We start from the raw sequence: 54718 nt of genomic DNA on the forward strand, positions 1-54718 counted from the left end.
GGTGCGCGCCGCGGAGCGGCGGGTCCTCGCGCGCCGCAGCGCACTGGTCGCGGCATCCGCTCGCCGCGAGCCCACCGAGCGCGGACGCCACGTGGCGCCGCGCCCGGCGAGCGCGTGACGCCTACGCGAACGCCTCGATGGGCGGGCAGGCGCACACGAGGTTGCGGTCGCCGTACGCCTGGTCGATGCGGCGCACGGGCGCCCAGTACTTGTTGCGCACGAGCGAGTGGACGGGGTAGACCGCCTGCTCGCGCGTGTACGGGTGGGTCCACTCCCCCGCGATGACCGATTCCGCAGTGTGCGGGGCGTTCCGCAGCGGGTTGTCGTCGGCGGGCCACTCGCCGCGCCCGACGGCGTCCGCCTCGGCCTTGATCTGGATCATCGCCTCGATGAACCGATCGAGCTCGGCGAGGTCCTCCGACTCGGTCGGCTCGACCATGAGCGTGCCCGCGACCGGGAACGACATCGTCGGCGCGTGGAAGCCGTAGTCGATGAGCCGCTTGGCGACGTCGTCGACCGTCACGCCGGTCTCGGCGGTGAGGGGCCGCAGGTCGAGGATGCACTCGTGCGCGACCAGGCCGTTCTCGCCGGTGTACAGCACCGGGAAGTGGTCGCGAAGGCGCGTGGCGACGTAGTTCGCCGCGAGCACCGCGGTCGCGGTGGCCTGCTTGAGCCCCTCGGCGCCCATCATGCGCACGTACGCCCACGAGATCGGGAGGATCGACGGGCTCCCGTACGGCGCCGCCGAGACGGGACCGCCGTCGTGCGACACCCCGCCCGCATGCGCGTTGCGCTGGGCCAGGGGGTGGCCGGGCAGGTGCGGCGCGAGGTGCGCCTTCGCCGCGACCGGGCCCACGCCCGGCCCGCCGCCGCCGTGCGGGATGCAGAACGTCTTGTGCAGGTTGAGGTGCGACACGTCGCCGCCGACGTCGCCGAAGCGGGCGAAGCCGAGCAGCGCGTTGAGGTTCGCCCCGTCGATGTACACCTGGCCGCCCGCGTCGTGCACGGCCTTCGTGATGTCCTTCACGTCGTGCTCGTAGACGCCGTGCGTCGACGGGTAGGTGATCATGAGCGCGGCGATGCGGTCGGCGTGGTCCGCGATCTTCGCCCGCAGGTCGCCGAGGTCGACGTTGCCGAGCTCGTCGCACGCGACCACGACCACGCGCATGCCCGCGAGCACCGCCGACGCCGCGTTCGTGCCGTGCGCGCTCGACGGGATGAGGCAGACGTCGCGCTCGGCGTCGCCGTTGGCGAGGTGGTAGCCGCGGATCGCGAGCAGGCCCGCGAGCTCGCCCTGGCTGCCCGCGTTGGGCTGCAGCGAGACGGTGTCGTAGCCGGTGACCTCGGCGAGCCAGCCCTCGAGCTGCGAGATGAGCTCGAGCGACCCGTCGACGTCGGCCTCGGGCGCGAACGGGTGCAGGTTCGCGAACTCGGGCCAGGTCACGGCCTGCATCTCGGTCGCCGCGTTCAGCTTCATCGTGCACGAGCCGAGCGGGATCATGCCGCGGTCGAGCGCGTAGTCGCGGTCGGCAAGGGTCTTGAGGTACCGCATCATCTGCGTCTCGGACTGGTGCGTGTTGAACACCGGGTGCTCGAGGTACGACGAGGTGCGGCGCAGCGCCTCGGGCAGGCTCGACGGCAGCTCGCGCACGGCGTCGCCGAACGCGGCATCCGTCGCCCCGAACGCCCGCGCGACGGCACCGAGCTCGGCGGCCGTCGTGGTCTCGTCGACGGCCACGTGCACGGTGTCGTCGTCGACCTGCCAGAGGTGCACGCCGGCCTCGCGCGCGGCCGCGACGATCTCGGCGGCGCGACCGGGCACGCGCACGCGCACCGTGTCGAAGAACGACGCGTGCACGGGCTCGAGCCCGGCGGCGCGCAGCGCGTCGGCGAGCGAGCCCGCCTTCGCCGCGGTGGTCACGGCGATGTGGCGGATGCCGCGGGGCCCGTGGTAGACGGCGTACATCGACGCCATCACCGCGAGCAGCACCTGGGCCGTGCAGATGTTCGACGTCGCCTTCTCGCGGCGGATGTGCTGCTCGCGCGCCTGCAGGCTGAGCCGGTACGCGGGGTGGCCCGCGGCATCCTGCGACACGCCCACGAGGCGACCCGGCAGCTGCCGCTCGAGTCCCTTGCGGACGGCCATGTACCCGGCGTGCGGGCCGCCGAACCCCATCGGCACGCCGAAGCGCTGCGAGGTGCCGACCGCGACATCCGCCCCCAGCTCGCCGGGGCTCGTGAGCAGCGCCATCGCGAGCAGGTCGGCCGCGACGACGGCGAGCGCGCCCTGCTCCTTCGAGGCGGCGATGACGGATGCCGGGTTCCAGACCCGCCCGGAGGCACCCGGGTACTGCACGAACAGGCCGAAGTGCTCGCCGAGCGCCGCGGCATCCGTCGTCTCGTCGAGGTCGGCCTCGACGAGCTCGATGCCCACGGCACCGGCCCGCGAACGCAGCAGCGCGAGCGTCTGCGGCAGCGCGTCGGCGTCGACGACGAACCGGTTCGAGCGCGACTTCGACGCGCGACGCGCGAGCAGCATCCCCTCGACGACCGCGGTGCCCTCGTCGAGCATCGACCCGTTCGCGGTGTCGAGGCCCGTGAGGTCCGCGACCATCGTCTGGAAGTTGATGATGGCCTCGAGCCGCCCCTGCGAGATCTCCGGCTGGTACGGCGTGTAGGCCGTGTACCAGCTCGGGTTCTCGAGCACGTTCCGCTGGATGACCGCGGGCGTGATCGTGCCCGAGTAGCCGAGGCCGATCATCGACGTCCGCACGGCGTTGCGGTCGGCGAGCTCGCGCAGCTCCGCCAGCGCCTCGCGTTCGGTCGCGGCCTCGGGGATCACCGAGTCGACGACCTCCTGCATGCGGATGGCGGTCGGCACGGCGGCGTCCATGAGCGCGTCGAGCGAGTCGTAGCCGAGCGCCGCGAGCATCCACTCGTGGTCGCGCGGGGTGGTGCCGATGTGGCGCCGCCCGAAGGCGTCGACATCGAAGGCCGGTGAGGTGCTGGCGGTCATGGTCTTCCTCGGTCGGGGTACGGACTACTCGCCCGTGAGGGCGCGGTACTCGTCGTGGCTGAGGAGCTGGGGCAGGGACGCGGCGGTCACCTTGAGCAGCCATCCCTCGCCGAACGGGTCGCTGTTGACGAGCTCGGGCGAGTCGACCACGGCCTGGTTCGACTCGACGACCTCGCCGTCGACGGGGGCGAAGAGCTCGCCGACCGACTTGGTCGACTCGATCTCGCCGACGACCGTGCCCGACGTGATGGCGGTGCCCGCGGCGGGCAGGTCGACGTAGACGACGTCGCCGAGCTTCTCGGCGGCGTAGTCGGTGATGCCGATGGTGACGGTCTCGCCGTCGACCTTCACCCACTCGTGCTCTTCGGTGTACTGCAGGTCGGTGCGGTCGGTCATGGGGTGCTCCTCGTGGTCTCGTGCGGTCCGGTTGCGGTGCTGGTGCGGTCGGTGGCGCGGGGCTCAGGCGCCGCGCTTGTAGAAGGGAAGGGGGGTGACGGATGCCGCGATGCGCGTGCCGCGCACGTCGACGAACAGCTGCGAGCCCGGCTCGGCGGCATCCGGTGCGACGAACGCCATGGCCACCGGGTGGCCGAGCGTGGGCGACAGGGCGCCCGAGGTGATCTCGCCGACCCGGCGCGCGTCGTCGCCGTCGCCGTCGTACACCTCGTAGCCGGCGCGCGGGGCGCGGCGGCCCTCGGCGGTGAGGCCCACGAGCACGGGCGCGCCGTCGGCCGGACCCTGCTCGATCGCGGCACGGCCGACGAAGTCGCCCTCCTTCGACAGCGCCACGACGCGGCCGAGGCCGGCCTGCACCGGGAGGATGTCGCGCGAGAGCTCGTGCCCGTAGAGGGGCATGCCGGCCTCGAGTCGCAGGGTGTCGCGGCTCGCCAGACCGCACGGCACCACGCGCGGACCGCCGGTCTCGCGCAGCGCCTCCCAGAGGCGCGCGGCGCGGTCGGGCGAGAGGTACAGCTCGAAGCCGTCCTCGCCCGTGTACCCGGTGCGGGCGACGAGCACCGGCTCGCCGTCGAACTCCGCGGCGAGCGCCCGGTAGTACTTCAGGCCCTCGAGCGCGGCGTCGAAGTCCTCGTCGTCGTTGCCGGGACCCTGGATGCCGAAGCCCTCGGTCTCCTGCAGCACCTCGAGCGCGTCGGGACCCTGCAGCGCGATGAGCGCGACGTCGTCGGACTCGTCGAACACCTCGCAGTCGAACGGCGACGTGCGGTTGCGGAGCTCCTCGGCCACGACCTCGCGGTTGGACGCGTTCGCGACGACCATGTAGCGGTCCTCGCCGGTGCGGTACACGACGAGGTCGTCGACGACGCCGCCGTCGCGCGCGAGCAGCAGCGAGTACTTCGCCTGCCCCTCGGCGATGGCCGACAGCTTGCCGGCGAGGGCGTAGTCGAGGGCGTCGGAGGCCTCGGGGCCGACCACGAGGATCTCGCCCATGTGGGACAGGTCGAACAGCCCGGCGTGCTCGCGGACGGCGCGATGCTCGGCGAGGTCGCTGGAGTAGCGCACGGGCATCTGCCAGCCGGCGAAGTCGGTGAAGGACGCGCCGGCCGCGCGGTGCACCTCGTCGAGGGGGCTGCGTCGTTCGGTGGCGGTGCCGGGGTCGGTGGTGCCGGTTGCGTCGGTCACGAGTTCTCCATATCGCGCGATGGCGCGGCGGTGCGCCGCTCGAGAACTCCCCCTCTGTCATGGGCCTGAGAGCTTCGCGCGCCCCGGGGAGCTTGCTTTCACCTTCGGCGGGAGGCAGCCCGGAGGCGGCATCCGCTTTTCAGAGTGGCCTGGTCATCGCGGTGATGCGACCTGAGAGATTGGCGGGGAGGCTTGCTCCTTCGGTGCCGGCGATGTTGGCTGCCGGCTCTCCCGCGATGCGTCGATGGCCCGATGTGCGGTTGTCGTCGCAGTCTACAACCCGCCGCACGTTGCGTGCTCCCGGTCCGCGGGCGTCATCCGATTCGCGTTCGTGTCACGGTGACTGTAAGCTGGTGCCACTACTTAGCGTCATCCTGACACTAAGACCGTGGCGAAGGGGTGACGGATGCCGCAGCACGACGCGCAGGCGCGCCTGGCCGTCTCGACGGTCATCTTCGCGCTCTCGCCCGAGACCGACGGCGACGGCGTCGAGCGACCGAGCCTCAGGGTGCCGCTCGTGCGCCGGCTGCGCGAGCCCGGCCTCGGCCGGTGGGCACTGCCCGGCGGCTGGCTGCCCGTGCACGAGTCCCTCGACGCGGCCGCCGCGCGCACGCTCAACGAGACCACGGGCCTCGCTCCGCGCTACCTCGAGCAGCTCTACACGTTCGGCGATCCCGACCGCTCCCCCGGCGAGCGGGTCGTCTCGGTCGTGTACTGGGCGCTCGTGCACTCCGACGAGGTCGAGCGGGCGGTCTCCGACGAGAACGTGCGCTGGTTCGACGAGGACGACCTGCCCGACCTCGCCTTCGACCACGCCGCGATCATCGAGTACGCGCTGCGCCGACTCCGCACCAAGCTCGAGTACTCGGGCATCGCGCACGCGCTGCTCGGCGAGACCTTCACCATGGCCGAGCTGCGCGGCGTGCACGAGGCAGTGCTCCGCAAGCGCCTCGACCCCGCGAACTTCCGCCGCACCATGGAGTCCTCCGGCACCCTCGTCGACACCGGCGAGCGCCTCGCCGGCACGCGCCACCGCCCGCCCGCCCTGTACCGCTTCGATCCCGCCCACTCCCCCGTGGCGTCGCCCTCACCGGCGTCCGCGGCGCCGCAGCACGCGGCATCCGTCACCGCACCCCCCGCCCCCAGGCCCGGCACGCACAGCAAGGACACGCCATGAGCACCACCATTCCCGTCACGACGGCCGACGCCGAGCGGGGCATCCGCGACGCGGCATCGGTCGACCGCAGCATCCGCCTGATCACGACCGGCGCGGCCCGCGGCGAGACCTGCACGCCCGACCTCGCCCGGGGGCCCTGGGAGTTCGACCGCGGGCCGGCCGGGTACGGCCCGGGCTCGTCCATGGGCGACGTGATCCCGGCCGGCGCACCCCGCCAGGGCGCGCTGCCCGCCGAGTACCGCGAGGCGTCCGACGCCGAGCTCGACGAGCGCATCCGCGCGGCGAAGGCGACCCTCGGCGACCGCGTCGTCGTGCTCGGGCACTTCTACCAGCGCGACGAGGTCGTGCAGCACGCCGACTTCACGGGCGACTCCTTCCAGCTCGCCAACGCCGCGAAGTCCAAGCCGGACGCCGAGGCGATCGTCTTCTGCGGCGTGCACTTCATGGCCGAGACCGCCGACATGCTCTCCCGGCCCGAGCAGGCCGTGATCCTGCCGAACCTCGCCGCCGGCTGCTCGATGGCCGACATGGCCGACACGTCGAGCGTCGAGGAGTGCTGGGAGCAGCTCGAGGAGATCTACGGCGACCTGACCGCCGTCGACGAGACCGGCCGGGTGCCGGTCATCCCCGTCACGTACATGAACTCCTCGGCCGCGCTCAAGGGCTTCGTCGGCCGCAACGGCGGCATCGTGTGCACCTCGTCGAACGCGACCACGGTGCTCGAGTGGGCGTTCGAGCGCGGGCGGCGGGTGCTGTTCTTCCCCGACCAGCACCTCGGCCGCAACACGGCCAAGGCGATGGGCGTACCGCTCGAGGCCATGCCCATGTGGAACCCGCGCAAGCCGCTCGGCGGCAGCACGGCGGAGGAACTGCAGGACGCCCGCGTCATCCTCTGGCACGGGTTCTGCTCGGTGCACAAGCGCTTCACCGTCGACCAGATCGAGCAGGCCCGGCGCGACCACCCCGGCGTGCAGGTCATCGTGCACCCCGAGTGCCCGATGCCCGTCGTCGACGCCGCGGATGCCGCGGGCTCCACCGACTTCATCGTCAAGGCGATCCAGGCCACGCCCGCCGGCTCGACCTTCGCGATCGGCACCGAGATCAACCTCGTGCAGCGCCTCGCCGCCGAGCACCCGGAGCACACGATCTTCTGCCTCGACCCGGTGGTGTGCCCGTGCTCGACGATGTACCGCATCCACCCCGGCTACCTCGCCTGGGTGCTCGAGGAGCTCGTCGCCGGGCGCGTCGTCAACCGCATCGAGGTCGCCGACGACGTCGCCGAGCCCGCCCGCGTGGCCCTCGAGCGCATGCTCGCGGCGAAGCCGCCGGCATCCGTCACCGTGCCCGCGGGCTCGACCATCGCGGCGGCGACGGATGCCGCGGCCGCGCCCGTCGGAGCCTGACATGACCCGCGTGCTCGTCGTCGGCTCCGGCATCGCCGGGCTGTGGACGGCGATCCGGGCCGCCGAGGCGGGGTGCGACGTGACCGTCGTGACCAAGGCCGCCCTCGGCGACGGGGCCACCGGCTGGGCGCAGGGCGGGATCGCCGCGGCGATGTTCGCCGACGACGCTCCCGCGCGGCACGCGGCGGACACGCTCGCCGCCGGCGCCGGGCTCGGCGACCCGGAGGCGGTGCGCGTGCTCACCGGCGACGGCGCGGCGCGCATCCGCGACCTGATCCGCTTCGGCGTCTCGTTCGATCGCGACGACTCCGGACTCTCGCGCGGCCTCGAGGCGGCGCATACGCGCGCACGCATCCTGCACGCCGGCGGGGACGCGACGGGTGCGGCGATCCAGGCGGCGCTCGTCGCGACCGTGCGACGACGCGGGCTGCGCGTGCTCGAGCACACGACACTCGTCGACCTCGTCGTCGAGAGCGGTCGGGTTGTGGGAATCCGCGCCATCGCGGCGGAACGGGCGGGCGGTGCGTCGCCCTCGAAGAGCGACGCCGTCGTCGCGCTGCGGGCCGACGCCGTCGTGCTCGCGACCGGCGGAACCGGATGCCTCTACCGGCATACGACGAATCCGGACGTGGCGACGGGCGACGGCGTGGCCGCCGCGGCCCGCGCGGGTGCCGTCGTCGCCGACCTCGAGTTCGTGCAGTTCCACCCGACCGCGCTGGCGATCCCGGGGACCCCACTGATCTCGGAGGCCGTGCGCGGCGACGGCGCGGTGCTGCGCGACGCCGAGGGCCGCCGGTTCCTGCTCGAGGTCGACCCGCGCGGTGAGCTCGCGCCGCGCGACGTCGTCGCGCGCGCCGTGTGGCGCCGCATGGCCGAACAGGGCGGCGCTCCCGTCGTGCTCGACGCGACGCACCTCGGGGCCGACCGGCTCGCGGGGCGCTTCCCCGGCATCGACGCCGCCTGCCGCGCGGCGGGCTTCGACTGGTCCCGCGAGCCGGTCCCCGTGGTCCCCGCGGCGCACTACGCGATGGGCGGCGTCGCGACCGACCTCGACGGGCGGACGAGCCTGCCCGGCCTCTGGGCCGTCGGCGAGGTCGCCCGCACGGGCGTGCACGGCGCGAACCGGCTCGCCTCGAACTCCCTGCTCGAGGGCGCGGTGTTCGCCGAGCGCGCGGCGCGCGACCTCGCGTCGGCGGCCGCCGTTCCCGCGTCCGTACCGCCTGCAGGAGATCCGACGGGACACGCCGGGCCGGATGCCGCGGCCCGCGGCGTGTCGGAGCGGAACTCCTTCGACGCGCACCAGCCCGCCGCCGCCGTGGTCGATCGCGAGGCGCTGCAGGCGCTCATGTGGGAGCACGTCGGACTCGAGCGGGACGCGGCCGGGCTCGCCGCGGCATCCGCTCGCCTCGACGCCTGGCGCGCCCCCGACGTCGTCGACCGCCGCACCGCCGAGGACCGCAACCTGCTCGACCTCGCCCGACTCACGGTCGCCGCGGCACTCGCCCGCACCGCGAGCGTCGGCGCCCACACGCGTCGTGACGCCCCCGTCCCCGCACTCGAGAGGCAGGCCGCCTGATGACCGAACCCCGCGAGATCGAGCGCATCGTCACGATGGCGCTCGACGAGGACGCGCCGTGGGGCGACCTCACCGGCGAGACGCTCATCCCCGAGCAGGCGACCGCGACCGCCGAGATGGTCGCGCGCGAACCGGGCGTGTTCAGCGGCGCGCGCGTGGTCGAGGCGACGTTCCGGCTGGTCGACGCGCGCATCGCGGTCGAGGTGCTCGCCGCCGACAGCGACCGGTTCGCGGCGGGCGACGTGCTGGCGCGCGTGCAGGGCCCGGCCCGCGGCATCCTGCGCGCCGAGCGCGTCGCGCTGAACCTCGTGCAGCGGATGGCGGGCGTCGCCACGCTCACCGCACGCTACGTCGAGGCGGTCGCCGGCACACGCGCGCGCATCGTCGACACGCGGAAGACGACGCCGGGACTGCGCAGCCTCGAACGCCAGGCGGTGCGCGACGGCGGCGGGCGCAACCACCGCCGGTCGCTCTCCGACGCGGTCATGGCGAAGGACAACCACCTCGCGGTGCTCACCGCGGGCGGTGCCGACCTCGCCGCGGCGCTGCGCGAGGCGCGCGAGCGGATGCCGCACACCGCCCATCTCGAGGTCGAGGTCGACCGCGTCGACCAGATCGAGGCGGTGCTCGCGGGCGGGGCCGACACGATCATGCTCGACAACTTCTCGCTCGACGACCTGCGCACGGGCGTCGAGCTCATCGCCGGGCGGGCGATCGTCGAAGCGTCCGGGGGCGTGAACCTCGACACGGTCGCGGCGATCGCGGCGACCGGGGTCGACGTGATCTCGGTGGGCGCCCTCACCCACTCGGCGCGAGCGCTCGACCTCGGTCTCGACGTGGCGATCGAGGCGAGCGGTGCCGAGCCGGCGGATGCCGCGGCTGAGGGGTCGCCGTGATCTTCGCCGACCACGCCGCCACGACCCCGGTGCGCCGCGAGGCCGTCGAGGCGATGTGGCCGTTCCTGACGGGGGCGTTCGGCAACCCGTCCAGCCGGCACGGTCTGGGCGAGGAGGCGGCGCGGGCGCTCGCGTGGGCGCGCGACGAGGTCGCGGCGGTGGTCGGCTGCCGACCTGGCGACGTGGTGTTCACGTCGGGCGGCACCGAGGCCGACAACCTGGCCGTGAAGGGGCTCGCGCTCGCGAATCCGCGCGGCCGACACGTCGTCGTCTCGCCGGTCGAGCACGAGGCGGTGATCGCGGCGGCGGACGCCCTGCGCCGCCTGCACGGGTTCGAGGTCGACGAGGTCGAGGTCGATGCGACGGGCATGGTCACCACGGCGGCGCTCGAACGCGTCATCCGACCCGACACCGCGCTGGTGTCGGTGCAGCTCGCCAACAACGAGGTGGGCACCGTCAACCCGGTCGCCGAGCTCGCGGCCGCGGCGCACGCGGCGGGGGCGGTCATGCACACCGACGCCGTGCAGGCGGCCGGCTGGCTGCCGGTCTCCATCGGGGCGCTCGGGGTCGATGCGCTGTCGCTCGCCGGGCACAAGGTCGGCGCGCCGAAGGGCACCGGCGCGCTCGTCGTGCGCGGACGCCTCCCGCTCGAGCCGGTGCTGCACGGCGGCGGCCAGGAGCGGGGCCGACGATCCGGGACCGAGAACGTGGCCGGCGCGGTGGCGTTCGCGACGGCCCTGCGGCTCGCCGAGGCCGACCGGGCGGATGCCGCGGCGCGCGTCGCGGCGCTGACGGAGCGGTTCCGCGCCCGGGTCGCCTCGACGGTGCCGACGGCCACGCCGACCGGGCATCCCGACCGCCGCCTCCCGGGGACGGTCTCCTACGTCTTCCCCGGGACCGCGGGCGAGGCGGTCCTGCTCGAACTCGAACGTCGCGATGTCGTGGTCTCGAGCGGCTCGGCGTGCGCTGCCGGCAGCGACGAGCCGTCGCACGTGCTCACCGCGATGGGGTTCGATCCGGACCTCGCGCGCACGGCCGTGCGCTTCTCGTTCGGTGCGGCGGCCACCGAGGCTGACGTCGACGGCGCCGCCGCCGCCCTCGCCGACGCGGTGTCGGCGGTCCGCGATATCGTCCGCTGACCGGCCTGCCTCCCCTACGAGGCGCATGCATGCGCATGGTTCGGCGGAAACGGGAATAGCGCGCCTCCGGATCTCGGTTGCATCTCGCGTTCGCCGTCGCCATCCCCGCATGGGCGCGGGCCGGCGACGCGACGCACACGATCGAGACAGACGAGGACGCCCGTGACCGAACGCACCGCACCCGAGGCCGGCTCGATCACGATGCCGCCCGGCGACGCCGCCCTCGGATCCGAGGAGGCGATGCCCGGCTCGCGGCATCCGGCCACGCCGGCCCCGCCGACCTCGCCGACCGATCGCGAGGCGCGCGACACGCGGGTGATCTGGCTGCTGCTCGCGGCGACGTTCGTCGTGTTCCTCAACGAGACGATCATGAGCGTCGCGATCCCCGAGCTGGTCGACGACCTCGGCGTCACGCTCACCGCGGCGCAGTGGCTCACGACCGCCTTCATGCTCACGATGGCCGTCGTGATCCCGATCACCGGGTTCCTGCTGCAGCGGTTCCGCACCCGCCCCGTCTTCGGCACCGCGATGAGCCTCTTCTCGGCGGGCACGCTGCTCGCCGCGCTCGCACCCGGCTTCGAGGTGCTCCTCGCGGCGCGCATCGTGCAGGCGACCGGCACCGCGATCATGATGCCGCTGCTCATGACCACGCTCATGACGCTCGTGGCCCCGTCCGATCGCGGCCGCATCATGGGCCGCGTGTCGATCGTGATGTCGGTCGCGCCCGCCATCGGCCCGGCGATCTCCGGGTTGATCCTCAACTCGCTCGGCTGGCGGTACATGTTCTGGCTGGTCCTGCCGATCGCCGTCGCGATGCTCGTGATCGGCCTGCGGCGCGTGACCGACGTCGGCCAGACGCGCGTCTTCCCCATCGACCTCGGCTCGGTCGTGCTCTCCGCGTTCGGCTTCGGCGGCCTCGTGTACGGGCTCAGCCTGGTCGGCGGCGTCGTGAGCGGTCGAGCGCCTGGCGACACCGTGCCGATGTGGCTCGCGCTCGCGATCGGTGCCGTCGGCGTGCTCGCGTTCATCCTGCGCCAGGTCGCCCTGCAGCGCACCGATCGAGCGCTGCTCGACCTGCGCACCTTCCGGACCCGGAACTTCGCGGTGTCGATCGCGATGATGGCGGTGATGATGGCGGCGCTGTTCGGCACGATCATCCTCCTGCCCATCTACCTCCAGGACGTGCTCGGCCTCGAGCCGCTCGCGACCGGCCTCCTGGTCCTGCCGGGCGGCCTCGTCATGGGCCTGCTCGGCCCCACGGTGGGGCGCCTCTACGACCGGGTGGGCCCGACGCCGCTGCTCGTGCCCGGCAGCATCGTGGTGAGCGGCGTGCTGTGGTCGCTCACGCTCGTGACCGAGACGACGCCCCCGTGGATGGTCCTCGTCGCGCACGTGACGCTCTCGACGGCGCTCGCCTTCATGTTCACCCCGCTGTTCACGAGCGCCCTCGGCTCGGTCGAGCCGCGCCTGTACTCGCACGGGTCGGCCATCGTCGGCACGCTCCAGCAGGTCGCCGGAGCGGCGGGCACCGCGATGTTCATCACGGTCATGACCGCCACGGCGGCCACCGCCGAGGCGGGCGGCACCGATGCGATCGCGGCGCAGGCCGCGGGAGTGCGTGCGGCGTTCCTCGTCGGCGCCATCGTGTCGGTCTTCGCGATCGTCGGAGCGACGATGGTCCGTCGCCCGGCCGACATGGTCCAGGCGCCCGCCGCGCACTGAACGACGTCAGCCGGCCGTCGGCGTCAGCCGCAGTCGGGGCGGCAGGTGCGCTGCGAGATCGCGTCGACCAGCACCGTGCCGAGGTCCTCGGGCTGCGCCGCCGAGTACGCGCCGCCCTTGGTGGCCTTGGCGATCTGCTGCATGGCCTGGAGGTCGGTGTCGGGTCCGAAGCCGATCATGATGACCGGAACCGGCTGGTTGGGATCGTCCATCTTCGCGAGCTCCGCGAGGAGCTGCTCGAGGCTGATGCCGTTCTCGTCCTCGTTCTTGCCGTCGGTGATGACGAGCACCGAGTTGACCTTCTCGGGGTCGTAGGTCTCGCGCACGCGCTTCACCGCGTCGAGCGTGGTGTCGTAGAGGCCGGTCGCGCCGCCCAGTCGCGAGGGCAGGGACTGGATGATCCCGGCGATGCGCTGCGTGTGCGCAGCGTCGGCGAGCGGGGCGATCGGGGCGACGTCCTCGTAGTCGAGGTTGCCGTTGCGGGCCGTCGAGAACAGCCAGACGCCCAGCTCGGCCTCGCCGGAGAACTTCTGGACCGCTCCCATCGCGGCCTGCTGGAACACGTCGATGCGGCGGAGTCCGTTCGCCGCGGGGTCCTGCATCGACCCGGAGACGTCGATGACCGCGAGCATGCGACCGCGCATGGTCAGCACACCCCACGACCGCAGGATCTCGATCTGGGAAGCCCCGTCGAGCTCGCCCTGCGCGGGCGGCGCGGTCGCGGCCACCCCGCGGGCCTCGAGCTCGCCGGTGCCGTCGGGGGCGCGGAAGCCCGCCTCGGCGAAGTGGTCGCCGGCCTTCGAGAGCGCCGTGCGGAACGCGTCGAGGTTCTCGGTCCGTTCCTTCGCCATGCGGACGAAGGGGTAGTCGAGGGCCACGGTGCCCTCGGTGGGGTAGGCCGCGACGAGCGGCTCCGCCGACTTGTCGGCGTTGTGCGCCACGACCCGCGCTTCGCTGGTGAGCGTGATCATCGGCGTGGACGACGAGGTGACGGTGGCCATGGCGGCATCCGTCGACGCGGGGATCGACTTGCTGAGCGCGATCATCGCACCGGCGAACTGGCGCGGGTCGTCGGGCGAGGTCTGCCCCTTCAGCGCGTACAGGCTCGCGAGGCTCGCGGCGGATGCCTCGGGGTCGGGCAGCAGCGCGGGGAGCTGGCCGCTCAGCACGCGGGCCCAGCTCACGGGCTCCTTCGCCAGTTCCTCGGCGTCGGACGCGGCCGCCGCGAACACGATGGGCGACGACACGATGGAGTCGCCGACCTCGAGGACCGGCGCGCCGAGGCCGAGCGACGTGGCCGTCGCGCGCGTGCGATCGATCCACACGGTCGAGTCGGGGATCCAGACGTCGGCGTCGGCGGTGCCGGCGGCGACGGATGCCGCGGTGTCGGCCGAGTCCTGCGCGCGCACCTCGGTCACGACGCATCGCTTCGGGTCGGCGTCGAAGTCCTCGGCGAGCTGGGCCACCGACTTGGCGATCGACGTGTCGGCGACGACGACGACCTGCTCCGGCTCGTCGCACGCCGGTTGGTCGGCGGCCGCGAGGAGCGGGTTCAGGTGACCGCCCACCCACAGGTAGACGCCGGACGCGACGAGGGCGATGACCGCCACGCCGGCACCGACGGACAGGATGAATCGGCGGCTCGGCGCCTTCGCCGGAGCCGCGACGCTGTGACGTCCCACGGGGCACTCCAAGTTGAACGGCCGCGCGGGGGAGCGCGCCGATCCCAGTCTGAACGGGTTCCCCCGTTCAGGGGGAAGGGTGCTGACAGCATATGCGAACATGAGCGAATGGCGAACTCGGCCGACGGCGCCGCAGCCGGGCACGGGACCGGAGCGTGATCCGGTTCGCCGACCGGCGTGACGCGGGCCGCCGGCTCGCGGAATCGGTCGCGCGGCTGGACCTCGGCGACGCCGTCGTCCTCGGGCTCCCACGCGGCGGCGTCCCGGTCGCCGACGAGGTCGCCCGCGTCCTCGGCGCTCCGCTCGACGTGCTCGTGGTCCGCAAGCTCGGACTCCCCTCGCGGCCCGAGGTCGCCATGGGCGCCGTCGGCGAGGAGGATGCCGAGATCGTGAACGAGGACGTCGTCGGCCTCGGCCGCGTGACGCCCGGGGAGTTCGCCGGTGTCGAGCGCCGGGAGCGGGCCGAGCTCGAGGCCCGGGTGCGACGCTTCCGGGGAGACCGACCGCCCGTTCCGCTCGCCGGACGCACCGCGGTCGTCGTCGACGACGGCGTCGCGACCGGGGCGACGGCCCGGGTCGCCTGTCGGGTCGCCCGTGAGCGCGGTGCGGTGCGGGTCGTGCTGGCGGTGCCCGTGGCCTCGCCGCGGGCGCTCGAGGGCATCCCGGAGGCGGACGAGGTGGTGTGCCTCGAGGCGCCGCCGGGCTTCATGTCGGTGGGCATGCACTATCTCGACTTCCGGCAGACGGAGGACCGCGAGGTGTCCGACGTCCTCGCTCGCGCGCACGCCCGCCGCCGCGGTCAGGACGACTCGCCGACGCCCTGAGCACAGCCGGAGCACGCCGCGCAACCCCGTTCACGTCGCGGCCCGTCCGCGGTTGAGTGTGTTCGAGCCCGAACGGGAAGGTGGAACAACCGTGGAGATGGACACCAGCACCATCATCTGGATCGTCGTCGGCGTGATCGCCCTCATCGCCCTCATCGCCGTCATCGCCTGGATCGCGAGCTCCAACCGGCGTCGCGAGAAGCAGGTCGAGGGCCGGCGCCACGAGGCCGCGGAGATGCGCGATCGAGCGGCCGAGGTCGAAGAGGCCGCGCGCGAACGCGAGGTCCGCGCGGCGAAGGCGGACGCCGCTGCCCGCGACGCGCAGGCCAAGGCGGCGGAGGCGCAGCTCGAGGCCGAGCGCCTGGCCGACCGCAGCCGCGAGCACCGCTCCGATGCGGATCGGCTGCGTGCCGAGCGCGATGAGCACGCGCGCGGCGCGGAAGCCGTGGACCCGGATGTCCTCGACGGCGGCGACCGCACGCCGTCCGAAGGCGAACCGCGCCGCTAGTCCGCGGTCCCGACCCCGGTCATCCGAACACGTGACGGATGCCGAGGGCCTCGTCGACGCCGGCGTGCACGTCGTCGAGGCAGCATCCGTTCGGGCATCGATACGAACTGACGGCCAGGCCGGCGTCGCCCATCGTGGGGACGACGGTCACGAGCGCGGCGGCGGTCGCACCGCAGTCGGGGCAGGTCACGCGGGTCCATCGATCGGTCACGGGTGCGTCTCCTCGGGGTCGTCGGTGGCGTCGGTACTGTCGGTGCGGTCGGTGCTGTCGGTGTCGTCGGCGGTCTCGGCGGTTTCGGTGTCGGTCCCCGGCCGGACCGTCCCCTCGCCGGTCGCGAGGCCCTCCCCGAGCGAGGCGAGCTCGGCGTCGAGGTCGTCCTCGGCGGTCCAGGCCGCGGTGAGGACCTCGCCCGCGCCGTGGGTGAGGTCGATCAGGCCCACGAGCAGGTCGCGGAGGCTGCGCGAGCCGAGGAGCCGGACCTGGTCGAGCGGCGTGAGCGGCGCGATCCCCGCGAGCTGCCACGCGGATGCCACGGGGTCGTCGCTGAGTCCCACGTCCGCGTCCCACGGCAGCTCGACGAACTCGCTCGCCCTGGCGATCGTCCGCCGGACGACGAGTTCGGCCTGCGCCAGGAGCGGGGCGAGCGACGGATCCCATTCGAGCTCGGGCACGTCGCGGACGATGGCCGCGGGATGCGGATCGTCGTCGAGCCACTCGACGACCTCGATGCGCCGACCGCCGCGCGCGAGGACGGCGAGCATCCCGTCGGTCTCGCCGAGTTCGGTCACCTCCGCGACCGTCCCGTGACGGAAGCGTCGCTGGGCCTCCGCGCCCGCGGCCTCGCGTCCGCTCTCGATGAGCACGACGCCGAACTCGGCGGGGCGGGCGCCGAGCACGCGCGACATCATCACGAGGTAGCGCTCCTCGAACACGCGCAGCGCGAGCGGCATGTGCGGGAACAGCACGCTGCCGAGCGGGAACATCGCGAACGGGGCCATGCGGCGAGTGAACCACCGTGCGGCTGGGAACGGGGCCCGAATCAGCGGCCTCGCGGCATCCCCTCAGCCCTACTTCAGCAGCCGGGAGCGCACGCGGTCGGCGAGCGGCTTGCCGCCCGTCTGGCAGGTCGGGCAGTACTGGAACGTCGAGTCGTGGAACTCGACCTGTCGGATCGTGTCGCCGCAGACCGGACACGCCTCGCCGGTCCGGCCGTGGACGCGCAGGCGTCGGCGCTTGGCGTCCTTCAGTTCGGCGGCGGGCCGCCCGGATGCCTCGGCGAGCGCCTCCCCGAGGGTCTCCCGCATCGCCGCGTAGAGCCGCGCGACCTCGTCGGGCGTGAGGGACGCGGCGAGCTTGTACGGCGACATCTTCGCGGCGTGGAGGATCTCGTCGGAGTACGCGTTGCCGATGCCCGCGAGGGGTGCGCCGGCCGGCGAGCAGGGCGGCGAACTCGTCAGGACCGAACCCCTCGGTCATGGGATCGGGACCCAGTCGGGCGATGCCCGGCACCTGCTCCGGATCGCGGACCACGTACACCGCGAGCGACTTCTTGGTGCCGGCCTCGGTCAGGTCGAACCCGGAGCCGTCGTCGAGGCGGACGCGCAGGGCGATGGGCGACTTGCCCGGACGGAGCACGGTCGCGGGCACCTCGTCGTACCAGCGCAACCACCCGGCGCGCGCGAGGTGGAAGGCGAGGTGCAGCGAGTCGGCAGCTCCGGCGTCGGCATCCGCGCCGAACTCGAGGTCGAGGAACTTGCCGTGCCGGGAGACCGCGGTGACGGTTCGTCCCTCGAGCGCCTGGAGCGGCGGGTCGAACGTCTTCAGCGCGGAGATCGCCGCCACGCGTGCCGAGGCGACGGCACGCCCGACCGCGCGCTCGCGGAGGAACCCGGCGAGCGCCTCGACCTCGGGCATCTCCGGCACTCCCCCATCGTGTCACCGGGGGCCGACATCCGCACGGCTTCGGGCGGCGGGATGCGTCGCGACGTGGGCCGGGGGCGTCTAGGACGGGCCGACGGCCGACTCCGCGGCATCCGTCGTCTCGCCGTCGATGGCGCGCAGGGCGTCGACGAGATCCGGCGTGAGCTGCAGCCCGCGGACCGCGTTCGCCGCCATCATGAGGCGGTTCATCCAGCGCCGGTCGAGGCGGGGCTCCTCGTCAGTGTCGTACTGGGCGAGGATCGGCATGGTGGGGTTCACCATGACCTCGTCGTGGTGGCCGTCGTCGGCGACCCAGCCGACGATCACGGGCTCGCGCACCCGCATCTTCGCGATGACCACCGCGTGGACGTGCGCGAGCACGTCGTCCGGGAGGTCGATCCGGACGATGCGGCCGAGCATGAGATTGCCCAAGGTGGTCCTTCCGATGCGGGGGAATCGGTCAGGCCGCCGGTCGCCCGGAAGCTTCCGGGGTGTGCACGGTCGAACTCGTGCGCGGACCGACGGCCTGTCACGGGCTTCGGGTGCCCGCGCAGTCATGTCTATGCACTGGATCGCGATCCGGGGAGGGTCTTGACACGGGTCGTCCGCCCATGGCATGGGCACCCGGGCGTTCGGCACCGTATGATCCCGCTGTGGACCCGAACATCGCGCGGCAGGTGCTGCGCCTCGACGCCGTCGCCCCCCTCTCCCCCGCGATCGTGGAGGACGCCTTCGCCCGCGAGTCGTGGGAGCGCCATCCGTCGCGGTATCCGGATGCCGAGGGACGCGCCTCGGCCGAGGCGTGGGCGGCCACGCTCGCCGAGGCGCGCGCGGTCCTGCTCCGCGAGGCGGGGTCCGCGGCCGTGGGCGCGTGGCCGGGGTCGACGGATGCCGCGGTGCCGGCGCCGGCCCGACGCGGACTCTCCCGCGGCGCGGTCGTCGGCATCGTCGCCGGCTCCGTCGCACTGCTCGCCGTGCTGACGGCGGCCGGGATCGGCGCGGCGCAGCTCGCGACGACCGCGTTCGAGCAGGCCCGCGTCGCCGCCGAGGAGGACGCCGCTCCGCGCGCGGACGGCGACGCCGGCAGCACCGGCGCCGGCGACGACGCGGCGGCCGCCGACGAGCCCGCCGACCTGGAGCGCTTCGAGGCGGACGAGACCTCCTTCACCTTCCCCGCAGCGCTCGAGATGTACGCCGACGGCCGCTACGACGGCCGGTGCGGGCTCGAGCATCTCGAGGGGTGCTGGGAGGGGGCGCTGTTCGTCGAGGCGGACTGCGCGACCCTCGAGATCGAGCTCGGCTTCACCAACGACGAGGACGTCTGGGCCCCCGCCGACGAGACGCGGACCCTCACCGAGACCGGCGTGGTCGCGGGCGAGGCGCTGCCCGTGGTGTTCGGCAACGACGCCTACGACTTCGGGTGGATCCAGGACGTGCGCTGCATCGCGGCGGCGAGCTGACGCAGTCCGGATCGCACGCCGGATCGGGTCGCGCGGTCAGTTCACGGCGTGGGCGGCGTCGAGCAGCGAGGTGAGCTCGTCGCGGAGCCGCTCGAGGCGCTCGACCGAGTAGCCGAGGCGCTCGACGACCTCGCCGGGGACTCGGAGCGCCTGTTCGCGCAACGCCGTGCCCTCCTCGGTCAGCGCGATGTCGACGGCGCGCTCGTCGGCGGCGCTGCGCGACCGGGTCACGAGGCAGGCCGCTTCGAGCCGGCCGATCAGGGGGCTCACCGTCGCGGGTTCGAGGTGGAGCCGTTCGGCGACCTCGCGCAGGCGCTGCGGGCTCCGTTCCCACAGCGCGAGCAGCACGAGGTACTGCGGGTGGGTGATGCCGAGCGGTTCGAGCGAGGGCCGATAGAGCCGCACCACCTCGCGGCTCGTGGCCGCGAGCGCGAAGCAGAGCTGGCGGTCGAGTTCGAGCGGATCGGTCATGATCCCAGAATAGCGAGTACACTAACTGTTCGTGCACGAACAGAAGCTGCCCAACCCGTGGCGCGACGTCCCGGGCTTCTGGGCGCGCGTGAGCCGCGTGCTGTACCCGTTCGCGGGGCCCGCCGAGGTCGGCATCGGCCGACCGGAGGAGCCGTACCGCCCTCCGGCCGATCCCACCTGCCCGGTGTGCGGCGCGTCCATGGCCGAGCACCGCATCGAACGCGGCGACGCCACGACGCCGACCCGCCTGCACTGCCCGACCGGAGACGGCCGAGCTGCGTGATCGGCGCGGCGCCTCGGACTCGATCGAGGCGCCGCGCCGAGGATCACCCGAGCGTCACGCCGCGTGCGGAGAGGAACGGCACGGGGTCGATGCGGGTGCCGTTCTGGTACACCTCGAAGTGCAGGTGGCATCCGGTCGACGCGCCCGTGGTTCCCGAGTACCCGATCAACTGGCCGACCGAGACGGTCTGGCCCACCTTCACGCGTATGCCCCCGTCGACCAGGTGCGCGTAGCCCGTATCGATGCTCGAGGCATGCGCGATCTTGATGAAGTTGCCGTAGGTGCCCACCCAGCCGGCCGTGCTCACCTTGCCGGACGTGGCGGCGTAGATCGGCGCGTTGCAGCCGGTCGCGATGTCGACGCCCGCGTGGAACGACGACGTGCAGCCGCCCGAGGTGCAGATGGGCTCGCGAGGTCCGAACGTGCTGGTGATGCGCCCGTTCGCGGGCTTCGCCCAGTCGGTCGCGCACGCCGTGTTCTGGGCCACGGCGTCGCCCACGACTCCCGTGCTGCCGAGGATCACCCGGGCCGGCGGCGCCATCTCACGGAGCGCGTTCCACGCCGGGTACGGGATGCACGTCGCCCGGGTCAGGTACAGCGGCGACCCGAGCGCGCCGGCGAGCGCGGCGCCCGAGAGCGCGTCGGCGAAGTCGATGCCCGTCGCGAGGAAGGCGCTCCCGACCGCCGACGACGTGCTGCGGAAGACGGCCTGGTTGATCGCCGTCGCGGTGAGGTACCGATCGGCGCCCTCATGGCGGAGCACCGTGAAGCCCTCGGAGGAGAGCTGCTTGGCGATGCCCTCGCTGACCGCGCCCGCGCTGCCGGCGATGCGGACCGTGCGCACGCCGAGCGACTTCATCGCGGTGATCGTGCTGGATCGGGCGGACTGCGCGAGACCTTCGACGAGGAACACCGGTGCGCCGATCGCGCCGGCCGCAGCGGATGCCGCGAGCGCATCGGGGAAGTCCGCGCCGGTCGCGATGAAGGCCTCCGTCGCGCTCGTGAAGGCGCTGCCGACGACGAGTTCGCCGGTCTGGTATCGATCGTTCCCGCCGGACCGGCTGATCTGCGGTGTCAGGCCGGCGAGCTGGTCGTAGACCGCCGGGGTGATGACGGCATCGCTGCCGGCGACCACGATGCGCTTGGGTGCCAGGCGGACGATCTCGGTCCGCACGACCTCGGGGATGGCGTCGCCGCGGGTCAGGAGCAGCGGCCCGCCCGCCTTCGCCGCGGCGGCGGCGGCGGTCAGTCCGTCCGGGAAGTTGAGGCCGGTGGCCACGTACAGGACGGGGACGCCCGCGGCGAACCGCTTCGAGATGGCCACGGCCGTCTCGTACCGGTCGGCGCCGGCGAGCCGGTGCACGCCCGTGCCGAAGGCCTCGATGACCGGCTCGGCCGTCGTCGTCGCAGACATCATGGTGGTGGTCTGCTCGGTCGTGCTGCCGGCGGACGACTGGGTCGTCTGCTCGGTGGTCTTCGGGCTCGAGTCGGCCGGCTTCTTCGGCGACGTGGTCTCCGCGGGTGCGCCGGATGCCGGGCCGGAGACCGTCGGCGCCGGCGTCGTGGGAACCGGCGTGGGCGCCGGCTGGGTCGTCGGTGGAGCCGACGCGACCACCTGCTGATCCGACCCTGCGACGGGCTCCTCCGCCTGTGCCGGCACAGCCGTGCCGAACACGAGCGCGATCGCCGCGGCGACCCCCGTCACCGCCCGAACGCGGATCCAACCAGCCATCTTCGCCTCCCCCCGGAGCGAGCGTGCGCGAGGGGAATCGCGCGACGCTCGTCATCGCAGTGTAGGGGGCGATGGCGAAAGTGTGAAGTTCACGTAGAACGTTCGTCTTGAACCGATCAGATTACGAAGCGGGCATCCGCCGTCGCGTGAAGGCGGACGGCGTGTCGCGGAACGGCTCCCGAGTGGTCGCTCGTCCCGCCGCGCAGGGTCCGGGCGCGTGGTCTCGGCTCACGCTAGCGCGCCGGCCTTCCGCTCGTCTTGTCCCATCTTGTGAGGACCGACGGTCGCGCCGGTCGACGTGCACGACGCACGCATCCCCTGCACGGCGCCGCGCGGCTCGGACATTCCGTTCCCGACATGCGAGGTCGCGTACGGTGGCCGGATGCTCCGACGATTCATCTCCCGCGTCTACTGGGCCTGCAGCAGGTGGACGCTCGCGGGTGAGCCGGCTCCCGACCGGCCGTCGGTGCTGATCGGCGCCCCGCACACGTCGAACTGGGATTTCGTGCTCATGCTCGCCATCGCGTGGCGGTACGGCATCGACATCCGCTGGCTCGGCAAGAAGAGCCTGTTCCGCGGATGGCGCGGGTCGATCATGCGCCGGATCGGCGGCATCCCGGTCGATCGCGACGACCCCAGCCGCGTCGTCGGCGAGGTCGTCGAGCGGATCCGCGACGGCGAGGTGTTCGGCCTCGTCGTCACGCCGGACGGCACGCGTGGGGCGAACGAGTACTGGAAGTCGGGCTTCTACCGCATCGCGAGGGAGACCGGGCTTCCGGTGACCCTCGGCTTCGTCGACCGCACCACGATGACCACGGGCCTCGGACCGACGTTCGACCTGACCGGCGACGTCCCGGCCGACATGGACCGGATCCGGGCGTTCTACGCCGACAAGGCCGGCCTGCGGCCGCACCTGCGCACCGAGCCGCGCCTGCGTGACGAGCGCCGCACGGCGTAGCGCGAGGGTCAGTCGTCGAGCCGGAAGCCGACCTTCAGCGTCACCTGGAAGTGCGCGATGTTCCCACCCTCGACGTGACCGCGAGTGGAGATCACCTCGAACCAGTCGACGTTCCTGAGCGTCGAGGTCGCCCGTGCGATGGCGTTCCGGATGGCGGCGTCCTGGCTCTCGGAGGAGCTTCCGACGATTTCGGTGACGCGGTAGACGTGGTCGTGCATGGCCGGCTCCTGACTTCCCCGCGTCGGCGCGGGATTCCTCGACCCTAGTCGCGCATGCGGCCGAGCGACAGGATCACTCGACGGAGAAGTCGAGACTCGACTCCGCGACCGCGATGACCGACCACGTGCCGCCGTCGGCGTCGGTGAACTCGTACGCCGGCACCACCAGGACGCTGCCGTCGGGCTGCCACTGGCTCGCGAGCCCGAGCCGCGCCTCGACGATCTCCACGTCGTTCACGGGCCACGACACGGCGACGCCGGGCTCCGGTGCCGCGGGCGGCTCGGTCGGCGGCACCCACTCCGGCATGTCGGTCACGGGCAGGTCGCGCGCCTCGGCGGGCAGCGCGATCATCGTCGACGCGAACCGAGGGTCGGACAGCCGCTCGAACGCCTCCTGCTCGCTCACCACGGGGTAGTCGCCGAGTTCGACGAGGTCCGCGAGCATGCCGGACGCGCTGACGATGCCGCGGTCCGACAGTTCGACGCCCCAGGCCTGGTCGATCCGCTGGCCGTCCACGACGGGCCAGGCCTGCGCCGTGCGCGTCAGGGCACCCTCCCACGTCTCCGAGGCGAACTCGAACGCGCCGGCGTCGCGCCCGGTGGACTCGATCAGGGAGCGCAGCGCGTCGATCGCCGCCTGCTCGCTCGGGATCTCCCCGGTCGGCTCGCAGGTCTCCGCGCCGTCGCCGCACTGCCACGGGCTGTTCGTCGGATCGGAGTACCAGAATCCGAGCGTGCCGTCGAGCGACACCCCGAGCGCGGGGCCGGTGCCGTCCTTCGGCCCGACCGACCAGGATCCGTCCGCGAGTTCCGGCGCGCCCTCGACACCGAGGGCCCCCGCCAGTGCGGCGACGGTGTCGGCATCGGATGCCGCGCGAGCGTCGTACCCGTAAGCCGCTGCCGTTCCGCTCGAGGTCGAGAGTCCCGACGCGCTGAACGAGTTGCGCCCGCCGCCCCATGACGGCCAGCTCATCCCCTGGGCGCCGGGCTCCGGCATCATCCGGTCGCCGGTCGCGATCTCGGGCATGGCGCCGCCCTCGGTCGCCGCACCGTCGGGCGGGCCCTGCAGGGAGATCGGCGGCGCGGCTCCCCCGGCGAGATCGGCCGGACCCGCGGTGGCGGAGCCGATGCCGTACCCGACCGCGCCGACGACGACGATCGCGGCGGCCGCTGCAGCCACCGGCATCCACGCCGGTCGCCGGCGCGCCCGCTCCGCGGTGAGGTCGGCGACGGGGGCCGATCCGCCCGTCTCGGCCGCGGCCCGCGCCACGACCTCGTCGGCGAACCCGTCACGGGCCTCGACGCCCGCAGCCGGGTCCGCGGCGCGCAGCCGTTCCATCGGGTCGCGCTGGTCGTCGTTCATGTCGATCACCTTCCGTGGCATCCGCTCTCACCCATGCCTGTGTGCCGCGTGAGCCGAACCTTGCAGGAGTCGCTAGAACGACATCCGCTCGCCCCACGCCTCGCGCAGGCGCTTGCGGGCCCGCGAGAGCGCGGCGTCGGCGCCCGACCGCGAGATGCCGAGGACCTGCGCGAGCTCCTCGCCGTCGAGGCCCTCCCACGCGTGCAGCAGGAGGATGCGCCGGTCGCGTTCGCCCACGCTCATGAGCGCGCCGCGCAGTTCGTCGTCGAACAGGGCGCTGAGCTCGGGATCGGTGCGCACGCGTGCGTCACCGGCGTCGGGCACCTCGTCGACGGGGAGGTCGACGAGCTTGCGGCGGTGGTTCGCGAGCGTGAAGCCCGCCGTGCGGTACAGCCAGGGCAGCACGGCTTCGCGGGGCACGTCGTCGCGCCGGCGCCACGCGGTCGCGAACACCTCGGCGGCGAGATCCTCCGCGTCCTGGCGGGACCCGCGGCGAGCGAAGTACTTCACCAGCGCCGTCGAGTGCTCGCGCACCACGCCCGTGAACCACGCGAGCGCATCGGTGCCGTCCTCGACCGGCTGCGGCTCGGCGCGGTCGGGCATCGGCTCCCCCAGGGTCGAATCGGCGTCTGCGGCGTCGGTGCTGGCGATCCTCACACCCTGCCTGTGTCGCGACTGCGCCGAGTCTTGCACGGCGCGCACGCCCCGAAGATCACGGATCGGTCGCGATCGGGGAACCCGTCGCTCCAGCGGACCACGCCTTGAGCCGCGGCAGGACGCGCGAGTACCCTCTCCGCATGTCGGCGGTCCCGGTGGAGGTGTGGGGCTCCGGCGAGCGCGTCGTGCTCGTCCACGGATCGCTCGCGACCGGTCCGGCCGAGTGGGCGGCGCAGCGACCCCTCGCCGATCACGGCTACGAACTCGTGATCCCGACGCGACGGGCGTACGCCGGCGAGCCCGGCGCCGTCGGCGAGGACTTCCTCACCGACGGCGACGACGTGGCCGCGCTGCTCGGCGACGGCGCCCACCTCGTCGGCCACTCGTACGGCGGCCTCGTGGCGATGGTCGCTGCGGCACGACGACCGCAGGCGGTGCGCACCCTGGTGCTCGCCGAACCCCCGGCATTCGACGCGGCCTCCACGCACCCGGCGGTGCGACGGCTGCGACGCGACATCGAGCAGGCGCTCGAATCGGCGGGAGACGACCGCGAGTTCCTCGACGGGTTCCTCGAACTGGTCGGATCGCCGGTCGACGAGATCCCGGCCGACGTCATGCGCGACCTGACCGCACTGGTCCCGGCGCTACGCCGCGCGCGTCAGCCGTGGTCGGGCGCGATCCCCGTCGAGGAGGTGCGCGACGCGGCGTTCCCCACGGTGGTCGTCTCCGGCGACCATCACGAGGCGTTCACGGCCATGTGCGACGGGCTCGCCCGCGACCTCGGCGCCGACCACCGGACGGTGACCGGCGCCGGACACGAGATCCAGCTCGCCGCCGCCGACTTCAACGCCCTGCTGCTCGCCCTCTGGCGATCGACGGCTCCGCAGTGAGCGGATGCCGCGTCAGACGTTGAAGCGGAACTCCACCACGTCGCCGTCCTGCATGACGTAGTCCTTGCCCTCCATGCGGGCCTTGCCGCGCGCGCGGGCCTCGGCGACCGAGCCAGCGTGGACGAGGTCGTCGAACGAGATGACCTCGGCCTTGATGAAGCCCTTCTCGAAGTCGGTGTGGATGACCCCGGCCGCCTGCGGCGCCTTCCAGCCCTTGCGGATGGTCCAGGCGCGCGACTCCTTGGGGCCGGCGGTGAGGTAGGTCTGCAGTCCGAGCGTGTCGAAGCCGACGCGCGCGAGCTGGTCGAGGCCCGACTCCTCCTGGCCGGTCGACGCGAGCAGCTCCGCGGCATCCGCCGGGTCGAGGTCGATGAGCTCGGACTCGATCTTCGCGTCGAGGAAGACCGCCTCGGCGGGCGCAACGAGTGCGGCGAGTTCCGCCTTGCGGGCTGCATCCGTCAGCACCGCCTCGTCGACGTTGAAGACGTAGATGAAGGGCTTGGCCGTGAGCAGGCCCAGCTCGGCGATGGGTGCGAGGTCGACGGATGCCGCGGACAGCGGCGTGCCCTGCTGCAGCACCTCCTGCGCCTCCTTCGCCGCGGCGAGCACCGACGGGTCGAGCTTCTTGCCCTTGACCTCCTTCTCGTAGCGCGTGATGGCGCGCTCGAGCGTCTCGAGGTCGGCGAGGATGAGCTCGGTGTTGATGGTCTCCATGTCGTTCTTCGGGTCGACGGCGCCGTCGACGTGCACGACGTCGGAGTCCTCGAATCCGCGCACGACCTGCGCGATCGCGTCGGCCTCGCGGATGTTGGCGAGGAACTTGTTGCCGAGCCCCTCGCCCTCGCTCGCGCCCTTGACGATGCCGGCGATGTCGACGAACGACACGGCCGCGGGGAGGATGCGCTCGGAGCCGAAGATCTCGGCGAGCTGCTCGAGTCGCGGGTCGGGCAGGTTCACCACGCCGACGTTCGGCTCGATCGTCGCGAACGGGTAGTTCGCGGCGAGCACCTGGTTCTTGGTGAGGGCGTTGAAGAGCGTCGACTTGCCGACGTTCGGGAGACCGACGATTCCGATGGTGAGAGCCACGGGGGTCAATCGTACCCCGCGGGTCCCGCGTCCCCCGCGCGTCTCGGTGCGGTCCCTGATGCGGCGGCGGATGCCGGGACGTAGCGTCGCCGGAGCGGGGAACGACTCCCCGCTCGACTGCGCATGGAGCGCACACCGGGAGGGGTACGGATGCTGCAGGGAGGACGTGCCGCCGTCGAGGCGCACGCGGAGGCGCAGGTGAAGCCGATCGTCGCCGTGGGCTCGGCCACCACGGTGCGGGTCGTGCTGACCGCCGCCCCGCACGCCTCGGGCCGAGCCGCGGATGGCACGGCGACCGGCGGCCGCGCGGTCGAGCCGGCCACCCGTCACCTGTCGGTCAGCGTGGAGCCGCACGGCCTGAAGCTCGCGCTCGGCGTCCGCCGCACGCGCTCGCTGCGGCTCTCCCCCGGCGGGCGCGCCGCCGCGACGTTCCGCCTCGTCGGCGTCGAGCCGGGCCCGGGAGCCGTGCCGGTCGTGATCCGCAGCGACGACGGCGACCCGCTCGCGACGCTGCAGTTGACGGTCGAGGTGGTCGGCTCCGGCGATCACGACCAGACGGGCGTGGCTCGCGTGTCCGCGGTGGTCCCCGCCCGTCCGGTCCTCGCGGAATCCGCCGCACGGGCGCAGGACGAGCCCGAGCAGCCCGCCGAGCCGGTGCCTCCGGCCGGCGAGGTCACGGCCGCCGGGTCCGGAAGCACCGCGTGACGTAGGGCACGGCCAACTCGTCCGCACCGGCGACGTCCGGGTGCGTGTCGAGCAGGGTCTCGATCGCGGCCACGACCGCGCGCTGCTCGTCCGGCGGCGCGGTGATCCAGTGGCTGCGCGAGCGCACGAGGTCGAGGAACCTCGCCCGCGTCATCCGCTCGACCCACTCGACCCGGTGCTCCTCGATGGGTCCGAAGGGGCGGCCGACGCGCACGTACGACTCGAACGTGGCCGACGCGTCGTGCCGCTCGTGCATGATGGCGCCGGCCTCGCGCAACCAGTCCGCCGAGGTGTCGCGGCTGTTCCAGACGAGTCCGAGCGTGCCGCCCGGCCGGAGCACCCGCGCGATCTCGGGCACGGCACGCTCGGGTTGGAACCAGTGCCACGCCTGACCGGCGACGACCGCGTCGACCGACGCGTCCTCGACGGGGATGTCCTCGGCGGTGCCGAGGATGCGCGGCACGCCGGGCACCCGGACCTCGAGTTCGTCGAGCATCTCCTCGACGGGGTCCACCGCGACGACGTCGAGGTCGAGCTGCACGAGCGCCTCGGTCAGCTTCCCGGTCCCGGCGCCGAGGTCGAGCACGCGTCGCGCGTCCTCGACGAGCCAGGCGACGGCCTCCACCGGGTAGCCGGGCCGAGCCGCCCCGTACACGGATGCCACGGTCCCGAACGACCGCGCCACCGCCCGCGTCGCCGGGTCGCCGGGGTCGATCACGGGCGCGGCCCGTCCGCCGGCATGCCCCTGCTCGTCCGCTTCGCCCATGGTCGGCCCCCGATCCCCGTCCCGGACATTCCACGCCCGCGCCGCGGCATCCGTCAACCACCGCGTGCGCCGATCACCGACGCGCGGCGCGACGCGCCCGGCGGTGTCGCCCGGACGTGCGACGATCGGCGCGTGCCAGTGAGCTTCACCGCGATCGACTTCGAGACCGCCAACTCCTCCGCCGCGTCGGCGTGCTCGGTCGGGGTGGTGAAGGTCGTCGACGGCGTGGTGGTCGAGCGCGAGCACCGCTACATCCGCCCGCCGTTCCCGCACGGCGACTTCTCGCCCTGGAACGTGCGGATCCACGGGATCACCGCGGAGATGGTGGCCGAGGCCGCCGGCTGGGCGACACACCTGCCGTGGCTGCGCGAGTTCGCCGGCGACGACTGGCTCGTCGCGCACAACGCGGGGTTCGACATGGGCGTGATCGCGAAGACGTCCGAGGCGCACGGGCTGGCGGTGCCCGACTTCCGGTACCTCTGCAGCCTGCAGGTCGCGCGGCGCACCTACCACCTCGACTCCTACCGCCTGCCGGTCGCGGCGATGGCGGCGGGGTTCGAGGACTTCTCGCACCATGACGCCCTGGCCGACGCCGAGGCCTGCGCGGCCATCGTGGTGCACGCGGCGAAGCGGCACGACGCCGACGACCTCGAACGACTGGCCCACGTCACCCGCGTCAAGGTCGGGACGATCGGCGCCGCGGCGACGGCGCAGCGCGCGTCGCTGCACGGGCCGATGGCGCTGCAGTAGGCGTCAACCCCCTCCCGCGACGGCGCCTCCGTCGGCTTGGCTGGGCGCTCGACGAAGGGAGCCGACATGGCCGAGCAGCACACCGACGAGTTCACGCCCCGCATCGCGATCGTGACCGGAGCCGATTCCGGCATCGGCCGCGCGACCGCCGTGGCGCTGGCCCGGGACGGCATGGACGTGGGCATCACGTACCACACCGATGCCGAGGGGGCCGAGGAGACCGCGCGCGAGGTGCGCGAGCTCGGCCGGCGTGCGGAGGTCATGCGGCTCGACGCGTCGGATGCGCCGGCCTGCGGCGACGTGGTCGACGACCTGTGCGAGCGGCTCGGCGGCATCGACGTCTTCGTGAACAACGCCGGCACCGGCTCGGCGACGCCGTTCGTCGACCAGCCCTGGGACGAGTGGCGCGAGGTCGTGGCGACCGATCTGGACGGCGCGTTCGTCTGCCTGCAGCGGGCCGCGCGCCGGATGGTCTCCGCCGGTCGCGGCGGGCGCCTCATCGCGGTGACGAGCGTGCACGAGCACCAGCCGCGCGTGGGCTCCGCGGCGTACGACGCGGCCAAGCACGGCCTGGGCGGGCTGGTGAAGACCATCGCGCTCGAACTCGGGGAGCACGGCATCACGGCGAACTGCGTGGCGCCGGGCGAGATCGCGACGCCGATGACCGACCAGGAGGACGTGGACCCGACGACCGTGGACCGCCCGGGCGTGCCGCTCGGTCGCCCCGGCGACGCGCGCGAGATCGCCGCCGTGATCGCGTTCCTCGCCTCGCCGGGGGCGTCGTACGTCACGGGCGCATCGTGGGCCGTCGACGGCGGCATGCTGCAGATGGGCCCGCAGGCCGGCTCGCACCTCACGAGCGACGACTGGCGCCGCGTCTGAGCCCTGCGGGCGCGCGCCGTGCCGGGCAGGTTCCGGCGGCGCGCGACGCCGCGACGAACGGATGTCGGGGGCCGCTGCCACACTGACGGCATGGACTTCCTCCTGCTGCTCATCGGCCTCCTCGTCGGCGGCGCGCTCGGCGCGCTGGTCATGCACGTCGTGGCGTCCCGTCGCCCGGGCGACGCGGTCGAACCGGTCGAGGACCCGGCGCTCGTCGAGGCGCGCCACGAGCGCGCCCTGCTCGAGCTGCGGGCCTCGGCCGAGGCCGAGCGCGCGGCGCTGCTCGCCGAGCAGCACGAGCAGCAGGCGACGCTCCGCGCCGAGCTGGCGGCGGCCGAGGCCGCTGCCGCCGGGCTGCGCGAGCAGCTCGAGCACCAGGTGCGCCAGCACCGCGAGGCCCTCGAGCAGCAGCGGCTCGACCAGGCCGAGCGCAGCGAGCGCGAACGCCGCGAGAGCGCCGTGCTGCAGGCGCTGAGCCCCGTGCGCGAGACCCTTGCGACGATGCAGCGCAAGGTGTCCGAGCTCGAGCAGCAGCGCAGCGAGCAGTACGGCTCGATCGCCGAGCAGCTCAAGCGGGCGCAGCTCTCCGACGCCGAGCTCCGTGCCACGACCGAGTCGCTGGCGAGCGCGCTGCGCAACAACAGCACGCGCGGGGTGTGGGGCGAGACGCAGCTGCGCCGAGTGGTGGAGGCCGCGGGGCTCACCCAGCACGTCGACTTCGAGCTGCAGACCCAGGTCACGACCGACCAGGGCCGCGGTCGCCCCGACATGGTCGTGAACCTGCCCGGCGGCAAGTACATCCCGCTCGACTCGAAGGTGCCGCTCGAGCACTACCTCGAGGCGTCGAGCATCCCCGAGACCGCGACCGGCGAGGAGGGTGCGCGTCGCAAGTCGCTCATCGACCGGCACGTGAAGGCCATGCGCTCCCACATCGACGCCCTGGGCAAGAAGTCCTACTGGGAGGGGCTCGCGGCCAGTCCCGAGTTCGTGATCGCGTTCATCCCGAACGAGTCGCTGCTGTCCGCGGCACTCGAGGCCGACGCCGGCCTGCTGAACTACGCGTTCGAGCGTCGCGTCGCCCTCGCGTCCCCCGTGAACCTCTTCGCCGTGCTCAAGACCATCGACTACGCGTGGCAGCAGCAGGCCGTGTCCGACGAGGCAAAGAAGCTGTTCGACCTCGGCAACACCCTCTACCAGCGCATCGGCGTGCTCGCCGGTCACGCCGACTCGCTGCGCAAGGCCATCGAGCGCACCGTCGACAGCTACAACAAGTTCGCCAGCTCGCTCGAGTCCCGCGTGCTCGTCACGGCGCGCCAGTTCCCCGGCATCAACGAGACCAAGCTCTCGCTCGTCGCCGAGCCCACACCGATCCACGAGTCGCCGCGCCGGCTCTCCGCCCCGGAACTGACCGACGGCGACCCCGTGGCCGGGCTCCCGGCGGCGGATCCGACGCCCGTCGACGCCACCCCCGCGACCGATCCGATCGACGCCGTTCCGGTGAGCGACGAACCCGTGGAGCTCATCGTCGGCACCGACTTCGACGGCGCCGACCTCGATCCCCACATCCGCTCCGCCTCATCCTGACCCCTCGCGGGCACCGCCGTCGCGCCCGCCCGTGGACGGCGGCGGTTCGTGGCGCTCGTCCACGGGCGCTGCGAACCCCGCCGCCGCCTCGGCACCCGTCACCTGCGTGGGATCCATCGGGCCGTCGTCCAGCGGGTGCGCCAGCTCGTCCTCGCCGAGCCGGGCGGCCGCGAGGGTGATCACCGCGAGCAGGGGCGGCACGAGGCCGGCGATGAGGAACGCGGGCGCGAGGCCGAGCCACTCGCCCACCGGGCCGGCGATCGCCATCGACAGCGGCATCAGGGCGAGCGAGACGAAGAAGTCGAGGCTCGACACGCGGCCCAGCATCGCCGGCGGCACCCGGCGCTGCAGGAGCGTGCCCCAGACGACCTGCGCCGCGTCGAACAGGAACCCCACGATGAACGTGGCCACGACCATCACCCACAGCCACGGCGTCACCCCGATCACCGCGAGCGGGATGCAGCCGAAGCCCCACGCGATGATCATGAGCGTGAGGTAGCGCCGCGGCAGCCGGAACGACGAGACCAGGAGCGAGCCGACGGCACCGCCGAGGCCGAACGCCGCGAGCACGAGCGCGAACTCCCCCGCGCCCCCGCCCGCCTGGCCTCGCACCGCGAACGGGATGAGCACCTCGATCGGGCCGATGACCACCAGCACGAGCAGGATCGAGAACGCGAGCGTGGCGAACAGCCACCGGGTGCGCAGCAGGTAGGCGAACCCGTCCCGAAGGTCCACGAACATCTGCCGCGCGGGATGCGCCGGCGTCCCCTCCTCGAACTCCCGGCGCACCGCGGTGGTGCGCATGAGGCCCAGCGCCGCAACGGCGACCACCTGCAGCCCGGCGACCACGAGGAACGACAGCCACGGCCCCTGGACGGCGATGAGCAGGCTCGCGAGCGCCGGCCCGGCGGCGTTCTGCGCGACCGGCCGCAGCACCCCCTCGACGCCGTTCGCGGCGAGGAGCTGCTCGGCCGGCAGGAGGGCGGGCAGCCACGCCGAGTACGCCGGGTAGAAGAACCCGTCGGCGACGCCGAGCACGAACGACAGCACGGCCAGGTGCCAGACCTCGATCGCACCGGCCGCGGCGAGCCACCCGGCCGCCGCGAACACCGCGGCGCGGACCACCTCCACGACCAGCAGGATCCGCCGCTGCGGAACGCGGTCGGCGACCACGCCGCCCACGAGCACCGCCGCGACGAGTCCGAGGCTGGCGCCGACGGCGACGATCGACAGGTCGATGGGCGTCCCGCCGAGTTCGATCACCTGCCATGCGGCCGCGACGATCCAGGCACCCGCCGACAGCAGCGACGCGGCGAGGGCCACGACGAGCAGGCGGTACTGGCCGGAGCCGAACGGGCGGAGCGCCCGCGGCATCCGCGTCTCGGAGGTCACCCGCCCAGTCTGCGCCAGCCCGGCGGGTGCCGCGAGCGGTTCAGCTCACGGCAGCGCGGGCGCGTGGGGCGCCGCGCGGGTCAGCGGTCGTCGGCGTCGAGCCACTTCTCGACGAGGTGGTCGGCGCGCACGCGGCGGATGGTTCCCGACTTGCCGCGCAGCACGATCGACTCGGTGCGGATGATCGGCCCCTTCTTGCGCACGCCGTCGACCAGTTCGCCGTCGGTGACGCCCGTGGCGACGAAGAACGTGTTGTCGCCTCGGACGAGGTCGTCGAGCTCGTACACCCGGTCGCAGTCCAGGCCCGCCGCCTCGCCGGCCGCGCGCTCCTCGTCGTCCTTCGGGGCGAGGCGACCCTGCATGAACCCGCCGAGCGCCTTGATGGCGCATGCGGTGGTGATGCCCTCGGGGCTGCCGCCGATGCCGACGCACATGTCGATGCGCGACTCGTACCGGGCTGCGTTGATGCCGCCCGCGACGTCGCCGTCGCTGATCAGACGGGTGCCGGCGCCCGTGGCGCGGATGTCGGCGATGAGCTGCTGGTGGCGCGGACGGTTCAGCACGGCGACGCGGAGGTCGCTGACATCGCGGCCCTTGGCCTTCGCGAGCGCCCGGAGGTTCTCGCCGATGGGCTTCCGGATGTCGACGACGCCGATGCCTGCGGCATCCGTGACGATCTTGTCCATGTAGAAGACGGATGACGCGTCGAGCATCGTGCCGCGATCGGCGACCGCGATCACCGACAGGGCGTTCTGCCGGCCCTCGGCGGTGAGGGTCGTGCCGTCGATCGGGTCGACCGCGATGTCGCACGCCGGCCCGCGGCCGTTGCCCACGTGCTCGCCGTTGAACAGCATCGGCGCCTCGTCCTTCTCGCCCTCGCCGATCACGACGACGCCGTCGAAGTCGACCGTGCTGAGGAAGGCGCGCATCGCATCGACGGCCGCACGGTCGGCGCCGATCTTGTCGCCGCGCCCGATCCAGGGGTAGGAGCGGATGGCGGCGGCCTCGGTCGCGCGCACCAGCTCGAGGGCGATGTTGCGGTCGGGGTGGAGGTAGAGGCTTTCGGTCTCGGTGCTCGCCATCGAAGGGCCTTCCCTGAATGTCTGGGTGCGGCGACCGCGGCGGGTCGCGCGAACGGAGGGTCGGTTCGAGCCTACTGAGGAGGGCAGCCCGCGGGCCGTGGAACCGGCGCGATCGGCGCGAAAGATCGCGGATTCTTAACGCTCGGTCGCCCAGGCCATCGATCCGACCGACCACGACTCCCCCGCGGACAGGCGCACCCCCGGACCGAGATCGCACGGCGTCACCGCCGTGGCGAAGAACGCCGTCGCCGGGCCGCAGAGTTCCACGAGGCCGACGACCCGCTCGACCTCGACGCCGACGGCGGCGAGGCGTGCGGCCTCCGCCTCCGACTGCGGAGCCAGCCGCGCCTGCATCCAGCCGCCGAGCGCCCGGACGGCCGCGGCCGTGAGCACCCCCTCGGGCGCACCGCCCACGCCGACGACGAGGTCGAGGTCGCCGTCGCCCCGGGCGGCACGGAGGCAGCGCTCGACGTCGCCGTGCGCGAACCGCTCGACGGCGGCACCCGCGTCGGCCGCCGCGTCGGCGAGGGCGGCGTTGCGCGGACGATCCTGCACGGCCACGCGCACGTCGGCGGCCGTCACCCCGCGGGCCAGGGCGATGCGGTCGATGGTCTCGGCCATCGGGGCATCGAGGTCGAGTCCGGGCACCCGGCTCACGAGCTTCGACATGTAGTGCGCGGGTCCGATCTCGAGGAACGCGCCTCGCGGAGCCACCGCCATCACCGCCATCGCGCCCGGCAGTGCGGCCGCGGCGAGGCTCGTGCCGTCGACCGGGTCCACCGCGATGTCGATCGCCGGGCCGCCGCCCGTCCCGAACCGCTCGCCGAGGTGCAGCATGGGGGCGTCGTCCTTCTCGCCCTCCCCGACCACGACCCGGCCGTCGGCGTCGGCTCCGGCGAGCGCCGCGCGCATGGCGGCGACGGCGACGCCGTCGACCGCGTCGCGGTCGCCGCGGCCGACGAGCGGCACGGCGGCGACGGCGGCGAGCCGGGTCGCCTCGGCGAGCACGCGGTCGAGCGGACGGTCGTCGAGCGGCGGCTCGTGGGGCTGGGTCGAGGACACGGGTCCATCGTGCCCGATGCGGCCGCGGCATCCGTCACGCACCTGAGGCCGCCTCGACACGTCGCTAGACTCGTGCGCAACCCACGACTTCCCGAAGGAGCAAGGTATGCCCATCGCAACTCCCGAGCAGTACGCGCAGATGCTCGACACCGCCAAGGCCCAGGGCTTCGCCTTCCCGGCGTTCAACGTGTCGAGCTCGCAGACCCTCAACGCGGTGCTGCAGGGCCTCAGCGAGGCGGGCTCCGACGGCATCATCCAGGTCACCACGGGCGGCGCCGACTACTTCGCCGGCCACACCGTGAAGGCCCGCGCGGCCGGTGCGCTCGCGTTCGCGAAGTTCGCGCACGAGGTCGCGAAGGCGTACCCGGTCACCGTGGCGCTGCACACCGACCACTGCCCGAAGGAGGCCCTCGAGGGCTTCGTCTACCCGCTCATCGCCGCCTCCGAGGAGGAGGTGAAGGCGGGCCGCAACCCGATCTTCCAGTCGCACATGTGGGACGGCTCGGCCGTGCCGCTCGACGAGAACCTCCAGATCGCGAAGGACATCCTCCCGAAGCTGAAGAACATCAACGCCATCCTCGAGGTCGAGATCGGCGTCGTCGGCGGCGAGGAGGACGGGGTCAAGCACGAGGGCTCGAACGAGGCGCTCTACACGACGCTGAACGACGCGATCGCCGCCGTCGAGGCGCTCGGCCTCGGCGAGCAGGGCCGGTACATGGCGGCGCTCACGTTCGGCAACGTGCACGGCGTCTACAAGCCCGGCAACGTCAAGCTCCGACCGTCGCTCCTCAAGGAGATCCAGGACGGCCTCGCGGCCAAGTACGGCACCGGCGAGAAGCCGCTCGACCTGGTCTTCCACGGCGGCTCCGGCTCGACCGACGAGGAGATCGCCGAGGCGGTCGCGAACGGCGTCGTGAAGATGAACATCGACACCGACACGCAGTACGCGTTCACGCGCGCGATCGCGGGCTACATGTTCACGAACTACGACGGCGTGCTCAAGGTCGACGGCGAGGTCGGCAACAAGAAGCAGTACGACCCCCGCGCCTGGGGCAAGGTCGCCGAGACGGCGATGGCCGCGCGCGTCGGCGAGTCCACGCGCCAGCTCGGCTCCGCCGGCAAGTCCATCTCGGCGTAGGGCAGCGGATGTCGCAGGACGAGGCCGCTCGGAACGGGGCCGCGCACGGGGCAGGCGCCGAGGGCGCTCCGCCCCCGCCGCCGCGCGACGAGCGGCCCCGTCCGCAGTACGGCGAGTACGCCCCCGAGGGCTGGTCGTGGCAGCCGCCGGCCGAGCAGCGGACGGATGCCGCGGCATCCGTCGCCCCCGCAGCGCCGGGGCCCGCCGCGCCGGACGCCGCCGGCGGCGTCCGCCGCGGCGACGCGATCGCGACCGTCATCCTGCTGGTCCTCGGCCTCTTCGGCGCCGCCTACAACGCGCTCCTGCTGAACCTGCTGCCGACGGTGGCGACCGAGACGTTCCGGCAGACGGCCGAGATGCTCGGCACCGAGGTGCCCGGGCGCGACTTCGTCCCCGGGGTGCAGGTGCCGACGCTCATCCTCGTGGGCACGGTCCTGCAGCTGGCGCTGTGGGGCATCGCACTGGCCTGGTCGCTGCGGCGCCTGCGGGCGCGACGCCTGGCATTCTGGGTGCCGCTGCTGATGGGCGCGCTGGCGTTCGTGGTGTTCTACGCGCTCATGGCGCAGATCCTGCTCTCCGACCCGGAGTACGCTCGCGTGCTCATGGGCCCGGGGGCCTGACCGCCCGGTCGCGTCGCCGCGTCGCCCTGCGGCGAGGGCTCAGGCGTTGGCGGCCTGGCGACCCCGGCCACCGAGGGCGCGGGCGTCGCGGTTGCCCTGCAGGTCCTTGCGGAGCTCCTTCGGCAGCGAGAACATCAGGTCCTCCTCGGCCGTCTTGACCTCCTCGACCTCGCCGTAGCCGGCGTCCTCGAGCTCGAGGAGCACCTCCTTGACGAGCCCTTCGGGCACCGACGCGCCGCTCGTGACGCCGATGGTCTCGGCGCCCTCCAGCCACTCCTGCCGGATCTCGGTGGAGTAGTCGACCCGGTAGGCGCGCTTCGCGCCGTACTCGAGGGCGACCTCGACGAGGCGGACGCTGTTCGACGAGTTCGCCGAGCCGACGACGATGACGACGTCGGACTCGCGCGCGACCTTCTTGATGGCGACCTGGCGGTTCTGGGTCGCGTAGCAGATGTCGTCGGACGGCGGGTCCTGCAGGTTCGGGAACCGCTCGCGGAGGCGCCGCACGGTCTCCATCGTCTCGTCGACGGAGAGCGTGGTCTGCGAGAGCCACACGACCTTGTCGGGGTCGCGCACCTCGATGTTCGGCACGTCGTCGGGGCTGTTGACGAGGGTGACGTGGTCGGGTGCCTCACCCGCGGTGCCCTCGACCTCCTCGTGGCCCTCGTGGCCGATGAGCAGGATCTCGAAGTCGTCGCGCGCGAAGCGCACGGCCTCGCGGTGCACCTTGGTGACGAGCGGGCAGGTGGCGTCGATGGCGTGCAGGCCGCGCTCGGCGGCGGAGTTCACGACCGCGGGCGAGACGCCGTGCGCGCTGAAGACGACGTGCGAGCCCTCGGGCACCTCGTCGACCTCCTCGACGAAGATCGCGCCCTGCTTCTCGAGCTCGGTGACCACGTGGATGTTGTGGACGATCTGCTTGCGCACGTAGACGGGCGCACCGTAGTGCTCGAGCGCCTTCTCGACGGCGATCACCGCACGGTCGACGCCCGCGCAGTAGCCGCGCGGCGCTGCGAGCAGCACCCGCTTGCGTCCTTGGGCGGGGATATCCTTGAGCCGGCCGCGCACGCTCGGGATCCGAGGCATGCCGAGGTCGATTCGCGGGGCATCCGTCAAGCTCGTCACGGTGCCCATCCTACGCGGCCCCACATGACGAGCGGCTGGGAGGCCGCATGGCGCAGGGCCCCACGACGCGCGAGACGCCGTGGCCCGTCTCGGTGCTCTCGGGCAAGCTCAAGGAGTACCTCGACCGGCTGGGCACGGTGTGGATCGAGGGCGAGGTCACGCAGTGGGGCGTGTCGGCCGGCAACGTGTACGGCAAGCTCAAGGACCTCGAGGCCGAGGCGACCGTCTCCTTCACGATCTGGTCGTCGACCCGGGCGAAGCTGACCGAGCAGTTCAAGGCCGGCGACCACGTCGTCGCGCTGGTGAAGCCCAACTGGTGGGTCAAGGGCGGCTCGCTCACGATGCAGGTCTTCGACCTCCGCCACGTCGGGCTCGGCGACCTGCTGGAGCGGCTCGAGCGGCTGCGCGCCCAGCTCGCGGCCGAGGGGCTCTTCGACGCCGCCCGCAAGCAGCGGCTGCCCTTCCTGCCCGGCGTGATCGGCCTGGTCACCGGCAAAGACAGCGACGCCGAGAAGGACGTGATCCGCAACGCCAGGCTTCGGTGGCCCGCGGTCGAGTTCCGCGTCGTCCACGCGGCGGTGCAGGGCGAGCGCTGCTGCCCCGAGGTGGTGTCGGCGATCCGCCGGCTCGACGCCGACCCCGAGGTCGACGTCATCATCGTCGCGCGCGGCGGCGGCGACTTCCAGAACCTCCTCGGATTCAGCGACGAGCGCGTGGTGCGGGCCGCGGCCGAGGCGACCACGCCCATCGTGAGCGCGATCGGCCACGAGGCCGACCGCCCGCTCCTCGACGACGTCGCCGACCTCAGGGCGTCGACGCCGACGGATGCCGCGAAGCGGGTGGTGCCCGACGTGGCCGAGGAGCTCATCCGGGTCGAGCAGGCCCGCGCGCGCCTGCGCATGCGGGTCACGACGCTCGTCTCGCACGAGATCGACCGGCTGGGCCACCTGCGATCCCGCCCGGCCCTCGCCGATCCGGGCTGGATCGTCGACCGCCGCGCCGAGGACGTGACGAGGTGGGTGGCGCGCGGCACCGAGCTGGCCGAACGCGCGATCGAGCGCGCCGGCGTGCGCGTCGCGGAACTGCGATCGCAGCTGCGGGCCCTCTCGCCGCTCGCAACGCTGCAGCGCGGCTACGCCATCGTGCAGCGCGAGCACGACGGCGTCCTCACCCGGCCCGACCAGGCGCCGGAGGGCACGGCGCTGCGCATCACGCTCGCCGAGGGCCGTCTCGGCGCGACATCTCGGGGTGCTGTCGGCGACGGCGAATAGAATGCCGTCCATGCCCACCACTCCCCCGGATGTCGCCGAGCTGAGCTACGAGCAGGCGCGCGACGAGCTCGTTCGCGTCGTCTCCGAGCTCGAGCAGGGCTCGGCCACGCTCGAGGAGTCGCTCGCGCTCTGGGAGCGCGGCGAGGCGCTCGCGCAGCGCTGCGAGGAGTGGCTCGTCGGCGCGAAGGCCCGGCTCGACGCCGCGCGCGCCGGCGCCGCGGCATCCGACTCCTCGACCCGCGGCGGCGAGGGCTGATGGCGAGACGCGAGCCGCGCGTGGTGGCCGAGCTCGGCCGCCCCGAGACGCCGGAGGAGACGGCGGCGCGCAAGGCCGACGACGCGGTGCGACGACGCCAGCGGCAGACCGTTCGCAACCTCGTCGGCTCCCTCCTCGCGAGCCTCGCCGTCGTCGCCGTCATCGTGCTCATCGTGCCGCGCAGCGACGTCCCGATCGAGCGCGACATCGACGTGCCCGCCGTCGCGGCGCAGGCGCAGGCCGGCATCGACCCGCAGCTCGCGGTGCCCGAGCTGCCCGAGGGGTGGCGTTCGAACGCCGCCGAGCTGCGCGACAACCGCGCCGACGGCGTGACCGCCTGGTACGCCGGCTACCTGACGCCGAGCGACGAGTACGCGGGCATGTACCAGGGGCTCGATGCGAACCCCACGTGGACCGCCGACCTGCTCGCCAACACGATCGCGACGGGCGTGACGACCATCGACGGGGTCGAATGGACCGTGTACGACAACCGCGAGACCACCGCCGAGGTCGGCAACGCGAGGTACGGCCTCGTCACCGAGGCGGGCGACAGCACCTTCGTGCTGCTCGGCACCGCCTCCCCGGAGGAATTCGAGACCCTGGCCCGCGCGATCGCGCCGGCCGTCGACGCACAGCGCTGAGAGGAACGGCCGTGACCCAGTCCGTGCCCGCACGTCCCACTTCCCCCGCCGAGACGTGGCGCGAACTCCGCGCCGGCAACCAGCGGTTCATCGCCGGCACCCCGCAGCACCCCCGTCAGGACGTCGATCGGCGAACCGAACTCGCCGACCACCAGCGCCCGCTCGTGGCGATCTTCGGCTGCAGCGACTCGCGGCTGTCGGCCGAGATCATCTTCGACGTCGGACTCGGCGACGCCTTCGTGGTCCGCAACGCCGGGCAGGTGACCTCCGACGACGTGATCGGATCCCTCGAGTACGCCGTCGGCGTCCTCGGCGTGCCGCTGATCCTCGTGCTCGGCCACGACCAGTGCGGCGCCGTCCGCGCCGCCATCGACTCGCAGGGCGCGGACGCCGCGCCGCTCCCGGCGCACATCCAGTCCGTGGTCGAGCGGATCGTGCCCGCCGTGCGCCGCGTGGCCGGCTCCGCCGAGGGGACGATCGACCCGGGCGCGATCGACGCCGCCTACGTCGGACGCGAGCACCTCCGCGACACCGTGGCGGAGCTCCTCGAGCGATCCGAGGTGATCAGCGACGCGATCGCAGCCGGTACGCTGGCTATCGTCGGCGCGAACTACCGCCTGCTCGAGGGCCGCGCCGAGACCGACATCGTCGTCGGTCGCATCTGACGCCGGCGGCGGCATCCGCTCGCTGCGCGCGCCGCTGCCGCAACTCGAAACCGCCCGAGATCGAAGGGGAACACACCGTGGTGGACAACGCCGCCGACTACCGGATCGAACACGACACGATGGGCGAGGTGCGGGTCCCCGCGTCGGCGCTGTACCGCGCGCAGACGCAGCGGGCGGTCGAGAACTTCCCGATCTCCGGGTCGGGCCTCGAGCCCGCCCAGATCGCGGCGCTCGCCCGCATCAAGAAGTCCGCGGCGCTCGCGAACGCGCGACTCGGCGTGCTCGACGCGCAGCTCGCGCAGGCGATCGCCGACGCGGCCGACGAGGTCATCGCCGGTCGCCACTCCTTCACCGAGCACTTCCCGGTCGACGTGTACCAGACCGGCTCGGGCACCTCCTCGAACATGAACATGAACGAGGTGCTCGCGACGATCGCGACCGAGAAGCTCGGCAGCCCGGTGCACCCGAACGACCACGTCAACGCCTCGCAGTCCTCCAACGACGTCTTCCCGACCTCGGTGCACATCGCGGTCACCGCCGCGCTCATCGACGAGCTCATCCCGTCGCTCGACCACCTCGCCGTGGCCCTCGAGGCGAAGGCCGACGCGTGGGCCGACATCGTCAAGGCCGGCCGCACCCACCTGATGGACGCGACGCCCGTGACGCTCGGCCAGGAGTTCGGCGGCTACGCCCGTCAGGTCCGCCTCGGCATCGAGCGCGTGCGCTCGGCGCTGCCCCGGGTCGCGGAGGTCCCCCTCGGCGGCACCGCCGTCGGCACGGGCATCAACACGCCGGCCGGGTTCCCGCAGCTGGTGATCGAGCTGCTCCAGCAGGAGACCGAGTTGCCGATCACCGAGGCGGCCGACCACTTCGAGGCGCAGGCCAACCGCGACGGGCTCGTCGAGGCGTCCGGCGCGCTCCGCACGATCGCCGTGAGCCTCACCAAGATCTGCAACGACCTCCGCTGGATGGGCTCGGGCCCGAACACCGGCCTCGGCGAGCTGTTCATCCCCGACCTGCAGCCGGGGTCCTCGATCATGCCGGGCAAGGTCAACCCGGTCGTCCCCGAGGCGGTGCTCATGGTCGCATCGCGCGTCGTGGGCAACGACGCCACCGTCGCCTGGGCGGGCGCATCGGGCTCGTTCGAGCTGAACGTGCAGATCCCGGTCATGGGCACGGCGCTGCTCGAGTCGATCCGCCTGCTGTCGAACTCGGTGCGCGTCCTGGCCGACAAGACGATCGACGGCCTCCAGGTCAACGAGGAGCGCACGACCGCCCTGGCCGGCATGTCGCCGTCCATCGTCACGCCCCTCAACAAGATCATCGGCTACGAGGCCGCGGCGAAGATCGCGAAGCACTCGGTCGCCAAGGGCATCACGGTCCGCGAGGCCGTCGTCGACCTCGGCCACGTCGAGCGCGGCGACCTCACCGAGGCGCAGCTCGACGAGGCCCTGAACCTGCTGTCGATGACGCGTCCGCCTCAGGCGAAGTAGCGCCGGCCGCGGCATCCGCTGCATCACGACGGCCCCGGAACCGAGGTTCCGGGGCCGTCGTGCGTCCGCGCGGCGTCGCGGCGACTACGCCAGTTCGGCGCCGTCGAGCATTTCGGAGACGAGTGCCGCGATCGCCGACCGCTCGGACCGGGTCAGCGTGATGTGGGCGAACAGCGGGTGCCCCTTCAGCGTCTCGATGACGCTCGCGACGCCGTCGTGCCGGCCGACCCGCAGGTTGTCGCGCTGCGCCACGTCGTGCGTGAGGATCACCCGCGAGTTCTGCCCGATGCGACTCAGTACGGTGAGCAGCACGTTGCGTTCGAGCGACTGCGCCTCGTCGACGATCACGAACGCGTCGTGCAGCGAACGGCCTCGGATGTGCGTGAGGGGCAGCACCTCGAGGATGCCGCGGTCGACGACCTCCTCGAGCACGTTGTCGGAGACGAGGGCGCCGAGGGTGTCGAACACGGCCTGCGCCCAGGGGTTCATCTTCTCGCCCTGGTCGCCCGGCAGGTACCCGAGCTCCTGCCCGCCCACCGCGTACAGCGGCCGGAAGACCATGATCTTCTTGTGCTGCTGCCGTTCGAGCACGGCTTCGAGCCCGGCGCACAGGGCAAGCGCCGACTTGCCCGTGCCCGCCCGTCCGCCGAGCGAGAGGATCCCGATCTCCTGGTCGAGGAGCAGGTCGATCGCGAGGCGCTGCTCGGCCGAGCGCCCGTGCACGCCGAACACCTCGCGGTCGCCGCGCACCAGCCGCACCTCGTGCTCGCCCACCACGCGGCCGAGGGCCGAGCCGCGCTCGGAGTGGATGACCAGGCCGGTGTTGACCGGCATGCCCTCGACCTCGCTCGTCGTGATCGCGTCGTGCTCGTACAGCTTCGCCATGTCGTTCGAGCCGAGCGCCAGATCCGCCATGCCCGTCCAGCCGGAGTCGACCGCGAGTTCCGCGCGGTATTCCTGCGCGTCGAGGCCGACCGAGGCCGCCTTGACGCGCAGCGGGAGGTCCTTCGAGACGACCGTGACCGCGAGGCCGTCGTTCGAGAGGTTCATCGCGCACGCCAGGATGCGCGAGTCGTTGTCGTTCAGCTGGAGGCCGCTCGGCAGCACCGACATGCTCGAGTGGTTGAGCTCGACGCGGAGCGACCCGCCGTCGTCGCCGACCGGGATCGGGAAGTCGAGCCGTTCGTGCTCGACGCGGAGATCATCGAGGATGCGCAGCGCCTTGCGGGCGAAGAAGCCGATCTCGGGGTCGTTCCGCTTCGCCTCGAGCTCGGTGATCACCACGACGGGGAGCACCACGGCGTGTTCGGCGAATCGGAACAGGGCTCGCGGGTCGGACAGCAGCACCGACGTGTCGAGCACGTAGGTGCGTTCCGCCTGCGAGATCCCGCCGGGCACGGCATCCGACGGCGCCGCACCGGCGACCGACTCGACCGATCCGATGGGCTTGGTGGGTTCGACAGAGGTCACGACCGCTCCTGCCCCGAGCTTCCGCTCGGCTCACGCGCCGGCCGGCGATCCTCCAACGAGCGGTTCACGAGCCGACTCGATCAGGCGACTTGCCCGATGCCTCGACGGTACGTCCGACGCCCGACATCCTCGTGAGCGACACGCGGCGCGACATCCCCCGTTCACGTGCCGGTCGACGGCGCGACGGATGCCGCCCGCGGGCGTCAGTACGTCGCGGCGGTGTTGAACGAGACGAACGCCCCGCGGAGCATCTCGACGGTGTCCTCCGACAGCACGGCGTGGACGCTCAGGCGCACGCTGCCGAGCCGCGTGGTCGCGGTGACGCCGTGGTTGTGCAGCGACGCCGACAGCACGGTGATGTGCTCGGGTTCGGGTTCGAGCACCACGATGCCCGCGCGCTCGCGTTCGTCGCGGGACGACGAGACGGGGATCGCGAACTCGTCGGCGAGGTCGATCACCCGGCTCACGTTCTCGGCGAGCCGCGAGTTGACGGCGTCGACGCCGACCCCGGCGATCTCCTCCATCGCGGCCGCGAAGCGGGCTAAGGCGAACGGGTCGAGGTTCGAGACGCGGAACGCCCGGGCCGTGGACGCGGGCGGCGGCACCTCGTCCCACACCTCGGGCTCCTCGGTTCCGGTGTAGCCGGAGAAGACGGGGGTGAGCTGCTCCCGCGCACGGTCGGACACGGCCATGAACCCGGTGCCCCAGCCGGCGCGGCACCACTTCTGCCCGCCGGTGACGACGACGTCGGCGAGCTGCCAGGGCGCGTCGACCACGCCGAAGCCCTGGATGGCGTCGACGATGAGCAGCCGGTCGCCGATCACCTGGCGGATGCCCTCGAGGTCGCAGAGGTAGCCCGTGCGCGAATCGACGAGGCTCACCGCGACCGCGGCGACGTTGGACTCGAGTTGCGCCCGGATCTGCCCGGGGGTGACCTTCCCGTGATCGGTCTCGAGCCACGCGGGATGCACCGCGTGCAGCGCCTCCTGCGCGCGGACGGCGGCGATCGGGAGGCTGGGGAACTCGCCGGGCGAGAGGAGCACGGTCCCGGTGAGGCCGAACATCGCGTGCATCAGGCCGGTGGTCGTGTTCGGCACGGCGACGACCTGGTCCGGCGTGAAGCCGGTGAGTGCGGATGCCGCCTCGCGGAGCCGTTCGTCCTGCTGGCGCAGCGCGTCGAGGCTGCCGTGGCGCGCACGTTCGAGGACGTGCGTGAAGGCGTAGGTCTCCTCGGCCGCGACCCGCGTGAGCGGGCCGACCCGGCCGTAGTCGAGGTACCCGGGCTCCTCGGTGAAGCCGGCGAGGTAATCGTCGATGGTCACTCGGCTCAGCGCCCCCTTCTCCGAGGCATATCCTGACATGCCCGCGGCGGGATGATCACCCTCCGAACCGCCGGTGCCGCTTGGTGTAGTCGCGGAGCGCGCGCAGGAAGTCGACCTGCCGGAGGTCGGGACCGAGCGCCTCGACGAAGTAGAACTCGCTGTGCGCCGCCTGCCAGAGCATGAAGTCGCTGAGGCGCTGCTCGCCCGACGTGCGGATGACGAGGTCGGGGTCGGGTTGCCCGCCCGTGTAGAGGTGCTCCCCGATGAGGTCGGGGGTGAGCGACTCGGCGAGGTCCTCGAGGCTGCGACCCTCCGCGTGGTGCGAGGCGACGATGGAGCGCATCGCGTCGGTGATCTCGCGTCGGCCGCCGTAGCCGACGGCGAGGTTCACGTGCAGGCCGGCCTTGCCGGCGGTCCGCTGCTCGGCCGCATCGAGGGCCGCCACCAGGGGCTCGGGCAGGCCCGCGTCGCTGCCGACGTGCTGCACGCGCCAGTCGCGGTAGTGGCTGAGCTCCTCGGCGAGGTCGGCGATGATCTCGATGAGGTCCTCGAGCTCGCCGGAGGTGCGGTTGCCGAGGTTGTCGCTCGACAGGAGGTACAGGGTCACGACCTTCACGCCCAGGTCGTCGCACCACTCGAGGAACTCGCGCATCTTCGCCGCCCCGGCGCGGTGGCCGTGCGCGGCGGTCTCGTACCCCAGCTGCTTGGCCCAGCGCCGGTTGCCGTCGATGATCATGGCCACGTGGCGCGGCAGTTCTGCCTGGTCGAGCTCGCGCCGGAGCCGGTTCTGGTAGAGCCGGTAGAGGAGCCCGCGACCGAGGTGATGATCGCTCGTCTGCACCCGACTACGGTACTCCCCCGCCGAAGCCGGTCACTCACAGCATCCCGTGATGCGCGCGCCCCTACGCTGTGGACATGACCCCCGCGAGCAAACCCGAGGACGTCGGCGAGCACCTCAAGCGCCCCGAGTCCCAGCTCGACCCGGCCGACGCCGCGGTCGCCGTCGACGATCGCCGCGGCCCCGACCTGCCGAACCTCCCGCTGATCGACGCGTCGCCCGAACGCCCGACCGACGTGAAGCCGACCTGGCGTGGCTGGATCCACGCCGGCACCTTCCCGCTCACCATCGCCGCGGGCATCGTGCTCATCGTCCTCGCCGAGGGAGCGTGGGCGAAGTGGGCGTCGGCGGTGTTCACCCTCACCTCGATGCTGCTGTTCGGCCTCTCGGCCCTCTACCACCGATTCGACTGGTCGCCGCGGACCAAGGTGATCCTCAAGCGCGTCGACCACGCCAACATCTTCCTGCTGATCGCGGGAACGTACACGCCGCTGGCGATCCTCGCCCTGCCGCCGGACAAGGGCTGGCTCCTGCTCGCGATCGTCTGGGGCGGCGCGCTGCTCGGCATCGGGTTCCGGGTGTTCTGGATCCACGCCCCGCGCTGGCTGTACGTGCCGCTGTACCTGCTGCTCGGCTGGGCCGCCGTGATGTACCTCGGCGACCTCCTCGAGGCGAGCGTGGCGATGATGGTGCTCGTCATCGTCGGCGGCGTGCTCTACACGGTCGGTGCCGTCATCTACGGCATGAAGCGGCCAAACCCGTGGCCCGGCCACTTCGGCTTCCACGAGATCTTCCACGTCTGCACGGTGCTCGCGTTCATGTGCCACTGGACCGCGACGCTGATCATCGCCCTGAACCCCGTCTACCACCTCGGCTGAGACCGGGTGGCGCCGCTCGGCGCTACTCGGGCTTCGAGGGGGGCAGGTCGGATGCCGCGTCGCCGCCCGGTCGCTCCGTCGGCGCTCCCGAGCCGTCGCCCTCGGCGGCGGCGCGCTCCTCGGCGTCGAGTCGTTCGCGCGCCTCGGCGCGGTAGTTGACGCGGCGGATGCGGCGGACCATGTCGAGCACGAGCAGCAGCACGACCGCCATCACGATGAAGGTGATGACGAAGCCCTCGACGCCCGGCGTCACGTCGTTCGGGTCGAACTCCTCCTCCGCGGCGACGGCGAGCAGCGCGGTGACGGCGGACGCGACGGGCATCGGGATCCCTTCAGGGGCGGGGCGTAGGCTTGCTTGAAGCCTAGACGATCGAACCGGGAAGGAGCCGGGCGGTGCCCCCACGCGAGTCCGCCGATGCCGCCGCGATCGATGCGGCGGCCGAGGATGCCGCACTCGACGGCGCCGCACGGTCGTCCGACGAGGTCCGCGGGCCCGGCGAGGCGAGCCAGCTCGCCGACCGCTACGGGCGCACGCCGGAGCGCCGACGCCGCGAACGGTGGCTGCTCGGCGGCGCCGCGCTCGCGTTCGCCGTGGTGCTCGTCGCCTGGGTGGTCTGGGCGGGTCTCGACGGCAGCCGTCCGCAGGTGCAGGCGACCGACCTCGGGCACCGGCTGATCGACGACCACGCCGTCGAGGTGACCTGGCGGCTCTCGGTGCCGGCGGGCAACGAGACCGCGTGCATCGTGCAGGCCTTCAACGAGGACTTCACCATCGTGGGCTGGAAGGTCGTCGAGATCCCGGCCTCCGAGCGGCCGCTGCGCACCTTCACCGAGACCGTGCGCACCGCGCTCGAGCCCAACACGGGTTTGGTCTCGACCTGCTGGCTGATCTAACATAGGAGATTCGCTCCGGCATCCGCCGGGGCGTCACGTCTATACACGGGAGTGTGCACCATGGCGCAGGAGGCAACCGTCACCTGGCTCACCCAGGAGGCCTACGACCGGCTCGCCGCCGAGCTCGAGCACCTCTCCACCACCGGCCGCGAGGAGATCGCGAAGCGCATCGAGGCCGCACGTGAAGAGGGCGACCTCAAGGAGAACGGCGGGTACCACGCCGCGAAGGACGAGCAGGGCAAGCAGGAGGCCCGCATCCGCCAGCTCACCGAGCTGCTGCGCACCGCCGAGGTCGGCGAGGCGCCCCAGTCGAGCGGCGTCGTCGAGTCGGGCACGGTCATCACGGCCGTCGTCGCCGGCGACGAGGAGCGCTTCCTCATCGGCAGCCGCGAGATCGCGGGCGACTCCGAGCTCGACGTCTTCAGCGAGCAGTCGCCGCTCGGCGCGGCGATCCTCGGCCTCAAGGTCGGCGAGTCGACGTCGTACACGGCGCCCAACGGGCGCGAGATCCCGGTCGAGATCCGCAAGGTCGAGACCTGGGGCGGGCAGTAGGCCCGAGCACGAGCTTCGAGGGGCGGAGGCGGCGCATTCAGCGCGGCATCCGCCCCTCGCTCATTCCTCGATGACCTCGGGCTCGTAGCCGGCGCGTCGCAGCACGTCGACGACCTCGGCCCGATGCTCCGGACCGCGCGTCTCGACCGAGAGCTGGAGCGCCACCTCGGAGATCTGCATGCCGGCGCCGTGGCGCGTGTGGAGCACCTCGACGACGTTGGCGTTCGCGCGTGCGACGAGTTCGGCGATGCGCGCGAGCTGACCCGGTCGGTCGGGCAGCCCGATGCGCAGGGTGAGGTAGCGATCGGATGCCGCCAGCCCGTGCGCGATCACGCGCTGCATCAGGAGCGGGTCGATGTTGCCGCCCGAGAGCACGACCACCGTCGGGCCGTCGGGGCGCACCGCGCCGGTCATGAGTGCGGCGACGCCCACCGCGCCGGCCGGCTCGACGACGAGCTTCGCGCGCTCGAGCAGCACGAGCAGCGCCCGGGCGATGTCGTCCTCGGTGACGGTGACGACCTCGTCGACCGCGTGACGGATGATGTCGAAGTTCAGCTCGCCCGGCCGGTACACGGCGATGCCGTCGGCGATGGTCGGCACGACCGGCACGGTCGTCGGCTCCCCCGCGACGAGCGAGGGCGGGTACGGCGAGGCGTTCTCGGCCTGCACCCCGATGACCCGGACCGTGCGCCCGAGCGCGGCAGCCCGCTGCTTGGCGGCGCTCGCGATCCCGGCGGCCAGGCCACCGCCGCCGATGGGCACGACGATCGTCGTGGCATCCGGGGCCTGCTCGAGGATCTCGAGCCCGAGCGTGCCTTGCCCGGCGATCACGTCGGCGTGGTCGAACGGCGGGATGAGCACCGCGCCGGTCTCCTCCGCGAACCGTGCCGCGGCCTCGAGCGTCTCGCCCACCGAGTCGCCCCGCAGCACGACGTCGGCGCCGTACGCCCGGGTCGCCTCGAGCTTCGGCAGCGCGACGCCGACGGGCATGAAGATCGTGGCACGGATGCCGAGCTCGCGCGCCGCGTACGCGACGCCCTGCGCGTGGTTGCCCGCGGACGCGGCGACGACGCCGAGCGCGCGCTCGTCGTCCGTGAGCGCCGACATCCGGTTGAACGCGCCGCGCAGCTTGTACGAGCCCGTGCGCTGCAGGTTCTCGCACTTCAGGTGCACCGGCACCCCGGCGAGCGCGGCGAGGTAGCGCGAGGACTCCATGGGCGTGCGCCGGGCGACGTGCGCCACGATCCGCTGCGCGGCCTCGAACCCGGCGAGGTCGGGGCCCGGCCAGGCGGGGGCGCCGGTCGAGGGCGGGGCGACCGGCGGAGCGTCGGTCGTGCGGGCGTCGATGGCGTGGTTCATGTCACCGTCCGTATCCGGGTCGTTGGGGCACCGTGCGCCACAGCGGCGACTTCGTCTCGGTGGGTTCCGGCGGTTCCGCCTGCTTCCACGTGCCGCCGGCGATGTAGAGGATCATCACGTTGAGCACCGCCGCCACGGGCACGGCGAACAGCGCGCCGGGGATGCCGGCCAGCAGCGACCCCGTGGTCACGGCGATGACCACGCCGAGCGGGTGGACCTTCACCGCCGTGCCCATGATGAGCGGCTGGAGCACGTGGCCCTCGACCTGCTGCACGAGCAGCACCACGCCGAGCATGGCCAGCGCGATGCCCCATCCGTTGTAGACGAGGGCCACGAACACGGCGAGTGCGCCGGTCACGACCGCACCGACGATCGGGACGAACGAGCCGAGGAACACGAGGATCGCGATGGGGATCGCGAGCGGGACGCCGAGCAGCAGCGCGCCGAGCCCGATGCCGACGGCGTCGATCGTCGCGACGAGGATCTGCACCTTCACGAAGTTCTGCAGCGTGGCCCAACCGACCCGGCCGCTGCCGTCGATCGCCGCGCGGGCGCGCTGCGGGAAGATCCCCACGATCCAGTTCCAGATGAACCGGCCGTCGATGAGGATGAACAGGGTCGCGAACAGCGCGAGCAGCAGCCCCGCGAGGAAGTGACCGACCGAGGACCCGACCGACAGCGCGCCGCTGACGAGGACGCTGCTGTTCTCCTGCGCGGAGGTGACGATCTCGTCGACCCAGTCGTCGAACTGCTGCGGCGTGATGTGCAGCGGCCCCTCGAGCAGCCACGCGCGGAAGTCCTCCCACGCGATCACGGTCTGCGCGGCGAGGTCGCCGGAGCCGCGGACGATCTGCGAGATGCCGAGCGTCAGCAGTCCGGCGACGGCGGCGAGGGTGGTGAGCATGGCCGCGGTCACCGCGAGCCACTTCGGCCACCGGTGCCGCTGGAGGAACTGGGAGAAGGGCACGAGCAGCGCGGAGAGCAGCACGGCCACGAGCACCGGCACGATGACGAACCGGAGCTGGATGATGAGGAACACCACGACGGCGAGCACGCCCCCGACCAGCAGGAGCCGCCACGACCAGGCCGCGGCGACGCGCATGCCGTACGGCACGGACTCGGCCGCGTCGCGCGACGGCTGCGCCGCCGTCTCGGGCACGGACGTGCGGCGTGCGATCGCGCGCCGAGCGCGCGAGGTCCCCTTGGCATCCGCCATGGGGTAAGTCTAGGCTCCGCTCCCCGAGGGGTTCCGCCGTATGTCGCAGGCGGCCGGTAGGGTCGACGCACCATGGTCGACGTCGTCAGTCCCGCCCTCGCCCGTCGCATCGCACTCGCCGCCCAGGGCTTCGGCCGTCCGATCCCGGCCGCCCCGGGCACGAGAGCGCTCGGTGGCGTGGTCGATCGGCTCGGCCTGCTCCAGATCGACTCGGTGAACGTGTTCGAGCGCAGCCACTACCTGCCCGCGTTCAGCCGCATCGGCGGATACGACCGGGCCGCACTCGACCGGCTCGCCTGGGGGCGGCGTGGCCGCCTCGTCGAGTACTGGGCGCACCAGGCGGCGTTCATCCCCCGCGAGCTGTGGCCCATGTTCGAGTTCCGTCGCGAGGAGTACCGTCGCAGCGGCACGTCCGAATGGGGCGGATGGCTCTCAGAGAACCGGCGCCTGGCCGACTGGCTGCGAGCCGAGCTCGCCGCGAACGGTCCGATGCCCGCGAGCGCGATCGAGCACGACGCCAACGAGCGCCGCGGGCCGTGGTGGGGGTGGTCCGACGTGAAGCGCACCCTCGAGTGGATGTTCCGCACGGGCGAGGTCGTGTGCGTCGACCGACGCCGCTTCGAGCGCGTGTACGCACTCCCCGAGCAGGCCCTCGATCCCGCCCTGCTCGACGCCGCCCCCGCCGAGGCCGACCAGGTCCGCACCCTGGTCGAGCGGGCGGCATCCGCGCTCGGCATCGCCACGGCCGCCGACCTCGCCGACTACTGGCGCATGAAGTCCGCCCAGGTCCGTCCCGCCGTCGCCGACCTGGTCGAGGCCGGCGTGCTCCTGCCCGTCGAGGTGCCCGGCTGGACCACGGGCTCCAGGCCCGCACCGGCGTGGCTGCACCGCGACGCCCGGCGACCCCGCCGGATCGAGGCGGCCGCGCTGCTCTCGCCGTTCGACCCGGTGGTGTGGTTCCGGCCGCGGGCCGAGCGCCTCTTCGACTTCCACTACCGCATCGAGATCTACACCCCCGAGCCGCAGCGACGCTTCGGGTACTACTCCCTGCCCGTCGTGATCGACGACGCCGTCGTCGCGCGGGTCGACCTCAAGAGCGACCGGGCGGCGGGCGTGCTCCGGGTGCAGTCGGCGTGGGCCGAACCCCACGCCCCCGCCGGGACCGCCGAGCGCCTCGTGCCGGAGTTGCGCCGCGCCGCGGACTGGCAGGGCCTCGGCGAGATCGTCGTCGCCGGCCGGGGCGACCTCTCCCCCGCGATCGCCTCGGCGCTCGCGGCAGCGTGAGCGGCTAGAAGCTCCGCCCCATCTCGTGCAGCCGCCGCACGCGCTCCTGGATCGGCGGGTGCGTCGCGAACAGCCGGTCGACGACGCCCGGCTTCAGCGGATCGGCGATCCACAGGTGGGCCATGGACGTGTTCTGGCGCTGCATGGGCCGCCCGTGCGCCTCGAGCTTGAGCAGGGCGCGCGCGAGCGCGTCGGGATGCCGGGTGGTCATGGCCCCCGTGGCATCCGCCAGGTATTCGCGCTGCCGCGAGACCGCCAGCTGCACGAGGCTCGCCACGAGGGGCGCGATGAGCATCGCGACCAGCCCGAAGACGAGCACGACGGGATTGCCGTTGTTGTTGCGACCGAAGAACGCCATGCGCAGGAACAGGTCGGAGATGAACCCGATCGCCACGACGAGGCCGAACACGACCATCGAGAGCCGGATGTCGTAGTTGCGGACGTGGCCGAGCTCGTGCGCCATGACGCCCTCGAGCTCGGAGTCGTCCATGAGCTCGAGGAGTCCGGTGGTCGCCGCGACGACCGCATGCTGCGGGTCGCGCCCCGTCGCGAACGCGTTCGGCGCGGGGTCGGAGATCACGAAGACGCGCGGCATCGGCGTGCCCGTGGTGATCGACAGGTTCTCGACGGTGCGCCACAGCCGCGGGTGGTCGCGGACGCCGTGGATCTCGACGGCGCCCGACATCGACAGCGCCTGGCGGTCGGCCGTGTAGTACTGGAAGAGCGCGTACGCGGTCGCGATCACGAGCGTGATGACCACGATGGTGAGGTCGCCGTAGATCACCGACGCCAGGTAGCCCAGCCCGCCGACGATGGCGAGGAACAGCAGGATCGTGAAGACGGTGTTGCGCTTGTTCCGGGCGATCGCTCGGTACATCGGCTAGAACTGCACGCGCGGCGGCTCCGCGATGGCCGCCGGCTCGGTGACCTCGAAGAACTCGCGCTCGTGGAAGCCGAGGCTGCGCACGAACAGGGTGTTCGGGAACACCTTGATCTTCGTGTTGAGCTCGCGCACGCCGCCGTTGTAGAACCGGCGCGACGCCTGGATCTTGTCCTCGGTGTCGACGAGTTCGGACTGCAGCTGCAGGAAGTTCTGGCTCGCCTGCAGCTGCGGGTACGCCTCGGCCACGGCGAAGATCGACTTCAGCGCCTGCTGCATGTGGTTCTCGGCGGCACCGGCCTCGGCGGGACTCTGCGCCTGCAGGGTCTCGGCGCGGGCGCGCGTGACGTTCTCGAAGACCGCCTTCTCGTGCGCGGCGTAGCCCTTGACCGCCTCGATGAGGTTCGGGATCAGGTCGGCCCGTCGCTTCAGCTGCACCGTGATGTCGCTCCACGCCTCATCGACGCGCACGTTCAGGGTGACGAGCGAGTTGTAGGTGGCCCACAGGTAGATGCCGATCACCAGCACCAGGACGACGACGATGATGAGCGGGATCAGCCATTCCATGGCGAGGACTCCTGAGCTTCGGCGACGATCGGGTACGGCCATCCTACGCCGCGGGACCGGACCCCGCCCGGACTCCCATGCGACTCCGAGTCAGCGCGCCCGCGGCATCCGCTCGCCTCAGGCGCCGAGGACCCGGTCGAGGTAGGGGTTGGCGAAGCGGCGGTCGGGGTCCAGCTCGTCGCGCACGCGCAGGAAGTCGTCGAACCGCGGGTAGGCGCCGCGCAGCGCGTCGGCGTCGAGCGAGTGCAGCTTGCCCCAGTGCGGCCGCCCGTCGTGGGCGCGCATGATCGCCTCGACGGCGCCGAAGTACTCGCGCGGGTCCTCCCGGAAGTACCGGTGCACCGCGATGTAGCCGGTCTCGCGGCCGTACGCGGTCGAGAGCCACACGTCGTCGGACGCCGCGGCCCGCACCTCGATCGGGAAGCTGATGCGCCAGCCGCGCCGCTCGATCAGCGCGCGCACCTCGCCGAACGCGGCCGGGACCGCCTCGAGCGGCAGCGCGTACTCCATCTCGGCGAACCGGACGCTGCGGTGGGTGGTGAACACCGCCGGCGACCGGTCGGTGAAGTCGCGGTCGCCCGTGAGCCGTTCGACCTGCCGTGCGAAGAACGGCGTGACGGATGGCGCCACCCGGCCGAGCGCGCAGATCCCCCGGTAGACGCCGTTGGCGAGCAGTTCGTCGTCGATCCAGCGCGACACGCGACCGAGCGGCTGCCGCGGTGCGTCGCCGGGAAGCCGGGTGTTCGTCTTGGTGAGCGCGGTCTCGGTGTGCGGGAACCAGTAGAACTCGACGTGGTCGGCGTCGCGCAGCCGGTCGTCCCAGGCGGCGAGCACCTCGGCCAGCGGTTCCGGGCGTTCCACGGCGTGGAGGACGAAGCGCGGCACGAGCTGGAGGGTCACGTCGACGAGCACGCCGAGCGCGCCGAGCCCGAGTCGCACGGCCGGGAGCAGGTCCGGGCGCTCGCGCTCGTCGACCCGGAGGAGTTCACCGGTCCCGGTGACGAGCGTCGCCCCGACCACCTGCGTGGCGAGCCCGCCGAAGCCGAGCCCGGTGCCGTGCGTGCCCGTCGAGATCGCTCCCGAGACGGTCTGCCGATCGATGTCGCCCATGTTCGCCAGCGCGAGCCCGTGGGGTTCCAGCAGCCCGCGCAGGCGGTGCAGCGGCGTCCCAGCGCCGAGCGTGACGCGACCGGTCGCGGCGTCCGCGTCGATCACCCCCGAGAGGTCGGCGAGGTCGAGCTGCACGTCGGGCGCGACCGCGATGCCGGTGAAGCTGTGCCCCGAGCCGACGGGCTTCACCCGCAGTCCGGATGCCGCGGCGGCCCGGACCGCCCGCTGCACCGCGCCCGCGTCCGCGGGCCGCTCGACCCGCAGCGGTCGCACCGCCTCGGTGCGCGCCCAGT

General features: G+C 72.8%; 56 protein-coding genes, 1 pseudogene and 1 riboswitch (2 of these 58 running past the window's edge). Of the genes and pseudogenes, 29 read left to right on the forward strand and 28 right to left on the reverse strand.

Going from position 1 to position 54718, the window contains the following annotated elements; translation table 11 throughout:
• On the forward strand, window positions 1-118 hold the 3' portion of the coding sequence (locus M1L56_RS05990; protein ID WP_248598542.1) for a hypothetical protein. It extends 77 nt beyond the left edge of the window; the window shows 118 of its 195 coding nt (coding positions 78-195); the start codon falls outside the window, past its left edge; it ends in the stop codon at window positions 116-118.
• A gap of 3 nt (window positions 119-121) precedes the next feature.
• Here M1L56_RS05990 and gcvP read toward each other — a convergent pair whose 3' ends face one another.
• From gcvP to gcvT, 3 genes are all read right to left on the reverse strand, one after another.
• Complete coding sequence (gene gcvP / locus M1L56_RS05995; protein ID WP_282573328.1) at window positions 122-3016, reverse strand: aminomethyl-transferring glycine dehydrogenase; 2895 nt, start codon at window positions 3014-3016, stop codon at window positions 122-124.
• A 24-nt stretch (window positions 3017-3040) separates the two neighbouring features.
• Window positions 3041-3412, reverse strand: coding sequence for a glycine cleavage system protein GcvH (gcvH, locus tag M1L56_RS06000; RefSeq protein WP_248598543.1), 372 nt, complete (start codon window positions 3410-3412; stop codon window positions 3041-3043).
• Window positions 3413-3475: 63 nt separating this feature from the next.
• Window positions 3476-4657: a glycine cleavage system aminomethyltransferase GcvT gene (gene gcvT / locus M1L56_RS06005; protein ID WP_248598544.1), complete on the reverse strand. Its 1182-nt coding sequence runs from the start codon at window positions 4655-4657 to the stop codon at window positions 3476-3478.
• 149 nt (window positions 4658-4806) lie between these two features.
• A riboswitch (glycine riboswitch) is annotated at window positions 4807-4901 on the reverse strand.
• A gap of 162 nt (window positions 4902-5063) precedes the next feature.
• Here gcvT and M1L56_RS06010 point away from each other — a divergent pair.
• The 6 genes from M1L56_RS06010 to M1L56_RS06035 all read left to right on the forward strand — a co-directional run bounded on the left by M1L56_RS06010 (window position 5064) and on the right by M1L56_RS06035 (window position 12570).
• Entirely contained in the window at window positions 5064-5834 is a 771-nt protein-coding gene (locus tag M1L56_RS06010; protein ID WP_248598545.1) for an NUDIX domain-containing protein, read from the forward strand.
• Window positions 5831-7237: a quinolinate synthase NadA gene (gene nadA / locus M1L56_RS06015; RefSeq protein WP_248598546.1), complete on the forward strand. Its 1407-nt coding sequence runs from the start codon at window positions 5831-5833 to the stop codon at window positions 7235-7237. The genes M1L56_RS06010 and nadA overlap by 4 nt, the downstream gene beginning before the upstream one ends.
• 1 nt (window position 7238) lies before the next feature.
• Window positions 7239-8813 carry an L-aspartate oxidase gene (gene nadB, locus M1L56_RS06020; RefSeq protein WP_248598547.1) on the forward strand — a complete coding sequence of 525 codons (1575 nt, stop codon included), beginning with the start codon at window positions 7239-7241 and terminating at the stop codon, window positions 8811-8813.
• Window positions 8813-9709, forward strand: coding sequence for a carboxylating nicotinate-nucleotide diphosphorylase (gene nadC, locus M1L56_RS06025; protein WP_248598548.1), 897 nt, complete (start codon window positions 8813-8815; stop codon window positions 9707-9709). The genes nadB and nadC overlap by 1 nt, the downstream gene beginning before the upstream one ends.
• Window positions 9706-10848 carry a cysteine desulfurase family protein gene (locus M1L56_RS06030; protein WP_248598549.1) on the forward strand — a complete coding sequence of 381 codons (1143 nt, stop codon included), beginning with the start codon at window positions 9706-9708 and terminating at the stop codon, window positions 10846-10848. The genes nadC and M1L56_RS06030 overlap by 4 nt, the downstream gene beginning before the upstream one ends.
• A 240-nt stretch (window positions 10849-11088) precedes the next feature.
• Window positions 11089-12570, forward strand: coding sequence for an MDR family MFS transporter (locus M1L56_RS06035; RefSeq protein ID WP_248598624.1), 1482 nt, complete (start codon window positions 11089-11091; stop codon window positions 12568-12570).
• 23 nt (window positions 12571-12593) lie between these two features.
• Here the strand turns inward: M1L56_RS06035 and M1L56_RS06040 are convergent, their stop codons facing one another.
• Window positions 12594-14252, reverse strand: a complete 1659-nt coding sequence (locus M1L56_RS06040) for a substrate-binding domain-containing protein (RefSeq protein ID WP_067949439.1) — start codon at window positions 14250-14252, stop codon at window positions 12594-12596.
• A 155-nt stretch (window positions 14253-14407) separates the two neighbouring features.
• On the opposite strand from M1L56_RS06040, the gene M1L56_RS06045 reads away from it, so the two are divergent.
• The gene (locus M1L56_RS06045) at window positions 14408-15076 is read left to right on the forward strand and encodes a phosphoribosyltransferase family protein (RefSeq protein ID WP_248598550.1); all 669 of its coding nucleotides are present in this window, start codon (window positions 14408-14410) and stop codon (window positions 15074-15076) included.
• A gap of 97 nt (window positions 15077-15173) precedes the next feature.
• Window positions 15174-15584, forward strand: a complete 411-nt coding sequence (locus tag M1L56_RS06050) for a hypothetical protein (RefSeq protein ID WP_248598551.1) — start codon at window positions 15174-15176, stop codon at window positions 15582-15584.
• Window positions 15585-15603: 19 nt separating this feature from the next.
• Here M1L56_RS06050 and M1L56_RS06055 read toward each other — a convergent pair whose 3' ends face one another.
• The 4 genes and pseudogenes from M1L56_RS06055 to M1L56_RS06070 form a co-directional block, all read right to left on the reverse strand.
• Window positions 15604-15795: a hypothetical protein gene (locus tag M1L56_RS06055; protein ID WP_248598552.1), complete on the reverse strand. Its 192-nt coding sequence runs from the start codon at window positions 15793-15795 to the stop codon at window positions 15604-15606.
• Window positions 15792-16583, reverse strand: coding sequence for an LON peptidase substrate-binding domain-containing protein (locus M1L56_RS06060; protein ID WP_248598553.1), 792 nt, complete (start codon window positions 16581-16583; stop codon window positions 15792-15794). The genes M1L56_RS06055 and M1L56_RS06060 overlap by 4 nt, the downstream gene beginning before the upstream one ends.
• Before the next feature lie 69 nt (window positions 16584-16652).
• Window positions 16653-17508 (reverse strand): annotated as a pseudogene (locus tag M1L56_RS06065) (DNA-formamidopyrimidine glycosylase family protein).
• Between the two features lie 78 nt (window positions 17509-17586).
• On the reverse strand, window positions 17587-17937 hold the full coding sequence (locus tag M1L56_RS06070; RefSeq protein WP_157356827.1) for a hypothetical protein: 351 nt from the start codon (window positions 17935-17937) through the stop codon (window positions 17587-17589).
• Between the two features lie 221 nt (window positions 17938-18158).
• Here M1L56_RS06070 and M1L56_RS06075 point away from each other — a divergent pair, with 221 nt between their 5' ends.
• Window positions 18159-18965 (forward strand): hypothetical protein, encoded by an 807-nt coding sequence (locus tag M1L56_RS06075; RefSeq protein ID WP_248598554.1) that lies wholly within the window; start codon window positions 18159-18161, stop codon window positions 18963-18965.
• Between the two features lie 36 nt (window positions 18966-19001).
• Here M1L56_RS06075 and M1L56_RS06080 read toward each other — a convergent pair whose 3' ends face one another.
• On the reverse strand, window positions 19002-19436 hold the full coding sequence (locus tag M1L56_RS06080) for a MarR family winged helix-turn-helix transcriptional regulator (protein ID WP_248598555.1): 435 nt from the start codon (window positions 19434-19436) through the stop codon (window positions 19002-19004).
• A 31-nt stretch (window positions 19437-19467) separates the two neighbouring features.
• On the opposite strand from M1L56_RS06080, the gene M1L56_RS06085 reads away from it, so the two are divergent.
• Window positions 19468-19719 carry a hypothetical protein gene (locus M1L56_RS06085; protein WP_231878514.1) on the forward strand — a complete coding sequence of 84 codons (252 nt, stop codon included), beginning with the start codon at window positions 19468-19470 and terminating at the stop codon, window positions 19717-19719.
• Window positions 19720-19762: 43 nt separating this feature from the next.
• On the opposite strand, the gene M1L56_RS06090 is transcribed toward M1L56_RS06085, so the two are convergent.
• Window positions 19763-21136 carry a cell wall-binding repeat-containing protein gene (locus M1L56_RS06090; protein ID WP_248598556.1) on the reverse strand — a complete coding sequence of 458 codons (1374 nt, stop codon included), beginning with the start codon at window positions 21134-21136 and terminating at the stop codon, window positions 19763-19765.
• On the opposite strand from M1L56_RS06090, the gene M1L56_RS06095 reads away from it, so the two are divergent.
• Both M1L56_RS06095 and M1L56_RS06100 read left to right on the forward strand, forming a co-directional pair.
• Window positions 21102-21341, forward strand: a complete 240-nt coding sequence (locus M1L56_RS06095) for a hypothetical protein (RefSeq protein ID WP_248598557.1) — start codon at window positions 21102-21104, stop codon at window positions 21339-21341. The two genes, M1L56_RS06090 and M1L56_RS06095, sit on opposite strands and share 35 nt — an antisense overlap.
• A 492-nt stretch (window positions 21342-21833) precedes the next feature.
• Window positions 21834-22409: a 1-acyl-sn-glycerol-3-phosphate acyltransferase gene (locus tag M1L56_RS06100; protein WP_067945814.1), complete on the forward strand. Its 576-nt coding sequence runs from the start codon at window positions 21834-21836 to the stop codon at window positions 22407-22409.
• A gap of 8 nt (window positions 22410-22417) precedes the next feature.
• Here M1L56_RS06100 and M1L56_RS06105 read toward each other — a convergent pair whose 3' ends face one another.
• The 3 genes from M1L56_RS06105 to M1L56_RS06115 form a co-directional block, all read right to left on the reverse strand.
• Window positions 22418-22627, reverse strand: coding sequence for a dodecin (locus M1L56_RS06105; RefSeq protein ID WP_067945797.1), 210 nt, complete (start codon window positions 22625-22627; stop codon window positions 22418-22420).
• Window positions 22628-22700: 73 nt separating this feature from the next.
• Window positions 22701-23990, reverse strand: coding sequence for a hypothetical protein (locus M1L56_RS06110; protein WP_248598558.1), 1290 nt, complete (start codon window positions 23988-23990; stop codon window positions 22701-22703).
• A 72-nt stretch (window positions 23991-24062) separates the two neighbouring features.
• Window positions 24063-24647: an RNA polymerase sigma factor gene (locus tag M1L56_RS06115; protein ID WP_231878515.1), complete on the reverse strand. Its 585-nt coding sequence runs from the start codon at window positions 24645-24647 to the stop codon at window positions 24063-24065.
• Window positions 24648-24787: 140 nt separating this feature from the next.
• Between M1L56_RS06115 and M1L56_RS06120 the strand changes: the two genes are divergently transcribed.
• On the forward strand, window positions 24788-25537 hold the full coding sequence (locus tag M1L56_RS06120; protein ID WP_248598559.1) for an alpha/beta fold hydrolase: 750 nt from the start codon (window positions 24788-24790) through the stop codon (window positions 25535-25537).
• A 12-nt stretch (window positions 25538-25549) separates the two neighbouring features.
• On the opposite strand, the gene ychF is transcribed toward M1L56_RS06120, so the two are convergent.
• Window positions 25550-26623 (reverse strand): redox-regulated ATPase YchF, encoded by a 1074-nt coding sequence (ychF, locus tag M1L56_RS06125; protein ID WP_248598560.1) that lies wholly within the window; start codon window positions 26621-26623, stop codon window positions 25550-25552.
• Window positions 26624-26773: 150 nt separating this feature from the next.
• On the opposite strand from ychF, the gene M1L56_RS06130 reads away from it, so the two are divergent.
• Window positions 26774-27328 (forward strand): hypothetical protein, encoded by a 555-nt coding sequence (locus tag M1L56_RS06130; protein WP_248598561.1) that lies wholly within the window; start codon window positions 26774-26776, stop codon window positions 27326-27328.
• On the opposite strand, the gene M1L56_RS06135 is transcribed toward M1L56_RS06130, so the two are convergent.
• A complete protein-coding gene (locus M1L56_RS06135; RefSeq protein ID WP_248598562.1) occupies window positions 27297-28094 on the reverse strand; it encodes a class I SAM-dependent methyltransferase in 798 nt (265 codons plus the stop codon). The genes M1L56_RS06130 and M1L56_RS06135 overlap by 32 nt on opposite strands.
• 132 nt (window positions 28095-28226) lie before the next feature.
• Between M1L56_RS06135 and M1L56_RS06140 the strand changes: the two genes are divergently transcribed.
• From M1L56_RS06140 to M1L56_RS06150, 3 genes are all read left to right on the forward strand, one after another.
• On the forward strand, window positions 28227-28844 hold the full coding sequence (locus M1L56_RS06140; protein ID WP_248598563.1) for an exonuclease domain-containing protein: 618 nt from the start codon (window positions 28227-28229) through the stop codon (window positions 28842-28844).
• 66 nt (window positions 28845-28910) lie between these two features.
• Window positions 28911-29726: an SDR family oxidoreductase gene (locus tag M1L56_RS06145; protein ID WP_248598564.1), complete on the forward strand. Its 816-nt coding sequence runs from the start codon at window positions 28911-28913 to the stop codon at window positions 29724-29726.
• 90 nt (window positions 29727-29816) lie between these two features.
• Window positions 29817-31310 (forward strand): DNA recombination protein RmuC, encoded by a 1494-nt coding sequence (locus M1L56_RS06150; RefSeq protein ID WP_248598565.1) that lies wholly within the window; start codon window positions 29817-29819, stop codon window positions 31308-31310.
• Here the strand turns inward: M1L56_RS06150 and M1L56_RS06155 are convergent.
• The 3 genes from M1L56_RS06155 to M1L56_RS06165 all read right to left on the reverse strand — a co-directional run bounded on the left by M1L56_RS06155 (window position 31302) and on the right by M1L56_RS06165 (window position 34846).
• Window positions 31302-32702: an MFS transporter gene (locus M1L56_RS06155; protein WP_248598566.1), complete on the reverse strand. Its 1401-nt coding sequence runs from the start codon at window positions 32700-32702 to the stop codon at window positions 31302-31304. The genes M1L56_RS06150 and M1L56_RS06155 overlap by 9 nt on opposite strands.
• A gap of 80 nt (window positions 32703-32782) precedes the next feature.
• Window positions 32783-33784: a class II fructose-bisphosphatase gene (gene glpX, locus M1L56_RS06160; protein WP_067945810.1), complete on the reverse strand. Its 1002-nt coding sequence runs from the start codon at window positions 33782-33784 to the stop codon at window positions 32783-32785.
• 135 nt (window positions 33785-33919) lie between these two features.
• Window positions 33920-34846, reverse strand: a complete 927-nt coding sequence (locus tag M1L56_RS06165; protein WP_248598567.1) for a fructose-bisphosphatase class II — start codon at window positions 34844-34846, stop codon at window positions 33920-33922.
• A 106-nt stretch (window positions 34847-34952) separates the two neighbouring features.
• Between M1L56_RS06165 and fbaA the strand changes: the two genes are divergently transcribed.
• Window positions 34953-35984 (forward strand): class II fructose-bisphosphate aldolase, encoded by a 1032-nt coding sequence (fbaA, locus tag M1L56_RS06170; RefSeq protein ID WP_248598568.1) that lies wholly within the window; start codon window positions 34953-34955, stop codon window positions 35982-35984.
• 8 nt (window positions 35985-35992) lie between these two features.
• On the forward strand, window positions 35993-36604 hold the full coding sequence (locus M1L56_RS06175) for a DUF6264 family protein (protein WP_248598569.1): 612 nt from the start codon (window positions 35993-35995) through the stop codon (window positions 36602-36604).
• Window positions 36605-36643: 39 nt separating this feature from the next.
• On the opposite strand, the gene M1L56_RS06180 is transcribed toward M1L56_RS06175, so the two are convergent.
• The gene (locus tag M1L56_RS06180) at window positions 36644-37690 is read right to left on the reverse strand and encodes a 4-hydroxy-3-methylbut-2-enyl diphosphate reductase (RefSeq protein WP_067950015.1); all 1047 of its coding nucleotides are present in this window, start codon (window positions 37688-37690) and stop codon (window positions 36644-36646) included.
• Window positions 37691-37776: 86 nt separating this feature from the next.
• Between M1L56_RS06180 and xseA the strand changes: the two genes are divergently transcribed.
• The 5 genes from xseA (at window position 37777) to M1L56_RS06205 (ending at window position 42055) form a co-directional block, all read left to right on the forward strand.
• Window positions 37777-39000: an exodeoxyribonuclease VII large subunit gene (xseA, locus tag M1L56_RS06185; protein WP_067949992.1), complete on the forward strand. Its 1224-nt coding sequence runs from the start codon at window positions 37777-37779 to the stop codon at window positions 38998-39000.
• 10 nt (window positions 39001-39010) lie between these two features.
• Window positions 39011-39256 (forward strand): exodeoxyribonuclease VII small subunit, encoded by a 246-nt coding sequence (locus tag M1L56_RS06190; protein ID WP_157356849.1) that lies wholly within the window; start codon window positions 39011-39013, stop codon window positions 39254-39256.
• Window positions 39256-39897 (forward strand): DUF4245 family protein, encoded by a 642-nt coding sequence (locus M1L56_RS06195; protein ID WP_248598570.1) that lies wholly within the window; start codon window positions 39256-39258, stop codon window positions 39895-39897. The genes M1L56_RS06190 and M1L56_RS06195 overlap by 1 nt, the downstream gene beginning before the upstream one ends.
• 11 nt (window positions 39898-39908) lie before the next feature.
• The gene (locus M1L56_RS06200) at window positions 39909-40562 is read left to right on the forward strand and encodes a carbonic anhydrase (protein ID WP_248598571.1); all 654 of its coding nucleotides are present in this window, start codon (window positions 39909-39911) and stop codon (window positions 40560-40562) included.
• A gap of 77 nt (window positions 40563-40639) precedes the next feature.
• Window positions 40640-42055: an aspartate ammonia-lyase gene (locus M1L56_RS06205; protein ID WP_082847285.1), complete on the forward strand. Its 1416-nt coding sequence runs from the start codon at window positions 40640-40642 to the stop codon at window positions 42053-42055.
• Window positions 42056-42139: 84 nt separating this feature from the next.
• On the opposite strand, the gene M1L56_RS06210 is transcribed toward M1L56_RS06205, so the two are convergent.
• The 3 genes from M1L56_RS06210 to M1L56_RS06220 form a co-directional block, all read right to left on the reverse strand.
• A complete protein-coding gene (locus tag M1L56_RS06210) occupies window positions 42140-43453 on the reverse strand; it encodes a PhoH family protein (RefSeq protein WP_248598625.1) in 1314 nt (437 codons plus the stop codon).
• A gap of 275 nt (window positions 43454-43728) precedes the next feature.
• Entirely contained in the window at window positions 43729-44847 is a 1119-nt protein-coding gene (locus M1L56_RS06215) for an aminotransferase class V-fold PLP-dependent enzyme (protein ID WP_248598572.1), read from the reverse strand.
• A gap of 55 nt (window positions 44848-44902) precedes the next feature.
• Window positions 44903-45688 carry an isoprenyl transferase gene (locus M1L56_RS06220; protein WP_067949985.1) on the reverse strand — a complete coding sequence of 262 codons (786 nt, stop codon included), beginning with the start codon at window positions 45686-45688 and terminating at the stop codon, window positions 44903-44905.
• A 74-nt stretch (window positions 45689-45762) separates the two neighbouring features.
• Between M1L56_RS06220 and M1L56_RS06225 the strand changes: the two genes are divergently transcribed.
• Window positions 45763-46563 (forward strand): hemolysin III family protein, encoded by an 801-nt coding sequence (locus tag M1L56_RS06225; protein ID WP_248598573.1) that lies wholly within the window; start codon window positions 45763-45765, stop codon window positions 46561-46563.
• A 22-nt stretch (window positions 46564-46585) separates the two neighbouring features.
• On the opposite strand, the gene M1L56_RS06230 is transcribed toward M1L56_RS06225, so the two are convergent.
• Entirely contained in the window at window positions 46586-46885 is a 300-nt protein-coding gene (locus tag M1L56_RS06230) for a hypothetical protein (RefSeq protein WP_248598574.1), read from the reverse strand.
• A 71-nt stretch (window positions 46886-46956) separates the two neighbouring features.
• Between M1L56_RS06230 and M1L56_RS06235 the strand changes: the two genes are divergently transcribed.
• A complete protein-coding gene (locus M1L56_RS06235) occupies window positions 46957-47457 on the forward strand; it encodes a DUF4307 domain-containing protein (protein ID WP_067949980.1) in 501 nt (166 codons plus the stop codon).
• Between the two features lie 60 nt (window positions 47458-47517).
• Window positions 47518-48009, forward strand: coding sequence for a transcription elongation factor GreA (greA, locus tag M1L56_RS06240; protein ID WP_067949979.1), 492 nt, complete (start codon window positions 47518-47520; stop codon window positions 48007-48009).
• A gap of 60 nt (window positions 48010-48069) precedes the next feature.
• Here greA and ilvA read toward each other — a convergent pair whose 3' ends face one another.
• Window positions 48070-49368: a threonine ammonia-lyase gene (gene ilvA, locus M1L56_RS06245; protein ID WP_082847282.1), complete on the reverse strand. Its 1299-nt coding sequence runs from the start codon at window positions 49366-49368 to the stop codon at window positions 48070-48072.
• Between the two features lies 1 nt (window position 49369).
• Window positions 49370-50584 carry an AI-2E family transporter gene (locus tag M1L56_RS06250; protein WP_082847281.1) on the reverse strand — a complete coding sequence of 405 codons (1215 nt, stop codon included), beginning with the start codon at window positions 50582-50584 and terminating at the stop codon, window positions 49370-49372.
• 72 nt (window positions 50585-50656) lie between these two features.
• On the opposite strand from M1L56_RS06250, the gene M1L56_RS06255 reads away from it, so the two are divergent.
• Window positions 50657-51868, forward strand: coding sequence for a winged helix-turn-helix domain-containing protein (locus tag M1L56_RS06255; protein WP_248598575.1), 1212 nt, complete (start codon window positions 50657-50659; stop codon window positions 51866-51868).
• Between the two features lie 4 nt (window positions 51869-51872).
• On the opposite strand, the gene M1L56_RS06260 is transcribed toward M1L56_RS06255, so the two are convergent.
• The 3 genes from M1L56_RS06260 to M1L56_RS06270 form a co-directional block, all read right to left on the reverse strand.
• The gene (locus M1L56_RS06260; RefSeq protein ID WP_067949974.1) at window positions 51873-52745 is read right to left on the reverse strand and encodes a M48 family metalloprotease; all 873 of its coding nucleotides are present in this window, start codon (window positions 52743-52745) and stop codon (window positions 51873-51875) included.
• Window positions 52746-52748: 3 nt separating this feature from the next.
• Window positions 52749-53315, reverse strand: a complete 567-nt coding sequence (locus M1L56_RS06265; RefSeq protein ID WP_248598576.1) for a LemA family protein — start codon at window positions 53313-53315, stop codon at window positions 52749-52751.
• A gap of 117 nt (window positions 53316-53432) precedes the next feature.
• On the reverse strand, window positions 53433-54718 hold the 3' portion of the coding sequence (locus M1L56_RS06270; protein WP_248598577.1) for a D-arabinono-1,4-lactone oxidase. 28 nt of this gene lie beyond the right edge of the window; only the last 1286 of its 1314 coding nucleotides appear in the window; its start codon lies off the right edge, out of view — the gene reads right to left on this strand; the stop codon is at window positions 53433-53435.

This window comes from Agromyces sp. C10, from assembly GCF_023217995.1.
Taxonomy (GTDB): domain Bacteria; phylum Actinomycetota; class Actinomycetes; order Actinomycetales; family Microbacteriaceae; genus Agromyces; species Agromyces indicus.

Excerpts from the sequence above, each read along its gene's own strand:
- gcvP (WP_282573328.1), bottom strand. The coding sequence starts at position 3,016 with ATGACCGCCAGCACCTCACCGGCCTTCGATGTCGACGCCTTCGGGCGG.
- gcvH (WP_248598543.1), bottom strand. The coding sequence starts at position 3,412 with ATGACCGACCGCACCGACCTGCAGTACACCGAAGAGCACGAGTGGGTG.
- M1L56_RS06010 (WP_248598545.1), top strand. The coding sequence starts at position 5,064 with ATGCCGCAGCACGACGCGCAGGCGCGCCTGGCCGTCTCGACGGTCATC.
- nadA (WP_248598546.1), top strand. The coding sequence starts at position 5,831 with ATGAGCACCACCATTCCCGTCACGACGGCCGACGCCGAGCGGGGCATC.
- nadB (WP_248598547.1), top strand. The coding sequence starts at position 7,239 with ATGACCCGCGTGCTCGTCGTCGGCTCCGGCATCGCCGGGCTGTGGACG.
- nadC (WP_248598548.1), top strand. The coding sequence starts at position 8,813 with ATGACCGAACCCCGCGAGATCGAGCGCATCGTCACGATGGCGCTCGAC.
- M1L56_RS06035 (WP_248598624.1), top strand. The coding sequence starts at position 11,089 with ATGCCCGGCTCGCGGCATCCGGCCACGCCGGCCCCGCCGACCTCGCCG.
- M1L56_RS06050 (WP_248598551.1), top strand. The coding sequence starts at position 15,174 with ATGGACACCAGCACCATCATCTGGATCGTCGTCGGCGTGATCGCCCTC.
- M1L56_RS06060 (WP_248598553.1), bottom strand. The coding sequence starts at position 16,583 with ATGGCCCCGTTCGCGATGTTCCCGCTCGGCAGCGTGCTGTTCCCGCAC.
- M1L56_RS06080 (WP_248598555.1), bottom strand. The coding sequence starts at position 19,436 with ATGACCGATCCGCTCGAACTCGACCGCCAGCTCTGCTTCGCGCTCGCG.
- M1L56_RS06095 (WP_248598557.1), top strand. The coding sequence starts at position 21,102 with ATGACCGGCTCGGCCGTCGTCGTCGCAGACATCATGGTGGTGGTCTGC.
- M1L56_RS06090 (WP_248598556.1), bottom strand. The coding sequence starts at position 21,136 with ATGATGTCTGCGACGACGACGGCCGAGCCGGTCATCGAGGCCTTCGGC.
- M1L56_RS06100 (WP_067945814.1), top strand. The coding sequence starts at position 21,834 with ATGCTCCGACGATTCATCTCCCGCGTCTACTGGGCCTGCAGCAGGTGG.
- M1L56_RS06105 (WP_067945797.1), bottom strand. The coding sequence starts at position 22,627 with ATGCACGACCACGTCTACCGCGTCACCGAAATCGTCGGAAGCTCCTCC.
- M1L56_RS06110 (WP_248598558.1), bottom strand. The coding sequence starts at position 23,990 with ATGAACGACGACCAGCGCGACCCGATGGAACGGCTGCGCGCCGCGGAC.
- M1L56_RS06120 (WP_248598559.1), top strand. The coding sequence starts at position 24,788 with ATGTCGGCGGTCCCGGTGGAGGTGTGGGGCTCCGGCGAGCGCGTCGTG.
- M1L56_RS06130 (WP_248598561.1), top strand. The coding sequence starts at position 26,774 with ATGCTGCAGGGAGGACGTGCCGCCGTCGAGGCGCACGCGGAGGCGCAG.
- M1L56_RS06135 (WP_248598562.1), bottom strand. The coding sequence starts at position 28,094 with ATGGGCGAAGCGGACGAGCAGGGGCATGCCGGCGGACGGGCCGCGCCC.
- M1L56_RS06145 (WP_248598564.1), top strand. The coding sequence starts at position 28,911 with ATGGCCGAGCAGCACACCGACGAGTTCACGCCCCGCATCGCGATCGTG.
- M1L56_RS06150 (WP_248598565.1), top strand. The coding sequence starts at position 29,817 with ATGGACTTCCTCCTGCTGCTCATCGGCCTCCTCGTCGGCGGCGCGCTC.
- glpX (WP_067945810.1), bottom strand. The coding sequence starts at position 33,784 with ATGGCGAGCACCGAGACCGAAAGCCTCTACCTCCACCCCGACCGCAAC.
- fbaA (WP_248598568.1), top strand. The coding sequence starts at position 34,953 with ATGCCCATCGCAACTCCCGAGCAGTACGCGCAGATGCTCGACACCGCC.
- M1L56_RS06175 (WP_248598569.1), top strand. The coding sequence starts at position 35,993 with ATGTCGCAGGACGAGGCCGCTCGGAACGGGGCCGCGCACGGGGCAGGC.
- M1L56_RS06180 (WP_067950015.1), bottom strand. The coding sequence starts at position 37,690 with ATGCCTCGGATCCCGAGCGTGCGCGGCCGGCTCAAGGATATCCCCGCC.
- xseA (WP_067949992.1), top strand. The coding sequence starts at position 37,777 with ATGGCGCAGGGCCCCACGACGCGCGAGACGCCGTGGCCCGTCTCGGTG.
- M1L56_RS06190 (WP_157356849.1), top strand. The coding sequence starts at position 39,011 with ATGCCCACCACTCCCCCGGATGTCGCCGAGCTGAGCTACGAGCAGGCG.
- M1L56_RS06195 (WP_248598570.1), top strand. The coding sequence starts at position 39,256 with ATGGCGAGACGCGAGCCGCGCGTGGTGGCCGAGCTCGGCCGCCCCGAG.
- M1L56_RS06225 (WP_248598573.1), top strand. The coding sequence starts at position 45,763 with ATGACCCCCGCGAGCAAACCCGAGGACGTCGGCGAGCACCTCAAGCGC.
- M1L56_RS06230 (WP_248598574.1), bottom strand. The coding sequence starts at position 46,885 with ATGCCCGTCGCGTCCGCCGTCACCGCGCTGCTCGCCGTCGCCGCGGAG.
- greA (WP_067949979.1), top strand. The coding sequence starts at position 47,518 with ATGGCGCAGGAGGCAACCGTCACCTGGCTCACCCAGGAGGCCTACGAC.
- ilvA (WP_082847282.1), bottom strand. The coding sequence starts at position 49,368 with ATGAACCACGCCATCGACGCCCGCACGACCGACGCTCCGCCGGTCGCC.
- M1L56_RS06250 (WP_082847281.1), bottom strand. The coding sequence starts at position 50,584 with ATGGCGGATGCCAAGGGGACCTCGCGCGCTCGGCGCGCGATCGCACGC.
- M1L56_RS06255 (WP_248598575.1), top strand. The coding sequence starts at position 50,657 with ATGGTCGACGTCGTCAGTCCCGCCCTCGCCCGTCGCATCGCACTCGCC.
- M1L56_RS06260 (WP_067949974.1), bottom strand. The coding sequence starts at position 52,745 with ATGTACCGAGCGATCGCCCGGAACAAGCGCAACACCGTCTTCACGATC.
- M1L56_RS06265 (WP_248598576.1), bottom strand. The coding sequence starts at position 53,315 with ATGGAATGGCTGATCCCGCTCATCATCGTCGTCGTCCTGGTGCTGGTG.